Source organism: Lentzea sokolovensis, from assembly GCF_033949975.1.
GTDB classification, from domain to species: domain Bacteria; phylum Actinomycetota; class Actinomycetes; order Mycobacteriales; family Pseudonocardiaceae; genus Lentzea; species Lentzea sokolovensis.
In genome coordinates, this window is the sequence record NZ_JAXAVU010000015.1 from 286,303 (window position 1) to 341,799 (window position 55,497).

At 68.1% G+C, this 55,497-nt stretch carries 61 protein-coding genes and 1 tRNA gene (2 of these 62 cut by a window edge); 28 read left to right on the plus strand and 34 right to left on the minus strand.

Annotation, left to right across the window (positions count from 1 at the left end; genetic code table 11):
- The 4 genes from SK854_RS39715 to SK854_RS39730 form a co-directional block, all read right to left on the minus strand.
- Positions 1–7, minus strand: the start of a protein-coding gene (locus SK854_RS39715; RefSeq protein WP_319980294.1) for a hypothetical protein. Its footprint begins 392 nt before the window's first position; the window shows 7 of its 399 coding nt (coding positions 1–7); its start codon is at positions 5–7; the stop codon falls past the left edge of the window.
- A gap of 131 nt (positions 8–138) precedes the next feature.
- Positions 139–942 carry a hypothetical protein gene (locus tag SK854_RS39720; protein WP_319980295.1) on the minus strand — a complete coding sequence of 268 codons (804 nt, stop codon included), beginning with the start codon at positions 940–942 and terminating at the stop codon, positions 139–141.
- A 10-nt stretch (positions 943–952) separates the two neighbouring features.
- Positions 953–1,507 (minus strand): hypothetical protein, encoded by a 555-nt coding sequence (locus SK854_RS39725; RefSeq protein ID WP_319980296.1) that lies wholly within the window; start codon positions 1,505–1,507, stop codon positions 953–955.
- A gap of 52 nt (positions 1,508–1,559) precedes the next feature.
- Complete coding sequence (locus tag SK854_RS39730) at positions 1,560–3,536, minus strand: thioredoxin domain-containing protein (protein ID WP_319980297.1); 1,977 nt, start codon at positions 3,534–3,536, stop codon at positions 1,560–1,562.
- 55 nt (positions 3,537–3,591) lie between these two features.
- Here SK854_RS39730 and SK854_RS39735 point away from each other — a divergent pair, with 55 nt between their 5' ends.
- Genes SK854_RS39735 through SK854_RS39750 form a run of 4 tightly spaced genes read left to right on the plus strand, consistent with a single transcriptional unit; the run spans position 3,592 to position 8,763 of the window.
- On the plus strand, positions 3,592–4,929 hold the full coding sequence (locus SK854_RS39735; protein WP_319980298.1) for a 3' terminal RNA ribose 2'-O-methyltransferase Hen1: 1,338 nt from the start codon (positions 3,592–3,594) through the stop codon (positions 4,927–4,929).
- Complete coding sequence (locus SK854_RS39740; RefSeq protein WP_319980299.1) at positions 4,929–7,397, plus strand: polynucleotide kinase-phosphatase; 2,469 nt, start codon at positions 4,929–4,931, stop codon at positions 7,395–7,397. The genes SK854_RS39735 and SK854_RS39740 overlap by 1 nt, the downstream gene beginning before the upstream one ends.
- A complete protein-coding gene (locus SK854_RS39745; RefSeq protein WP_319980300.1) occupies positions 7,394–8,008 on the plus strand; it encodes a nucleotidyltransferase domain-containing protein in 615 nt (204 codons plus the stop codon). The genes SK854_RS39740 and SK854_RS39745 overlap by 4 nt, the downstream gene beginning before the upstream one ends.
- Positions 8,005–8,763: a nucleotidyltransferase domain-containing protein gene (locus tag SK854_RS39750; RefSeq protein WP_319980301.1), complete on the plus strand. Its 759-nt coding sequence runs from the start codon at positions 8,005–8,007 to the stop codon at positions 8,761–8,763. The genes SK854_RS39745 and SK854_RS39750 overlap by 4 nt, the downstream gene beginning before the upstream one ends.
- 526 nt (positions 8,764–9,289) lie before the next feature.
- Here the strand turns inward: SK854_RS39750 and SK854_RS39755 are convergent.
- Both SK854_RS39755 and mca read right to left on the minus strand, forming a co-directional pair.
- Positions 9,290–9,616, minus strand: coding sequence for a hypothetical protein (locus tag SK854_RS39755; protein ID WP_319980302.1), 327 nt, complete (start codon positions 9,614–9,616; stop codon positions 9,290–9,292).
- 2 nt (positions 9,617–9,618) lie between these two features.
- Positions 9,619–10,488 carry a mycothiol conjugate amidase Mca gene (mca, locus tag SK854_RS39760; protein WP_319980303.1) on the minus strand — a complete coding sequence of 290 codons (870 nt, stop codon included), beginning with the start codon at positions 10,486–10,488 and terminating at the stop codon, positions 9,619–9,621.
- Between the two features lie 96 nt (positions 10,489–10,584).
- Between mca and SK854_RS39765 the strand changes: the two genes are divergently transcribed.
- Together SK854_RS39765 and greA are read left to right on the plus strand one after the other, a co-directional pair.
- Positions 10,585–11,007, plus strand: coding sequence for a DUF4307 domain-containing protein (locus tag SK854_RS39765; protein ID WP_319980304.1), 423 nt, complete (start codon positions 10,585–10,587; stop codon positions 11,005–11,007).
- Between the two features lie 186 nt (positions 11,008–11,193).
- Positions 11,194–11,688: a transcription elongation factor GreA gene (greA, locus tag SK854_RS39770; RefSeq protein WP_177320718.1), complete on the plus strand. Its 495-nt coding sequence runs from the start codon at positions 11,194–11,196 to the stop codon at positions 11,686–11,688.
- Positions 11,689–11,717: 29 nt separating this feature from the next.
- Here the strand turns inward: greA and SK854_RS39775 are convergent, their stop codons facing one another.
- A complete protein-coding gene (locus SK854_RS39775) occupies positions 11,718–12,227 on the minus strand; it encodes an Lrp/AsnC family transcriptional regulator (protein WP_319980305.1) in 510 nt (169 codons plus the stop codon).
- A 74-nt stretch (positions 12,228–12,301) separates the two neighbouring features.
- On the opposite strand from SK854_RS39775, the gene hppD reads away from it, so the two are divergent.
- A complete protein-coding gene (gene hppD / locus SK854_RS39780; RefSeq protein ID WP_319980306.1) occupies positions 12,302–13,483 on the plus strand; it encodes a 4-hydroxyphenylpyruvate dioxygenase in 1,182 nt (393 codons plus the stop codon).
- A 54-nt stretch (positions 13,484–13,537) separates the two neighbouring features.
- A complete protein-coding gene (locus tag SK854_RS39785) occupies positions 13,538–13,783 on the plus strand; it encodes a hypothetical protein (protein ID WP_093602603.1) in 246 nt (81 codons plus the stop codon).
- Between the two features lie 506 nt (positions 13,784–14,289).
- Here the strand turns inward: SK854_RS39785 and SK854_RS39790 are convergent.
- The 3 genes from SK854_RS39790 to SK854_RS39800 all read right to left on the minus strand — a co-directional run bounded on the left by SK854_RS39790 (position 14,290) and on the right by SK854_RS39800 (position 18,111).
- Positions 14,290–15,435 carry a cystathionine gamma-synthase gene (locus SK854_RS39790; RefSeq protein ID WP_319980307.1) on the minus strand — a complete coding sequence of 382 codons (1,146 nt, stop codon included), beginning with the start codon at positions 15,433–15,435 and terminating at the stop codon, positions 14,290–14,292.
- Positions 15,436–15,547: 112 nt separating this feature from the next.
- Complete coding sequence (locus SK854_RS39795) at positions 15,548–16,648, minus strand: RDD family protein (protein WP_319980308.1); 1,101 nt, start codon at positions 16,646–16,648, stop codon at positions 15,548–15,550.
- A gap of 92 nt (positions 16,649–16,740) precedes the next feature.
- A complete protein-coding gene (locus tag SK854_RS39800; protein ID WP_319980309.1) occupies positions 16,741–18,111 on the minus strand; it encodes a cystathionine beta-synthase in 1,371 nt (456 codons plus the stop codon).
- A gap of 118 nt (positions 18,112–18,229) precedes the next feature.
- Between SK854_RS39800 and SK854_RS39805 the strand changes: the two genes are divergently transcribed.
- The 3 genes from SK854_RS39805 (at position 18,230) to SK854_RS39815 (ending at position 20,787) form a co-directional block, all read left to right on the plus strand.
- On the plus strand, positions 18,230–19,102 hold the full coding sequence (locus SK854_RS39805; protein WP_319980310.1) for an SGNH/GDSL hydrolase family protein: 873 nt from the start codon (positions 18,230–18,232) through the stop codon (positions 19,100–19,102).
- Positions 19,103–19,193: 91 nt separating this feature from the next.
- Entirely contained in the window at positions 19,194–20,414 is a 1,221-nt protein-coding gene (locus SK854_RS39810) for an acetyl-CoA C-acetyltransferase (RefSeq protein ID WP_319980311.1), read from the plus strand.
- A gap of 163 nt (positions 20,415–20,577) precedes the next feature.
- Entirely contained in the window at positions 20,578–20,787 is a 210-nt protein-coding gene (locus SK854_RS39815; RefSeq protein WP_319980312.1) for a hypothetical protein, read from the plus strand.
- Here SK854_RS39815 and SK854_RS39820 read toward each other — a convergent pair.
- The 3 genes from SK854_RS39820 to SK854_RS39830 all read right to left on the minus strand — a co-directional run bounded on the left by SK854_RS39820 (position 20,784) and on the right by SK854_RS39830 (position 22,418).
- Positions 20,784–21,194, minus strand: a complete 411-nt coding sequence (locus SK854_RS39820; RefSeq protein ID WP_319980313.1) for a GNAT family N-acetyltransferase — start codon at positions 21,192–21,194, stop codon at positions 20,784–20,786. The two genes, SK854_RS39815 and SK854_RS39820, sit on opposite strands and share 4 nt — an antisense overlap.
- An 11-nt stretch (positions 21,195–21,205) precedes the next feature.
- The gene (locus SK854_RS39825) at positions 21,206–21,541 is read right to left on the minus strand and encodes a HEAT repeat domain-containing protein (protein ID WP_319980314.1); all 336 of its coding nucleotides are present in this window, start codon (positions 21,539–21,541) and stop codon (positions 21,206–21,208) included.
- A 70-nt stretch (positions 21,542–21,611) separates the two neighbouring features.
- On the minus strand, positions 21,612–22,418 hold the full coding sequence (locus SK854_RS39830; protein WP_090065563.1) for a Bax inhibitor-1/YccA family protein: 807 nt from the start codon (positions 22,416–22,418) through the stop codon (positions 21,612–21,614).
- A 320-nt stretch (positions 22,419–22,738) separates the two neighbouring features.
- Here SK854_RS39830 and SK854_RS39835 point away from each other — a divergent pair, with 320 nt between their 5' ends.
- The 3 genes from SK854_RS39835 (at position 22,739) to SK854_RS39845 (ending at position 26,038) form a co-directional block, all read left to right on the plus strand.
- Complete coding sequence (locus tag SK854_RS39835; RefSeq protein WP_319980315.1) at positions 22,739–24,127, plus strand: MSCRAMM family protein; 1,389 nt, start codon at positions 22,739–22,741, stop codon at positions 24,125–24,127.
- Positions 24,112–24,819: a class F sortase gene (locus tag SK854_RS39840; protein ID WP_319980316.1), complete on the plus strand. Its 708-nt coding sequence runs from the start codon at positions 24,112–24,114 to the stop codon at positions 24,817–24,819. The genes SK854_RS39835 and SK854_RS39840 overlap by 16 nt, the downstream gene beginning before the upstream one ends.
- A 70-nt stretch (positions 24,820–24,889) precedes the next feature.
- Positions 24,890–26,038, plus strand: a complete 1,149-nt coding sequence (locus SK854_RS39845; protein ID WP_319980317.1) for a polysaccharide deacetylase family protein — start codon at positions 24,890–24,892, stop codon at positions 26,036–26,038.
- Here the strand turns inward: SK854_RS39845 and SK854_RS39850 are convergent.
- A complete protein-coding gene (locus SK854_RS39850) occupies positions 26,035–27,069 on the minus strand; it encodes a PQQ-dependent sugar dehydrogenase (RefSeq protein ID WP_319980318.1) in 1,035 nt (344 codons plus the stop codon). The genes SK854_RS39845 and SK854_RS39850 overlap by 4 nt on opposite strands.
- A gap of 294 nt (positions 27,070–27,363) precedes the next feature.
- Between SK854_RS39850 and pqqA the strand changes: the two genes are divergently transcribed.
- From pqqA to SK854_RS39880, 6 genes are all read left to right on the plus strand, one after another.
- On the plus strand, positions 27,364–27,486 hold the full coding sequence (pqqA, locus tag SK854_RS39855) for a pyrroloquinoline quinone precursor peptide PqqA (RefSeq protein ID WP_319980319.1): 123 nt from the start codon (positions 27,364–27,366) through the stop codon (positions 27,484–27,486).
- A gap of 88 nt (positions 27,487–27,574) precedes the next feature.
- The gene (pqqC, locus tag SK854_RS39860) at positions 27,575–28,270 is read left to right on the plus strand and encodes a pyrroloquinoline-quinone synthase PqqC (RefSeq protein ID WP_093602629.1); all 696 of its coding nucleotides are present in this window, start codon (positions 27,575–27,577) and stop codon (positions 28,268–28,270) included.
- The gene (gene pqqD / locus SK854_RS39865; protein ID WP_319980320.1) at positions 28,267–28,545 is read left to right on the plus strand and encodes a pyrroloquinoline quinone biosynthesis peptide chaperone PqqD; all 279 of its coding nucleotides are present in this window, start codon (positions 28,267–28,269) and stop codon (positions 28,543–28,545) included. The genes pqqC and pqqD overlap by 4 nt, the downstream gene beginning before the upstream one ends.
- Positions 28,538–29,617, plus strand: a complete 1,080-nt coding sequence (gene pqqE / locus SK854_RS39870) for a pyrroloquinoline quinone biosynthesis protein PqqE (protein WP_319980321.1) — start codon at positions 28,538–28,540, stop codon at positions 29,615–29,617. The genes pqqD and pqqE overlap by 8 nt, the downstream gene beginning before the upstream one ends.
- Positions 29,614–30,495 (plus strand): pyrroloquinoline quinone biosynthesis protein PqqB, encoded by an 882-nt coding sequence (gene pqqB, locus SK854_RS39875; RefSeq protein ID WP_319980322.1) that lies wholly within the window; start codon positions 29,614–29,616, stop codon positions 30,493–30,495. Before pqqE ends, pqqB begins: the two co-directional genes overlap by 4 nt.
- Before the next feature lie 18 nt (positions 30,496–30,513).
- On the plus strand, positions 30,514–31,659 hold the full coding sequence (locus SK854_RS39880; RefSeq protein ID WP_319980323.1) for a PucR family transcriptional regulator: 1,146 nt from the start codon (positions 30,514–30,516) through the stop codon (positions 31,657–31,659).
- Between the two features lie 40 nt (positions 31,660–31,699).
- Here the strand turns inward: SK854_RS39880 and SK854_RS39885 are convergent, their stop codons facing one another.
- A complete protein-coding gene (locus tag SK854_RS39885) occupies positions 31,700–32,542 on the minus strand; it encodes an SGNH/GDSL hydrolase family protein (RefSeq protein ID WP_319980324.1) in 843 nt (280 codons plus the stop codon).
- Between the two features lie 117 nt (positions 32,543–32,659).
- Here SK854_RS39885 and SK854_RS39890 point away from each other — a divergent pair, with 117 nt between their 5' ends.
- The 5 genes from SK854_RS39890 to SK854_RS39910 all read left to right on the plus strand — a co-directional run bounded on the left by SK854_RS39890 (position 32,660) and on the right by SK854_RS39910 (position 37,676).
- The gene (locus SK854_RS39890) at positions 32,660–33,400 is read left to right on the plus strand and encodes an inositol monophosphatase family protein (RefSeq protein ID WP_319980325.1); all 741 of its coding nucleotides are present in this window, start codon (positions 32,660–32,662) and stop codon (positions 33,398–33,400) included.
- The gene (locus SK854_RS39895) at positions 33,397–34,080 is read left to right on the plus strand and encodes an SDR family NAD(P)-dependent oxidoreductase (protein WP_319980326.1); all 684 of its coding nucleotides are present in this window, start codon (positions 33,397–33,399) and stop codon (positions 34,078–34,080) included. The genes SK854_RS39890 and SK854_RS39895 overlap by 4 nt, the downstream gene beginning before the upstream one ends.
- A 283-nt stretch (positions 34,081–34,363) precedes the next feature.
- On the plus strand, positions 34,364–35,413 hold the full coding sequence (locus tag SK854_RS39900; RefSeq protein WP_319980327.1) for a YncE family protein: 1,050 nt from the start codon (positions 34,364–34,366) through the stop codon (positions 35,411–35,413).
- A gap of 31 nt (positions 35,414–35,444) precedes the next feature.
- Positions 35,445–36,800 carry a hypothetical protein gene (locus SK854_RS39905; RefSeq protein WP_319980328.1) on the plus strand — a complete coding sequence of 452 codons (1,356 nt, stop codon included), beginning with the start codon at positions 35,445–35,447 and terminating at the stop codon, positions 36,798–36,800.
- Positions 36,801–36,815: 15 nt separating this feature from the next.
- A complete protein-coding gene (locus SK854_RS39910; protein WP_319980329.1) occupies positions 36,816–37,676 on the plus strand; it encodes a tachylectin-related carbohydrate-binding protein in 861 nt (286 codons plus the stop codon).
- 218 nt (positions 37,677–37,894) lie between these two features.
- Here the strand turns inward: SK854_RS39910 and SK854_RS39915 are convergent.
- From SK854_RS39915 to SK854_RS39965, 11 genes are all read right to left on the minus strand, one after another.
- A tRNA-Leu gene (locus SK854_RS39915) sits at positions 37,895–37,971 on the minus strand.
- Between the two features lie 118 nt (positions 37,972–38,089).
- Positions 38,090–39,196 carry a hypothetical protein gene (locus SK854_RS39920; protein WP_319980330.1) on the minus strand — a complete coding sequence of 369 codons (1,107 nt, stop codon included), beginning with the start codon at positions 39,194–39,196 and terminating at the stop codon, positions 38,090–38,092.
- Complete coding sequence (locus SK854_RS39925) at positions 39,193–39,315, minus strand: hypothetical protein (RefSeq protein ID WP_256238980.1); 123 nt, start codon at positions 39,313–39,315, stop codon at positions 39,193–39,195. The genes SK854_RS39920 and SK854_RS39925 overlap by 4 nt, the downstream gene beginning before the upstream one ends.
- A 266-nt stretch (positions 39,316–39,581) precedes the next feature.
- Positions 39,582–40,907: an NAD(P)/FAD-dependent oxidoreductase gene (locus SK854_RS39930; RefSeq protein WP_093602649.1), complete on the minus strand. Its 1,326-nt coding sequence runs from the start codon at positions 40,905–40,907 to the stop codon at positions 39,582–39,584.
- 142 nt (positions 40,908–41,049) lie between these two features.
- Positions 41,050–41,511, minus strand: a complete 462-nt coding sequence (locus tag SK854_RS39935) for a hypothetical protein (protein ID WP_319980331.1) — start codon at positions 41,509–41,511, stop codon at positions 41,050–41,052.
- On the minus strand, positions 41,505–42,734 hold the full coding sequence (locus SK854_RS39940) for a DUF58 domain-containing protein (RefSeq protein ID WP_319980332.1): 1,230 nt from the start codon (positions 42,732–42,734) through the stop codon (positions 41,505–41,507). Before SK854_RS39940 ends, SK854_RS39935 begins: the two co-directional genes overlap by 7 nt.
- Positions 42,731–43,672, minus strand: coding sequence for an AAA family ATPase (locus SK854_RS39945; protein ID WP_319980333.1), 942 nt, complete (start codon positions 43,670–43,672; stop codon positions 42,731–42,733). The genes SK854_RS39940 and SK854_RS39945 overlap by 4 nt, the downstream gene beginning before the upstream one ends.
- Positions 43,669–44,019: a hypothetical protein gene (locus tag SK854_RS39950; RefSeq protein ID WP_319980334.1), complete on the minus strand. Its 351-nt coding sequence runs from the start codon at positions 44,017–44,019 to the stop codon at positions 43,669–43,671. Before SK854_RS39950 ends, SK854_RS39945 begins: the two co-directional genes overlap by 4 nt.
- On the minus strand, positions 44,016–44,615 hold the full coding sequence (locus SK854_RS39955; protein WP_319980335.1) for a DUF4129 domain-containing protein: 600 nt from the start codon (positions 44,613–44,615) through the stop codon (positions 44,016–44,018). The genes SK854_RS39950 and SK854_RS39955 overlap by 4 nt, the downstream gene beginning before the upstream one ends.
- A gap of 55 nt (positions 44,616–44,670) precedes the next feature.
- The gene (locus SK854_RS39960; protein WP_319980336.1) at positions 44,671–45,141 is read right to left on the minus strand and encodes an SMI1/KNR4 family protein; all 471 of its coding nucleotides are present in this window, start codon (positions 45,139–45,141) and stop codon (positions 44,671–44,673) included.
- Between the two features lie 10 nt (positions 45,142–45,151).
- Positions 45,152–45,769: a uracil-DNA glycosylase gene (locus tag SK854_RS39965; RefSeq protein WP_406601886.1), complete on the minus strand. Its 618-nt coding sequence runs from the start codon at positions 45,767–45,769 to the stop codon at positions 45,152–45,154.
- Between the two features lie 30 nt (positions 45,770–45,799).
- Here SK854_RS39965 and SK854_RS39970 point away from each other — a divergent pair, with 30 nt between their 5' ends.
- From SK854_RS39970 to SK854_RS39980, 3 genes are read left to right on the plus strand one after another with little or no spacing between them, the layout of a single operon-like run.
- Complete coding sequence (locus SK854_RS39970) at positions 45,800–47,257, plus strand: S10 family peptidase (RefSeq protein WP_319980337.1); 1,458 nt, start codon at positions 45,800–45,802, stop codon at positions 47,255–47,257.
- Entirely contained in the window at positions 47,254–47,679 is a 426-nt protein-coding gene (locus SK854_RS39975) for a GNAT family N-acetyltransferase (RefSeq protein WP_319980338.1), read from the plus strand. Before SK854_RS39970 ends, SK854_RS39975 begins: the two co-directional genes overlap by 4 nt.
- Entirely contained in the window at positions 47,676–48,212 is a 537-nt protein-coding gene (locus SK854_RS39980; protein ID WP_319980339.1) for a chloramphenicol phosphotransferase CPT family protein, read from the plus strand. The genes SK854_RS39975 and SK854_RS39980 overlap by 4 nt, the downstream gene beginning before the upstream one ends.
- Positions 48,213–48,219: 7 nt before the next feature.
- Here SK854_RS39980 and SK854_RS39985 read toward each other — a convergent pair whose 3' ends face one another.
- The 8 genes from SK854_RS39985 to SK854_RS40020 all read right to left on the minus strand — a co-directional run.
- On the minus strand, positions 48,220–48,657 hold the full coding sequence (locus tag SK854_RS39985) for a hypothetical protein (protein WP_319980340.1): 438 nt from the start codon (positions 48,655–48,657) through the stop codon (positions 48,220–48,222).
- A gap of 3 nt (positions 48,658–48,660) precedes the next feature.
- The gene (locus SK854_RS39990) at positions 48,661–49,044 is read right to left on the minus strand and encodes a hypothetical protein (RefSeq protein ID WP_319980341.1); all 384 of its coding nucleotides are present in this window, start codon (positions 49,042–49,044) and stop codon (positions 48,661–48,663) included.
- Between the two features lie 245 nt (positions 49,045–49,289).
- A complete protein-coding gene (locus tag SK854_RS39995; protein WP_319980342.1) occupies positions 49,290–50,285 on the minus strand; it encodes an ABC transporter ATP-binding protein in 996 nt (331 codons plus the stop codon).
- A complete protein-coding gene (locus SK854_RS40000; protein ID WP_319980343.1) occupies positions 50,278–51,264 on the minus strand; it encodes an ABC transporter ATP-binding protein in 987 nt (328 codons plus the stop codon). Before SK854_RS40000 ends, SK854_RS39995 begins: the two co-directional genes overlap by 8 nt.
- Before the next feature lie 9 nt (positions 51,265–51,273).
- Positions 51,274–52,248, minus strand: a complete 975-nt coding sequence (locus SK854_RS40005) for an ABC transporter permease (protein WP_319980344.1) — start codon at positions 52,246–52,248, stop codon at positions 51,274–51,276.
- A complete protein-coding gene (locus SK854_RS40010; protein WP_258947297.1) occupies positions 52,241–53,170 on the minus strand; it encodes an ABC transporter permease in 930 nt (309 codons plus the stop codon). Before SK854_RS40010 ends, SK854_RS40005 begins: the two co-directional genes overlap by 8 nt.
- A 121-nt stretch (positions 53,171–53,291) precedes the next feature.
- Positions 53,292–54,917 carry a peptide ABC transporter substrate-binding protein gene (locus tag SK854_RS40015; RefSeq protein WP_319980345.1) on the minus strand — a complete coding sequence of 542 codons (1,626 nt, stop codon included), beginning with the start codon at positions 54,915–54,917 and terminating at the stop codon, positions 53,292–53,294.
- A 178-nt stretch (positions 54,918–55,095) separates the two neighbouring features.
- Positions 55,096–55,497 carry the 3' portion of a Ppx/GppA phosphatase family protein gene (locus SK854_RS40020; protein ID WP_319980346.1) on the minus strand. It continues 540 nt past the right edge of the window, so 402 of the gene's 942 nt are visible here — the last part of the coding sequence; its start codon lies beyond the right edge, outside the window — the gene reads right to left on this strand; the stop codon is at positions 55,096–55,098.

A 55,497-nucleotide genomic window follows, 5' to 3' on the forward strand; every position in this document is an offset into this window, starting at 1 on the left:
CTGCCACGAAACGAAGAAAGCTCAACGAAGCGTGAAACCCGATCGGGCTGTAGCGCTCCAAGCAGTAGCAGAGTGCCGTCACACGACGCCCCAACGGAAGCGAGTCGTCGAGTACTTTCCTCCTGTCACTGGAAAAACTCACGAGCTGACCTTCGCGAGCCACGACGCGGCCTCGTCAGCGGGCAGCACGCGGGCGATGTTGACCAGAGGCGTCATCATCGGGTAGATGCGGCCCGTGTTCCACGAGCGCTGGTACGGCGGCGGGTCCAGCACGACGACGCGGCGGCCCTCGAACAACGGGATGTCGGACGGACGGCCCTCGTTCCAGATCGTGTCGCCGAAGCCGTCGGAAAGCTGGAACTGGCCGCGGATCCCGCCCTCCGGCTGGAGGTCCTCGCCCACGGACGCCGCCTCCACCCACGCGTCCAGCGGCGGTTCGCCGGGCACGTGCTCGGGGACCAGGCGGTACGCGAGCAGCGTGTGGAGCTGGAAGTTGTCGCCGAGGCCGCCGATCGTCACCTCGAAACCGGTGCCAGTGGGCCGATGCAGCACCAACAGCGGTTCGAGGTCCACGACCATCAGCAGGCCGTACAGCCACGAATCGGTTGGTACTGCGGCGAGAAGGCGCTCGCGGTGCGGCAGGCCGGCGCGGACGTCCTCGTCCTGCAGGGGCAGCAGAAGAGCGCGCTCCCAGGCCTCGCCGTCGCCGCGTTCGAAGGCTTCCACCACGCGCAGAACCAGCGGCTCCAACGCATCGCACGCGCCGATGTAGAACAGCAGGTTGCCGAGCAACTCGTTGACCTGGACGTCCGACGACGAAGACAGGACCAGGGCCGCCGCCGACATCTCGTCGGGCGAACGGCCCTGGGCCTCGTTGATGAACGTTTCGAACGCGCCCGGCTCGTCCCGGACGACCGCTTCCGCGACCGACGTCAGATCCACACGCAGGAGGTTAGGCCAGATCAGGCCCCTGCGAGCGGAGATCGTCAACCTTCGACATGGCGTCACGCAGTTCGTCGAGCCACGTGTCCGCGTGCTCGCCGACCAGGCGAACGGCCCATGCCAGAGCGTCTGCCCGTGAGCGGGCTACGCCAGCGGCTACCAGCGTGTCGAGCACCTGCCGTTCCGGCTGACGCAGGCGCGTCATGACCGGCACGGCCAGGTGCGTGAAGAGTTCGCGCGTGCCGCCCTGCACGGCACCCCAGGCGACCTTGCGACCGTAGCGGTGCTCGGCCTGGCGGGCGATCTCGATGCGTTCCTCGCGGGTGTCCTCACGCCAGCGTGAGATGCGGCCCGACTCGGCCGCGGCGCGCGAGGCGTCGTCGAACTCGCCCTCCAGCGCGGGCAGCGTGCCGACGACCGTGATCTCCTCGCGGTCGATGATCACCTCGGGCGTGCCGGTGAACCACGCGTCCGGCAGCCTGCCCGCGAACCACGCCGCCGCGTCGTCGGCCGACGGCAGGTCAGCCTGCTGCCATCCGCCTCGTCCTCGCCATCCACGTCCCATTACAACCACCTCTGATTACATGATTACGTTGTAACCGACGTTACGCCTGCAATCAGCGGGTGGTGTTCGCCGTCAGCGAAGTGACCAGCGCATCTACTGATACGACAGGCCGGTCGCACACGTAGCCACGGCACACGTAGGCCGCAGGGCCTTCGTCCACCAACGGCCTGTCTTCGAGCAACGGCACGGACGAGGGCTCACCGGCCACGACGACGCCGCCTCCCGGAACATGAGCCACCGCCGCCGCCCACAGCGACGCACGGCGTGAGTCGTCGGCACCTACTACGGCCACCTGCAACGGACCGGCCACCAACGCCTCGGCGACGGTCAGCCAGTGGCCGGCGAACCGGGGTGCCCGCGCGGCCAGCAGACCGGCCCGCGTGACGGCGTCCGACGCGGCGGTGAAGTACAGCGACGAACGGTCGGCGCCCGCCAGCAGGGATGCTGTCGCCAGGGCCGAGGCCAGCGAGGACGCCCCGGAAGGCGACGCGTTGTCGGTCGAGTCGGCGGGGCGGCGCACCAGCGTCTCGGCGTCGTCGGCGGTGTCGTAGTAGGCGCCGGGCGAGTCCGGGACGGCGAACCGCGAGAGAGCGGTGTCCAGCAGGCCGCACGCCAGATCGAGCCACCGGATCGAGCCGGTGACCTGGTGCAATGCCAGCAGGCCGTCGGCGAGGCAGCCGTAGTCCTCCAGCACGCCGAACGACGGCCCGGCCACGCCGTCACGCGAGGTCCGCAGCAGCCTGCCCTCGACCATGTGCACCGAGGCCAGCAACGACGCCGCCTCCGAGGCCGCCGCGATCCACGACGGCTCGTCGAAGAACGCGCCCGCCTCGGCCAGCGCGGCGATCGCCATGCCGTTCCAGGAGGCGATCACCTTGTCGTCCCGGCCGGGCTGCGGCCTTCCGGCGCGCACCGCCAGCAAGGCGGCCCGCACCTCCTCCCCCGGCTCGGACACGAACCGCAGCGTCGACTTGCCGCCCTCGAAGTTCGGCTCGGAGGTCACGCCGAACGCGGCCGCCGCGTCGCCCAGTTCCTCGAACGACCACACGTAGGTCAGGCCCTCGACGCCCTCGGTGTCCGCGTCCAGCGAGGCCGCGAACCCGCCCTCGGCCGTGCGCAGATCCCGCAGCAGGAACGAGGCCGTGTCGCGCGCGACCCGCTCGTAGCGCTCAGAACGCGTCACCCGCGTCAGGTGGGTGTAGAAGCGGAGCAGCAAAGCGTTGTCGTACAACATCTTCTCGAAGTGCGGCACGACCCACGACGCGTCGACGCTGTAGCGCGCGAACCCGCCGCCGAGCTGGTCGTACATGCCGCCGTCGGCAATCGCGTCGGCCGTCGCGGTCGCCATCGAGACGGCCTCGACCGAGCCGGTGCGTTCGTGGTGGCGCAGCAGGAACTCCAGCGCCATCGACGGCGGGAACTTCGGCGCGCCACCGAACCCGCCGTGGCGCCGGTCGAACTCGCCCAGCAACGACACCACGGCGCCCGCCAGCGCGTCCGAGTCCACAGCGGACGGATGCAGCGGCGACGCGTGGCGCGAAATCTCCTCCACCACAGCGGAAGCGGACTCCAGGATCTCGCCCGGCCGTTGCGCCCACGTCGCCGACACGGCCTCGATGAGCTGTGTGAACGACGGCATGCCGGGACGCGGCGACGGCGGGTAGTAGGTGCCCGCGTGGAACGGCCGCGCGTCCGGCGTGAGGAACACCGTCATCGGCCATCCACCCTGGCCGGTCATGGCCTGCGTGACCTCCATGTACACGGCGTCGACGTCCGGGCGTTCCTCGCGATCCACCTTCACCGACACGAAATGCGCGTTCAGGAAGGCGGCGACCTCCGCGTCCTCGAAGGACTCGTGCGCCATCACGTGACACCAGTGGCAGGCCGCGTAGCCGATGGACAGCAGCACCGGCGCGTTGCGCCGTCGTGCCTCCTCGAACGCCTCCGCGGACCAGGGCCACCAGTCGACCGGGTTGTCCGCGTGCTGCAGCAGGTAAGGGCTGGTCGCGTGCGCAAGCCGGTTAGTCATGCGAACCACACTAAATGAGCAGCGCAGAGGCCGAATCTCGATCAGACTCAGGCTCGTGTTGCTCACCATGACCACGACGCACCAGCCGGCGACCGATCTGGGCCACCTGCTGCACAAGCATCCCGACCGGGCTCAGTCCTTCACGACGAGCTCGGGCACCGCGCACGTCTTCTACCCGAAGGCGACGAACGAGGAATGCACGGTCGCCCTCCTGCTGGAGGTCGACCCCATCGCGCTCGTGCGAGGTCCCGGCAGCACGCTCACCCAATACGTCAACGACAGGCCGTACGCGGCGGGGTCGTTGCTCACGGTCGCGCTCGGCAGCGTGTTCCGCACGGCCATGAACGGCCGCAGCGAGAGCTACCCCGAGCTCGCCGCGACGCCGATTCCGCTGGTCATCCGCATTCCAGCGCTGCCGCACCGGCTCGCGGACCGGTTGTTCACGCCACTCGGCTGGGACGTCGCGATCTCCGGGCACGGCGATTCGCGCTTCGGCGACGTGACGCTGACCGGCACTGTGAAGCTCAGTGACGCGCTGAAGCACCTCTACGTGCTGCTGCCCGTGCTCGACGGCGGCAAGCACTACTGGGTCGCGGCCGACGAGGTCGACAAGCTGCTCAAGGCCGGTGACGGCTGGCTGGCGGCGCACCCGGACAAGGAGCTGATCACCACCCGCTACCTGGCGCGCAAGCGACCGTTGATCACCTCTGCCCTGGAACGCCTCGCGGACGTCGACGAGGTCGAGCCGGAGGAGCTGGACAACGCGCTGGCCGAACCGAAGATCTCCCTTGCCGTGCAACGCAAGGAGGCCGTGATCAAGGCGCTGAAGGACGCGCGGGCCAAGCGCGTGCTCGACCTCGGTTGCGGTGGCGGGGCGTTGCTGCGCGCGCTCGTCAACGAGCCCGAGTTCACCGAGATCCACGGTGTCGACGTGTCCGCGAAGGCGTTGCAGGAGGCCGCGCGCAAGCTGCACCTGGACCGCATGGGCGACCTTCAGCGCGAGCGGATCACGTTGCGGCAGTCGGCTTTGACGTACGCCGACACCGAACTGGCCGGTTACGACGCGGCGGTGCTGATGGAGGTCGTCGAGCACGTCGACCCGTCGCGCCTGCCCGCGCTGGAGCACTCGGTGTTCACCGTGGCGCGGCCCGCGACGGTGCTGGTGACGACGCCGAACGTCGAGTACAACGCGCTGTTCGAGACGTTGCCGGAAGGCCAGATGCGGCACTCCGACCACCGTTTCGAATGGACTCGGGCGGAGTTCGCGGCGTGGGCGGACGGTGTCGCGGAACGCCGTGGCTACCGCGTGCGGTACGTGCCGATCGGACCGGAGGACGCCGAGCGCGGCGCGCCGACCCAGATGGCCGTGTTCAGCTCGGGAGACGAGAACTGATGGAACTGAAGATCCCTGACCTGTGTCTGGTCGTGCTGGTCGGCGCCTCCGGTTCCGGCAAGTCCACGTTCGCGCGCAAGCACTTCCTGCCCACGCAGGTGCTGTCGAGCGACTACTTCCGCGGACTCGTGTCCGACGACGAGAACGACCAGTCGGCGTCCGCGGCGGCGTTCGAGGTGCTGCACCACGTGGCTTCGAAGCGGCTGGAGGCCGGGCGCGTCACCGTGATCGACGCGACCAACGTGCAGGCGCCGGACCGCGCCAGGCTGATCGAGGTCGCGAAGAAGGCGAACGTGCTGCCGGTCGCGATCGTCCTCGACACCCCGACCGAGGTGTGTCTGGCGCGCAACGCACAGCGCCCCGACCGCGACTTCGGCGCGCACGTCGTGAAGCGGCACCGGTCGGCGTTGCGGCGCTCGTTGAAGTTCCTCGGCAAGGAGGGCTTCAAGCGCGTCCACGTGCTGCGTTCCGAGTCCGATGTGGACAACTCGACGATCTTGTACGAGCGCCTGCTCAACGACCTCAGGCACGAGACCGGCCCGTTCGACGTGTTCGGTGACGTGCACGGCTGCCGCGCGGAGCTGGAGGAGCTGCTCGTCGAACTCGGGTACTCGCTGGTCCGGGACGACGAGGGCCGTGCTGTGGACGCGGTCCCACCCGGTGACCGCAAGGCCGTGTTCGTCGGCGACCTGGTGGACCGCGGGCCGGACACTCCGGGCGTGCTGCGCCTGGTCATGGGCATGGTCGCGGCCGGACACGCCTTGAGCGTGCGCGGAAACCACGAGGAAAAGCTCGTGCGGGCGATGCGCGGGCACAAGGTGACGGTCCGGCACGGGCTGGAGAAGTCGCTGGAGCAGCTCGCGCACGAGTCGGAGGAGTTCCGCCTGGCCGCGACGAGGTTCTGCGACGGCCTGGTCGCGCACTACGTGCTGGACGGCGGAAACCTCGTCGTCGCGCACGCCGGTCTGCCCGAGCGCTACCACGGCCGTGCGTCCGCGAAGGTGCGCAGTTTCGCGTTGTACGGCGACACGACCGGCGAGACCGACGAGCACGGGATGCCGGTGCGCCTGCCGTGGGCGAACGACTACCGCGGTGCGGCGATGGTGCTGTACGGCCACGTTCTGGTGCCCGAGGCCGAGTGGATCAACAACACCATGTGCCTCGAAACGGGCGTGGTGTTCGGCGGGAAGCTGACCGCGTTGCGGTATCCGGAGAAGGAAACCGTCTCCGTGAAGGCACATCAGGTCTGGTACGAGAGCGACGCGCCGTTCCCGCCGAAGGCAGTCGAGCGCGCGCCGGACGTGCTGGCGCTCACCGACGTCACCGGTCTGCGCCGGATCGACACGGCGCTGCTCGGTGCCGTGACCATCCGCGCGGAGCAGTCGGCTTCGGCGCTGGAGGTCATGAGCCGGTTCGCGATCGACCCGCACGACCTGCTGTACCTGCCGCCGACGATGGCGCCTGTCGCGACCTCGCAGCTCGACGACGTGCTGGAGCACCCGTCGGAGGCGTTCGCCGACTACCTCGCGGCCGGTGTCACGCAGGTGATCTGCGAGGAGAAGCACATGGGCTCGCGTGCGGTGTTGTTGGTGCGCAAGGAAGGTGGTGCGATCTACACGCGCACCGGGCGTGCGTTCTTCGACGGCGCGCTGGGTTCGTCGCTGCTTGATCGCGTGCGTTCGGCCTGTGCCGGGCTGTTCGACGAGTTCGCCACGGACTGGCTGCTCATCGACGCCGAGCTGATGCCGTGGAACGCCAAGGCCTCCGGGCTGATCCGCGAGCAGTACGCGGCGGTCGGGGCGGCGGCGAACGGCGCTCTGCCGGTAGCGGTCGACGCCTTGTCGGCGGCTGCGGCTCGTGGCGTGGACGTGGCGGATCTGCTGGCGCGCACGTCGCAGCGCGCCTCGAACGCCGAGGCCTACAGCGCTGCCTACGAGCGGTACTGCTGGCCGACGGAGGGGTTGGAGGGCGTGCGAATCGCGCCGTTCCAGCTGCTCGCGGCCGAGGGACAGACGTTCCACGACCGTTCGCACCTGTGGCACCTGGAGACGTTGGGGCGTTTGGAAGGTCCGTTGTTCCAGCACACCCGGCACCTCGTGGTCGACGTCGGCGACCCTTCGCAGGTGGCCGCGGGTGTGCGGTGGTGGGAGGAACTGACCGCGGACTGCGGTGAGGGCATGGTCGTGAAGCCGCTGGCGAACCTCGGCGGACGCGTGCAGCCGGCCATGAAGGTGCGCGGGCGCGAGTACCTGCGCATCATCTACGGCCCGGACTACACGACGCCGTCGAACCTGTCGCGGCTGCGCAAGCGTGCTCTCGGCCGCAAGCGTGGCCTCGCCCTGCGCGAGTACGCCCTGGGCATCGAGGCCTTGGAACGTCTCGTGCGCGGCGAGCCGTTGTGGCGGGTGCACGAGTGCGTCTTCGGCGTGCTCGCGCTGGAGTCGGAACCGGTGGACCCACGACTGTGATCCTCGAAGCCGTGATCGGGTCGCACGCCTACGGGCTGGCGACACCTGAGTCCGATGTGGACAGACGGGGTGTGTTCGTCGCGCCCACGGAAGCGTTCTGGCGCCTGGAGAAGCCACCGACGTCGGTCGAGGGCCCTTCTGCCGAGCAGCTCAGCTGGGAGGTCGAGCACTTCTGCAGGCTGGGCCTGAAGTCGAACCCGACGGTGCTCGAAACGCTGGTGAGCCCGCTGGTGGAGATCAGCACGCCGATGGGAGAGGAGCTGCGGGACCTGTTGCCCGCGTTCCTCTCCCGGTACGCCGTGCGGGCATTCACGCGCGCGACGGAAATGCAGCTGTCGCGCGCGGGCCGCAACCTCAAGCCGAAGCAGCTCATGCACGTCGTGCGGCTGCGCCTGGTGGGCCTTCACCTGTTGCGCACCGGCCGCTACGACATCGCGGCGGACCGCTCGTTGCTCAAGATCCGCGACGGCTCGATGCCCTGGGACGACGCGGTGGCGTGGGCACACAGGCTCGGCGACGAGATCGCGGCCGCAGAAGGCCCGCTGCCGGAGGACCCGGACCGGGCGCGGGTGGAGGACTGGTTGGTGTCGGTGCGCAGGAGGATGTTGTGAGCTACGAGGTACCCGACCTGAGCGAAGTGGTCGCCGAGCAGTCGCACGGCCTGCTGTTCGCGACCGTCTCGGGCGCGCACCTGTACGGCTTCCCGTCGCGGGACTCGGACGTGGACCTGCGCGGCGTGCACGTCCTGCCGCTCGCGGAGATCCTGGGCCTGCGGCACGGCCCGGAGACCAAAGAACGGATGTGGGTGCGCGACGGCGTCGAGATCGACCTGGTCACGCACGACGTGCAGAAGTTCTGCCGCCTGCTGACCCGCCCCAACGGCTACGTGCTGGAACAGCTGCTCTCACCGCTGGTCGTGCACACCACGGACGCACACCGCAAGCTGGCCGACCTCGCCGCGGGATGCCTGACCTCACGGCACGGGCACCACTACCGCGGGTTCGCCGCGACGCAATGGCGGCTGTTCGAGAAGACCGCCGAGATCAAGCCGCTGCTCTACACGTTCCGCGCGCTGCTGACCGGCGTGCACCTGCTGCGCACCGGCGAGGTGAACGCGCACCTGCCGACGTTGCTCGAGAAGCTCGACGGCCCGGACTACCTGCCGGGCCTCATCGAGGCCAAGATCCTCGGCGAGCACCGGGCGCTGGCCGGAGTGCCGGGGCGGCCCGCTCCCGAACGGCTGGAGGCGGACCTCACGCACTGGCAGGAGGAGCTGCGGCAGGCGCGGGAGACCAGCGACCTGCCGGTGGAGCCGCCGGCCTTCGACGAGGTCCACGACTTCGTGGTCTCGACCCGGCTGGGCTGACTTCAGGTCGGCCGCGGTCGGCTTGCCCACCTCCGCTCGCCTGACTCGACTGGCCAGGTCCCAGCGTGCTCGGCTTGGCCGGCTTCGCGTTGGCCTCGCTCGCCTGCATCAGCTTGGCCGAGGTGGGCTGCCTGACTGGTTGTCGGCGTGGCTTGGCCTGGCTGGCTGGACGGGCCTGGCCTGGCTGGGCTGGACGGGCCTGGCCTGACCTGGCTGGCCTGACCTGGCTGGCCTGACCTGGCTGGCCTGACCTGACTGGCCTGACCTGACCTCGCTGAGCTGGCCTGACCTGGCTGAGCTGAGCTGAGCTGGCCTGCCTGGCTGAGCTGGCCTGGCTGAGCTCACCTGTCCTGACCCTCGCCCCCCGCGCTTCCTCCTCCTGCGGAACGAAGGAAACGCGATTTGCGTTCCCGCCAATCCACAAGCTAGCGCGCTCAAGCATCTCCGCAGGTCAGCAAGTCAAACCCTGTGGACAACTCGCGATCATGAAGATTCGAGCGAGTCGTTCGCCCCGCGGTCCGCGAGGTCAGTCCTTCTTCTTCGAAGCCTTCGCAGCCTTGGAAGAAGCCGAAGAAGCCGAAGACTCGTCCGCGGACTCAGAAGGCTCCGCGGCAGGCGCGGCACCCTCGGCCGGCTCGTCGAACGACGCCGGCAAGCCCTTGATGTGCTTGTTCATCGACTTGACGAGGAAGAAGATCGCGATGAAGAAGACGATCAGCAGGACGAGGCCGACCGGGGAGGACTTGCCGAAGTCCTCGCCCTGGCCGCCCTTGTCGTTGCCGTCGTTCGTGTTCGACGGCTGCACGGCGACCAGCGCCACCGTGCTGCCGAGGGAGAAGTCTGGGGAAAGCACCCCTAGACCTTAACTCCGGCGAACAGGTCGTTCTCCGGCAGAGTCGAGTCCACCTGCGACCGCACGAGCTCGTACTCCTCGGTCGGCCAGATCTCGCGCTGCAGCTCCATCGGGATGGCGAACCAGCGGCTGGTCGGGTCGATCTGGGTGGCGTGGGCCTTGAGCGCCTCGTCGCGGACGTCGAAGTAGTCCGCGCACTCGACCTGGGTGGTCACGCGGTCCATGACGTCCGGGCGGTCGGTGCTCCAGTTCGCGAGCCACTCGGTGTACGGCGACTCGATGCCGCGCGCTTCCATCGCCTCGTGGAACGCGACGATCTTGGCGCGCGAGAAGCCGTGGCCGTAGTAGACCTTCTGCGGTTCCCACGCCTCACCCAGTTCCGGCTGGTACGAGGCGTCGGCGGCGGCGTCGAGGGCTGCCATCGAGATCTCGTGCGTGCGGATGTGGTCCGGGTGCGGGTAGCCGCCGTTCTCGTCGTAGGTCACGACGACGTGCGGGCGGAAGTCGCGGATGGCCTCCACCAGGGACGGCACCGACTCCTCCAGCGGCACGAGGGCGAAGCACCCCTCGGGCAGCGGCGGCAGCGGGTCGCCCTCGGGCAGGCCCGAGTCCTTGAAGCCCAGCCAGCGGTGCTGGATGCCGAGGATCTTGGCCGCGCGGGCCATCTCCTCGCGGCGGACCTCGATGATGTTCTCGAGCACGTCCGGCCTGTCCATCGCCGGGTTGAGGATGCTGCCCGCACCACCGTCGGTACAGGTCACGACCATCACGTCGTGCCCTTCCGCGATGTAGCGAGCCATCGAGGCCGCGCCCTTGCTCGACTCGTCGTCGGGATGTGCGTGCACTGCCATAAGGCGCAGCTTTTCGGCCATGACCCCCGTGGTCCTCCTGTGTGAACGGTCCTGCGACACTCATCAACTGAACGCCGGGCACCATTGTTCCCCAGAGGCTCAGGAGGGCGCGGACAAGTGGCACAGCGCGTGCTCCCCGAGGGGCGCTACAGCAAACAGAGCCGCAAGCCGATGGCCAAGTGGACGCGGTGGGCGTTACTCGCTGTAGCCGTTGCGGTGGGTGCCCTGATCGCCTTCGTCGGTTACCGAAATCTCGGCACTAAACCGATCGAAGCCAAGCAGACCGCGTTCATCCTCCTCAGCGACGACCAGGTGAAGGTCAGTTTCGAGGTTTCCCGCGATCAACCGGAGCGCGCTGCCGTCTGCATCATTCGGGCCCGGTCCAAGGACGGGGACGAAGCGGGTAGACGCGAAGTTCTGGTGCCGCCGGGAAATGATGTCGTCGTAGAGACAACAGTTCTGCGCACCTCGAAGCCGCCGGTCACCGGCGAGGTGTTCGGGTGCTCCTACCAGGTTCCCGCCTACTTGTCCACGAGCTAGCGGCCAAGCGGGTGATCTGCGGTTTAAACGGCGAGATGGGGAACAAATCGCCGTCGCTGAACGTTGTCTCCGTGTTACTATTGCCGCTCAAGCACGGCCCCGGCGCGGGCCGTGTTTTTCCGTTCCGGGCCAGCGGCCCGGGAACTATCTGGTGACACGTGTGCACCAGAGCAAGACGAGGAGTTGGTGACCGTGAGCGACACCCAGGTGACCTGGCTGACCCAGGAGGCCTACGACCGGCTCAAGGCTGAGCTGGACGAACTTATCGCGTACCGCCCGGTCATGGCTGCCGAGATCAACGCTCGTCGCGAAGAGGGCGACCTCCGCGAGAACGGCGGCTACCACGCGGCTCGCGAGGAGCAGGGCAAGCAGGAGGCGCGCATCCGCCAGCTGCACGAACTGCTCCAGGCCGCCAAGGTCGGCGAGGCTCCCACCACCAAGGGTGTTGCAGCGCCGGGCACGGTGCTCACGATCCGCTACGAAGGCGACGACGAGGCGGAAACCTTCTTGCTGGCGACTCGCGAGGAGGGCGCGCACGGCGAGATGGAGGTCTACTCCCCGCTTTCGCCGCTCGGAAAGGCGCTCAACGGCGCGAAGGACGGCGAGACCGTGTCCTACGAGCTGCCGAACGGCAAGCAGCAGAAGGTCACGCTGATCTCCGCGGTTCCTTACCAGGCGTAGTCACGCCACAAAAACGTGCGAAGGGGCGGTCACCTAGGTGGCCGCCCCTTCACGCGTTCCAGTAGAGGCCGCACGCGTGGAGGCACTGGCGTTGACAAAGCAATAGAGGTCGACAAACGACGAACGTGAGGCACGTCGACAATGTGATCGACCACGCGTTGCAGATCCGCATTCGACCTCGCGACCATTCTCACGAACAGATCGCCTTGGCCCGTAGTCGCGTGCACCTCGCACACCTCGCTGATCGCGGCCAGCCCTTCGCACACTTCGGCACGGCGCCCCTGCGCGATCTCCACCGTCGCGAACGCCGTCAGCCCGTAGCCCATCGCGCCGAGGTCGAGCGCCGGCGGGAATCCGGTGAGCACGCCGCGCTCGACCAGCCTGTCCAGCCGGGCCTGCACGGTTCCCCGCGCGACGCCCAGCCGGCGGGAGCATTCGAGGACGCCCAGACGGGGCTCGTCCGTCAAGAGCAGGAGCAGCTTCGCGTCCAGTTCGTCCACGGGCTGGTCAGAGTGCTCACTCTGCTGATCCAAGGGCATAGATCACTATACAAACTGTCCTGTGAATTCGCTGACTGTTGCTCATCCTGCTAGGTCGAATCATGCTGATGAACATGACGCAGCAGCTTGACGACGTGAGCTACGACCAGCTCCGGCAGCTCGTGGGGTTGGTCGACTACGACGCGACCAAGGACCCCTTCCCCGTGCGCTCCATGGACGCCGTGGTGTTCGTCGCGGGCAACGCCACGCAGACCGCGTGGCTCTACCAGGTGGCGTTCGGCATGGAGCTCGTGGCCTACGCGGGCCCCGAGACCGGCCAGCGCACCCACAAGTCGTTCGTGCTGAAGTCGGGCTCGGCCCGCTTCGTGATCAACGGCGGCGTCACGCCCGGTTCCGACCTCCTCGACCACCACCGCCGCCACGGTGACGGCGTCGTGGACCTCGCACTGGAGGTCAGCGACGTCGACCAGTGCATCAAGCACGCCCGTGAGCAGGGCGCGACCGTCCTCGAAGAGCCGCACGACGTGTCCGACGAACACGGCACCGTGCGCCTCGCCGCGATCGCGACGTACGGCGAGACCCGCCACACGCTCGTCGACCGCTCGAAGTACGACGGCCCCTACCTGCCCGGCTACGTGGCGCGCAGCTCGTCCGTGAAGCGTCCGGAAGGCGCCCCGAAGCGCCTGTTCCAGGCCGTCGACCACTGCGTCGGCAACGTCGAGCTCGGCAAGATGGACTACTGGGTCGAGTGGTACAACCGCGTCATGGGCTTCGTGAACATGGCGGAGTTCATCGGCGACGACATCGCCACGGACTACTCGGCACTCATGTCGAAGGTCGTCTCCAACGGCAACCACCGGGTCAAGTTCCCGCTGAACGAGCCGGCGATCGCGAAGAAGAAGTCGCAGATCGACGAGTACCTGGAGTTCTACGAGGGCGCGGGCGTGCAGCACATCGCGCTGGCGACCAACGACATCATCAAGACCGTCACGGCCATGCGCGACGCGGGTGTCGAGTTCCTCGAAACGCCGGACTCCTACTACGACGACCCGGCGCTGCGTGCGCGCATCGGCGAGGTCCGCGTTCCCATCGAGGTGCTGAAGGAACACCGCATCCTGGTCGACCGCGACGAGGACGGCTACCTGCTGCAGATCTTCACGAAGCCGATCGGCGACCGCCCGACCGTCTTCTACGAACTGATCGAGCGGCACGGCTCGCTGGGCTTCGGCAAGGGCAACTTCAAGGCCCTTTTCGAGGCGATCGAGCGCGAACAGGAGCGACGCGGCAACCTCTGACGCCGATACCCCGGTAGGCTGCCTTACGGGGGACTCACATCGGGTGGAGGTGGCATGGCATTCGCGCGACGCGTGGCCGCGGTGATTCCGCTGGTCGGAGCCGTGACCACGGCTGTGGCACTGACCGGCGCGGCGTTCTTGACCGTGGCGCACGCAGGCTGTGACGAGGCCGGCCGCTTCGTCCGCACCGGCGACGCGATCCAGTTCGTCGGCGGCTGTGTGAACGGTGCCGACCTACCGTCGGCTCCGACAGCCGAGGCCGAGAACGTGGACAGGTTCGGCGGCTCGAAGAAGCCGTGACAGACGCAGAAGGCCCCTCCCACGCGGGAGGGGCCTTTCGCATGCGCGGAGGTCAACGGGCCGCACGGCCGAGCCCGCCAACGCAAAACAACCCGCGCGGTGCCACCCGGCGCCCGCCAACGCAAAGCAACCACCTACGAAGGTCTGGCGCGCGGTGCCACCAGGACAGCCGACATCGCAAGGCAACCACGTACGAAGCCTGGCGTGGCGATGCGAAGCGAGCCGTCTGAACCTAGGGCGCCGGGTAAGCGGTGAGCCCCGCTCATGGCGATTGGGGCTTGACCTTGAGGGGCTGGGTGCCACCCTGTCTGGGCTCGGCCGGGGCGCTTTAATCCCCGGCTTTGAGGCCGACTACGCACCCAGCTAGAGGCTCAAGGTCAAGCCCCAATCGCAACCCCGCACTTCGTCACGACCCGAGGGACCACCCTCGCAAGGCGACCACCCGCACGGAACGCGACCAACCCCGCTGCAACGCGACGACCCGCGCGCAACAGAACCCGCGGACCTCAGCCCAGGGCTTCGAGCAGGTCAGCCACCAGGTCGTCCCCGGACTCGATGCCCACCGATACCCGCACCAGATCGGCAGGCACCTCCAGCAACGACCCGGAAGTGGACGCGTGCGTCATCTTCCCGGGGTGCTCGATCAGCGACTCGACGCCACCCAGCGACTCGGCCAGCAGGAACAGCTTGGTCCGGGCACAAACCTCCAGAGCCGCCTCCTCGCCACCGTCGACGATGAACGACACCATCCCGCCGAACCGGCTCATCTGCTTGGCCGCGACGGCGTGGCCGGGGTGCGACTCCAGGCCGGGGTAGATGACCTTCTTCACGCGAGGGTGCCGGGTCAGGGCCTCGGCGACCAGCTCGGCGTTGTCGGAGTGCTTCTCCATCCGCAGCTGCAGCGTCTTGATCCCGCGCAACGTCAGGTAAGCGTCGAACGGCCCGGGAACAGCCCCGGCACCGTTCTGCAGGAAGCCGAACGCCGCGTCGACCTCCTCGTCAGAGGTGATCAGGGCGCCGCCCACGACGTCGGAGTGACCGCCGACGTACTTGGTGGTCGAGTGCAGCACGACGTCCGCACCGAGCTCCAGCGGCGTCTGCAGGGCGGGCGAGGCGAAGGTGTTGTCCACGACCAGCTTGGCGCCGGACTCGTGCGCGACCGAGGCGATGGCGGCGATGTCACCGATGTTCAGCAACGGGTTCGTGGGCGTCTCGATCCACACGAGCTTCGTCTCGGGACGAATCGCGGCGCGGATCGCGTCCACGTCGGACACGGGTGCCGGCGAGTGGGTGACGCCCCACTGCGAGAAGACCTTGTCGATCAGCCGGAACGTGCCGCCGTACGCGTCGTTCGGGATGACGATGTGGTCGCCTGGCTTGAGGAACGTGCGCAGCGCCGCGTCGGTCGCACCCATGCCGGAGGAGAACGCACGACCGTAGCGGCCGCGTTCGAGCGACGCGAGGCACGTCTCCAGTGCGCGGCGGGTCGGGTTGCCGGTGCGCGAGTACTCGAAGCCCTCACGCAGACCTCCGACGCCGTCCTGGGCGTACGTCGAGGTCGCGTAGATGGGCACGTTCACCGCACCCGTGGTCGGGTCCGGGTCCTGACCGGCGTGGATCGCCCTGGTGGCGAAGCCGTATGGGGTGCTCATGTTCGAAGGGTACTCACCCATCTGGCCGCCGACCGCAAGTGTCCAAGCAGTGAAAACAGACCAGCCCCCGGCCGTCACGGCCGGGGGCTGGTCGAAGAGCTGCCGAGCTGGACTACCAGCCCTGCTGCTGACCGCCGTAACCCTGCTGCGGGGGCTGGCCGTAGCCGCCCTGCTGGGGCTGCTGCGGGTAGCCACCGGTGTTCGGCTGACCGTAGGCCTGCTGCTGCGGCTGGCCGTAGCCACCGCCGCCGTAGGACGCGGTGTCCGGCCAGTTGATCACGACGGTGCCGCAGATCTTGTCGGAGTACGTCTCGTTCTTCGGCTTGTTCCACAACGGCGACAGGTAGTTGACCAGCGAGCCGATGCCGCAGAGCAGGCCGAACGCGTAGTTAAGGAGCAGGCGGAGGAACGCGGTGCCGCCGCCGGGCGGCTGCTGCGTGTCCTCCTTGATCACCTTGATCTTGGCGACCTTCTTGCCCAGCGACTGTCCGGTCGAACCGCCCTTGAGAACGGTGTTCCAGATGAAGAAGCCGAACAGCCCGCCGTAACCGACGACGTAGGCCAGCAGCACGAAGATGCCACCGGTCGACGCGTCACCCGTACTCGCGCCGATGCCGGCGAAGACACCGATGATGATGGCCGCGACGACGCCGGGCGCGACGTAGTCGATCAGGCCCGCGACAGCGCGCGGACCCCACTCGGCGTAACCGGTGGGAGGCGCCGGTGCGTAGCCGGGCTGGCCGTAGCCGCCGGGCTGACCGTAGGCCTGCTGCTGCGGCTGACCGTACGGGCTCGACTGCGGAGCGCCGTAGGGCTGCTGCGGCTGACCGTAGGGCTGCTGCTGCGGCTGGCCGTACGGGTTGGACTGCGGCGCGCCGTAAGGCTGCTGCGGCTGACCGTAGGGCTGCTGCGGAGCGCCGTACTGGGGCGGCTGCTGGGCGGGGAACCCGCCAGAGCCGGGTCCCTGTGCCGGGAAGCCACCCGAACCGGGAGCTGCCGGCGGCACCTGCCCGGGGCTGACGACCTGGGTGGCGTCCGCGTTGTGCTGCGGTGCGGCGGGAGCTTGACCAGGCGAGACGACCTGCGTGGCGTCCGGGTTCGGGTTAGCCGCTGCCGGCTGCCCACCTCCTGGGACGATCTGCGTGGCGTCCGCGTTGGGCTCCTGCTGCGGCTGACCGCCGAACTGGTTTCCTGGCGGCTGCGGAGCGTTCATCCGGTTTCCAACCCCCTTGGCTGGGCCGTGGGTACGAGTAAGACTGATGATGATCTGGGGCGTCACGCTATCGGACGCACCCGCTTCTACGCTCAGCGACCAGCCAAGAACCCCAGAATGTCCTGACGAGTTACGACTCCGGCAGGCTTGCCGTCCTCCAGCACGAGGGCCGCGTCGGCGTGCGAGAGAGCGTTCATGGCGATGCCGACCGGCTCACCGGCGCCGAGCGTGGGCAGCGGCGGCGACATGTGCTTGTCGAGGCGGTCGGACAGCTGGGCCTTGCCGGTGAACAGGGCGTCGAGCAGGTCGCGCTCGTTGACGGCGCCCGCGACCTCGGCCGCCATGATGGGCGGTTCGGCGTTGACGACGGGCATCTGCGAGACACCGAACTCGCGCAGGATCGCGACGGCGTCACCCACGGTCTCGTTGGGGTGCGCGTGCACGAGGTCGGGGAGCATGCCGCCCTTGCGTCGCAGCACGTCGCCGACTGTCGCGCCGGTCGAGTCGGGCGGCAGGAAGCCGTAGGACGCCATCCAGCGGTCGTTGAAGACCTTGGACAGGTAGCCGCGGCCGCCGTCCGGGAGGATCACGACCACGACGGCGTCTTCCGGCAGGTCCTTCGCGATGCGCAGCGCGGCGGCGGCCGCCATGCCGCAGGAACCGCCGACGAGCAGGCCTTCCTCGCGGGCGAGGCGGCGGGTGGTGTCGAACGAGTCCGCGTCGGAGACCTCGACGATCTGGTCGCAGATGGTCTTGTCGTACGCCTCGGGCCAGAAGTCCTCGCCGACGCCCTCGACCAGGTACGGGCGGCCGGTACCGCCGGAGTAGACGGAGCCTTCCGGGTCCGCGCCGATGACCTGAACGGCGCCGTCCGAGATCTCCTTGAGGTAGCGGCCGGTGCCGGAGATCGTGCCGCCGGTGCCGACGCCCGCGACGAAGTGCGTGATCTTGCCGGCGGTCTGGCGCCAGATCTCGGGGCCGGTCTGGTGGTAGTGGCTCGCCGGGTTCTCCGGGTTGGAGTACTGGTCGGGCTTCCACGCGCCGGGGATCTCGCGGACGAGCCGGTCGGAGACGTTGTAGTACGAGTCCGGGTGCTCGGGCGCGACGGCGGTCGGGCACACCACGACCTCGGCGCCGTAGGCCTTGAGGACGTTGCGCTTGTCCTCGCTGACCTTGTCGGGACAGACGAACACGCACTTGTAGCCCTTGCGCTGGGCGACCAGGGCGAGCCCGACACCGGTGTTGCCCGAGGTCGGCTCGACGATCGTGCCGCCGGGCTGAAGTTCACCCGATTTCTCCGCGGCCTCGACCATCCGCAGCGCGATGCGGTCCTTCACGCTGCCGCCGGGGTTCAGGTACTCGACCTTCGCCAGCACCGTGGCCTTGATCCCCGTGGTCAGGGAGTTGAGCTTGACCAGCGGCGTGTTGCCGACCAGATCGACGACGTGCTCGACGTACTCCACCGGTATCTACTCCCTGCTCCCACTCTCCGAGATAGCGGGACGAAGCCTAGCTCTAGTGGCTGCGGAGGTTAATTCGAACAGCGGAACCGACGATTCCACTGGAAAGGGGGTGTTGCGGATGATCGGACTCAGGACGCTGCGTGCTGTGGCGATGACCGCCGCGACGCTCGGAGGCCTCTCCGGCGCACTGGTGGGACTGCTCACGGAGCAGGGAAGACGTGCCCGGACGGCCATTGGCGTGCTGGAGCATCTGTGGCCAGCGCCGGACGGCGTGTACCTCGACGACGGCCGCGATCCGGTGCGGCTGGCGGTGCTCGGCGACTCGATGGCGGTGGGTGTCGGTGTGACCCATCCCTCGCAGATGCCGGGCGTGCTGCTGGCCCAGGCGCTGGCGGAGGAGGCCGAACGGCCGGTGCGCCTGTCGACGTACGCCATCAGCGGCTCGACCACCCGTGACCTGGTGCCGCAGGTCGACGCGGCCGTGCTGGACGCGCCCCAGGTCGCGTTGATCATCATCGGCGCGAACGACGTGACGTCGCGGATGAGCCCGGGCGAGTCGGGGCGGCTGCTGGCCGAGCAGGTGCGCAAGCTGCGCGCGATCGGCTGCGGCGTCGTCGTCGGCACGTGCCCCGACCTGGGGATCGTGCGGCCGATCCCCCAGCCGTTGCGGATGGTCGGGCACCAGTACAGCCTGCGTCTCGCGGCCGCGCAGACCGCCGCGGTGCGAGAAGCGGGTGGCGTGCCGGTGTCGTTGGCGAACCTGCTGGCGCCGGAGTTCATGGCGCGGCACGTCGACATGTTCAGTTCGGACCGCTTCCACCCCAGTTCCGTCGGCTACGAGGCGGCGGCGGGTGTGCTGCTGGCGCCGTTGTGCCAGGTGGCGGGGCTGTGGCCGGGCTGGGTCGCTCCCGCGCTGCCGTTGCGGTCGGCGGCCGCGTTGGCGGTGCGGCCCTCACGCGTGCCGGGGTGGCTGCAGAAGCGGCACGCATGAGTTTCGGAATTCTCGTCACTCGCGCTGGCCGGGGTGAGCAGGCGTTAACTAGGCTCGACGGCAACCTTGACTCTCAACGAGGAGTTTCGTGATGCCTGAGGCCGTGATCGTCTCCGCCGCCCGCTCCCCCATCGGCCGTGCGGGCAAGGGCTCGCTGAAGGACGTGCGGCCCGACGACCTGGTGGCGCGGATGATTCGCGCGGCACTGGACAAGGTGCCGCAGCTCGACCCCGCGCAGATCGACGACCTGATGCTCGGCTGCGGCCTGCCCGGCGGCGAGCAGGGCTTCAACATTGCGCGCGTTGTGTCCGTGCTGCTGGGTTACGACAACCTGCCCGGCACGACCGTGACGCGGTACTGCGCTTCGTCCTTGCAGACCACGCGCATGGCGCTGCACGCCATCAAGGCGGGCGAGGGTGACGTGTTCATCAGCGCCGGCGTCGAGACCGTGTCGCGGTTCGCCAAGGGCAGCTCCGACTCGTGGCCGGACACGCACAACCCGCTGTTCGGCGAGGCCGAGGCGCGCACGGCCTCCGTCGCGGCGTCGGGCGCCTCGGAGTGGGTCGACCCGCGTTCGGTGGACGTCGTGCCGGACGTCTACATCCCGATGGGCCAGACCGCCGAGAACCTGGCTCTGCTCAAGGGGATCTCGCGCCAGGAGATGGACGAGTTCGGCGTCCGCTCGCAGAACCTCGCCGAGAAGGCCATCGCGGACGGCTTCTGGGCCCGCGAGATCACGCCGGTCACGCTGCCCGACGGCACCGTGGTCTCGGCCGACGACGGCCCGCGCGCCGGCGTCACCTACGAGGCCGTGTCCCAGCTGAAGCCCGTCTTCCGCCCCGACGGCCGCATCAACGCCGGCAACTGCTGCGCCCTGAACGACGGCGCCGCGGCCCTGGTGATCATGTCCGACACCAAGGCCCGCGAACTCGGCATCACGCCGCTCGCCCGCGTCGTGTCGACCGGCGTCTCGGGCCTGTCGCCGGAGATCATGGGTCTCGGCCCGGTCGAGGCCTCGAAGCGCGCGCTGGCGCTGGCGGGCCTGTCGGTCTCCGACATCGACCTGGTGGAGATCAACGAGGCGTTCGCCGCCCAGGTGATTCCGTCCTACCAGGACCTCGGAATCGACCTGGACCGGCTGAACGTGAACGGCGGCGCCATTGCCGTCGGCCACCCGTTCGGCATGACCGGCGCGCGCATCACCACGACCTTGATCAATTCGCTGCAGTTCCACGACAAGCAGTTCGGTCTGGAGACCATGTGCGTGGGCGGCGGCCAGGGCATGGCGATGGTCATCGAGCGCCTGAGCTGAGCTTTCGTTCAAGATCTGCAATTTGACGCTTGCAAGTGGCTCCGTATCACCCGAACGGAGCTACTTGCCTGCGCCCTTTCTGCCGATGAGTTGAATCATCGCGCTATGGCGTCATCAGGCGAGGGGAAGTCCGTCCCTACCGATGAGCAAGGAGGGGTCGGACATGCCCTACGTGTGGTGGCAAAGCGAATATGACCTGCAATGCCATGCTTTCTCCCGAGACCAGGCCGATGGTTCGCGCAGCTTTTACGAGGCCGTCTGCGAACATTCGGTGCCCGACGAACGGGTGTCGCGCGCGCAGGCGGGCGCGCTCTGCACGACCTGCCTGATCAAGGTGGGCACCGAACTGCCCGACGTCCGCTGGCGGGTCTAGACCCGCCGCATGCCGACACTCGCCGGTGCGCTCTCGGTGAAGCCGTGCCGTTCGTAGAGACGACGGCCGGGCGGGTCGGCGAGCAGGTTGACGTACGCGTTCGGGGACTGCGCGTGGATGTGGTCCAGCAACGCGGTGAGGATCGCGTCGCCGATGCCTTTGCGTTGATGACGCGGCAGCACCGCCATGTCGATGACGTGGAAGTACCAGCCGCCGTCGCTTAGCACGCGGCCCATGCCGGCGGTTTCGCCTGATTCCACGTGAATGACACTCGCGCTGGCCCACGCGCCGTTGATGCCGTTTTCCGCTTCTGCACGAGTTCGCGCGCTCAGTCCGGATTCTTCGCGCAACCGCAGGTAGTCGTCGACTGATGGCGGTTCCATGACGAGCCGGTATGCGGAGTCCACCGAATTCCCCCTCAGTTGTGCGCGTTGTTCGCGCGATGACGATAGAGGGCGATCCGCGCTTCCTTCGTGTCGAGCTTCCGGAGCCCGGCGACGGCCCAGTCCGCCAACGACTCGTCCTCGTGGTCCAAGTGCTCGACCAGGATCGGCAACGCCTCGGGCGAGCGCGCATCACCGATCAGCTCCAACAGCCACGCACGCACGCCACGGTCGTCCTCGGCCCGGAACGCTTCGACCAGTTCGTCGACGTGCTCGGCCGCGATCTGCCGAAGCAGACCGAAGCCGTCCTCGGCCTTCTGCGGATCGTGGCGGCGCATCAGCCACAGGGCTTCGTCGAACCTCTTCGTCATCCCCATCTCCCCCGCAACGCCGAAGGGGCGCCCCGCCGCAGCGGAACGCCCCTCCAGCACACCCGAAGCGTCAGTCCGAGTTGAAGTACGACAGCAGGCGCAGGATCTCGGTGTACAGCCACACCAGGGTGACCGTGAGACCGAACGCGATCTGCCACGCGAACTTGGCCGGAACGCCGGCCCGGATCGCCTGGTCCGCGGCGTCGAAGTCGATCAGGAAGCTGAACGCCGCGAGGCCGATGCAGACGAGGCTGAAGATGATCGCGAGCGGGCCGCCGCTGCGGAGGCCGAGGCCGCCGTCGGTGAAGAAGCTCATGACCAGGTTGAAGAGCATGAGGATGCCGACGCCGATGATCGCGCCGACGATCCACTTGGTGAACTTCGGCGTGACGCGGATCGCGCCCGTCTTGTAGACGACGAGCATGCCGAAGAACACGCCGAGCGTGCCGATGATGGCCTGACCGATCATCACGACACCCTGACCCGGGTTGCCGGTCATGCGGTCGACCATGTTGCCGATGATCCCGCTGAACGCGCCGAGGAAGACACCTTCGACGGCGGCGTAGGCGAGGACGAGCGGCGGGCTCGGCATCTTCTTGAACATGATGACGAGGGCGAGCACCAGACCGATGATCGCCGCGGGGAACAGCAGCCCCCACGCCTTCATGAGGTACGTGATGACGGCCGTCGTGGCCACCAGGGCGAGCGTCATGCCCGTCTTGGTGACGACGTCGTCGATCGTCATCGGCCGCTCGCTGGTCAGCGGCGGCGGGGCCTGCTGGTAGCCAGCCTGCTCTGGCTGACCGAAGCCTGCGTAGCCTCCGTACCCGCCGCCGGTCGGCAGGTTGCGGAAGGCCGGGTTGCTGCTCGAGCGCACCTGGATCCTCCTGTGGCGTTGCTTTACGCCGTCACTGGGTTCAACGAGCACGCTCGGTGCCATGTTCCCCATCGGTAAAGGCGACTTTACCCCCGACGACGATCACGCGTGCGCAAATACTGCGCCAACTCCAGAGCGTTATGCGACTACGGCGTGTCGCGGCGTGTCTGACCCGAAGGACGTAAGGCCCGTCACATTCCAATCACGTTCACACGCTGGGTAGCGAGAGACTTCCTCCTCGTGGCGGCTTGTCCCCGGTCTGGGGGACCGACAAGCTCGCACGCGGGATCTACACAGGTCAGAGGGGATCACGATTCATCATGGGCTGGAAACGTCTGGCCGCCGTGGCGATGGTTTCGGGGCTCGCGCTCCTGACCGTTCCCGCGACGGCGTCAGCGGTCGGCGTCAAGGGCATCGGCCACAACGCGTCAGGGCTCCAGCCCAACGCCACACCGGGCAGTGAGTGGCACGGGTCATACATCTGGCAGGACAAGCAGGTGTGGTGCGTGCAGTACGCACTGCCCGCGCCGGACAGCGCCGTCGGTTACAAGGAAGGCGACGAGCTGCTCACCAAGGCGGGCAAGAAGCTCGCTCCGGAGATCGCGGCGAACATCTCCTACCTGCTGCTGCGCTACTCCACGACCAAGTCCCCGGACGAGGCCGCGGCCCTCGCGCACCTGCTGCACAGCTGGACGTCGGTTCCGGACGGCGCGGTGCGGCTCGACACGACCGACCCGAAGTTCCTCGCCTACGACGCTCCCTTCTACGCCGCGCGGCTGCCGCAGTCCGTCATGGACACCGTCAAGCGCCTGCAGGACGACGCCGTGGCCAACCGCGGTCCGTGGACGCTCACCGCCGTCGCGCCGAAGGAACCGCTGATCATCGACACGGAGTCCACCTGGACCCTGTCCCTGGTCAAGGCCGACGAGAAGGGCGTCACGAACGCCCCCATCGACTTCACGCTGACCGACGCCAAGCTGGCCGACGGCAAGACCAGCGGCACGGCCACCACGGGCGCCGACGGCAAGGCGGCGACCGTGAAGATCATCCCGACCGGCCCGAAGCCCGCGATCGCGGCGGTGGCGGCCGCCCCGGCACCCAAGCCGGTCGTGCACTTCCCCATCCAGACGGACAACATGCAGCGCATGGTCACGACCGGTGGCGAGGCGAAGCTGAACGCCGCCGCGAACGGCCAGGCCAAGACCGCGCCCGGCGCCGTGAAGATCACGAAGATCGACTCCGAGACCAAGAAGGCCATCGCGGGCGTCGCGCTGCGCGTCACGGCCAAGGACCAGACGGCCGCGGCGAAGAAGCAGGACGACACGGACCTGGTCGGCACGGACGGCAAGCCGCTGGTGCTGCAGACCGGCCCCGACGGCACGGTCGAGGTGCCGGACCTGCGCACCCCGCAGGAGATCTGCCTCGTCGAGGTGGCCGCCCCCAAGGGGTACGAGGAGTTCTTCGACCCGAAGGCGCCGCCTGCCTCGTGCGGCACGGTCGCGGCGGGTCAGACGCTCGCGCTCGAAATGGTGAACAAGCCGAACAAGCCGGTCGTGCCCAGCACGATCCCCGCCGGCGCGGACGGTCAGACGCCGGTCGCGACCGCGTCGTTCGACACGCAGCTGCGTCCGGGCCTGATGCTGACGGTGGGTGGCCTGGTGCTGCTCGGCGCGGCGCTGGCAGGCTTCCTGGTGTGGCGCAGGCAGTGAGTCCCAGGGCTTTTCTGACCGGCACGCTGGTGGCGGGCATCGCCGCCGCCAGCGTGCTGGTCACCACGTCCGAGACCGAGGTCCTCAAAGGACACGCGGTCGCGGACGAGATCCCGGTCGTCGGACCGGGACCGGTGGCGGACAGCCTGAGCACCGGCCGCGGTCCCGACCTCACCGGGTTGCTCGGCGGGGCGAACACGGCCAACGCCAGGCCCGTCGAACCCACCGCGCAGCAGCAGCCCGCACCGCCCAAGGCCGGTCCGGGTTCCGTGCGGCTGCCCTCGGGCGGTTCGGCCACGCTGGTGCGCAAGGAGGTCAAGGACGGCGTGCTGCCGGTGCCCGACGGCATCGGCGAGGCGACCTGGTGGGGCACCGAGCTCGCGGGTGCCGAGGGAGCCACGGTGCTGGCCGGGCACGTCGACTGGAAGGGCGCGAAGGGCCCGTTCGCGGAGCTGTGGCAGGCGCAGAACGGCCGTGAGGTCGTGATCGCCGACAGCGGGGGCAAGGAGTTCAAGTTCCGCATCAAGCAGATCGAGACGGTCCGCAAGGAAGAACTCCCGGCACGCGCCGTCGAGTTCTTCGGCCCGCGTGGCCCGCACCGGCTCGTTCTGGTCACCTGCGGCGGCACCTGGGTGGGCGGCCAGCAGGGGTACGAGGCGAACCGAGTGGTCATCGCCGAACCCGTTCAGTGACCAATCGAGCACCTCGCGCAACCCGTTCGGGTAATCAGTCGTCTCCTAAGGTGTGAAGCGGTGGGGATGGTTGACCACGGGCCTGGCTCTGGTGCTGGTTCTGGTGATGGTGATGACCCTGGGGTCGCACGAGGAGCAGACGACTCAGGCGGACTCCGGCCCGTTGCCGATGGCACCGAGACTGCCCGCTCCCAAGGACGCGGGGCCCACGCCGACCGTGCCCGCGGCCACCCAGGAACAGATGCAGAAGCTGTCGTGGATGCACAAGCTCGCACCGGGTGAGAAGCCCCCGCAGTTCGTGCTCTTCTCCTTCGACGGCGCGGTGTCGAAACAGCACTGGGACAAGATCCTGCCGATCGCGAAGGCCAAGAACGCGCACGTCACCGGCCTGCTTTCCGGCGTCTACATGCTGGCGGACCAGGACGGCAACCAGTACCAGCCGCCCGGCGGCCTCAAGCGCGGCCTGTCCGACATCTCGTTCGGCGGCACCAGGCAGGACATCACCGCCCGCATCGGCTACCTGAACCAGGTGATCGCCGACGGCCACGAGATCGGCACGCACTACAACGGCCACTTCTGCTCGAACGGCTCCCAGCCGTCGGTCGACAAGTGGGACACGGCGGCCTGGAACGCGGAGCTCGACCAGTTCAAGCAGATCGTGGACAAGTCACGCGCCGCCGGCCTCAACCTGCCGGCCGATGCCGTCCGAGGTGGACGGACGCCGTGCCTGGAAGGCAACTGGGACCAGGCTTTCCCCGCGATGGCCTCGCACGGGCTCGTCTACGACACCAGCAAGGTCGCACTCGGCGTGCAGTGGCCGACCGTCCAGAACGGACTGTACGAGTTCCCGATGCCCGAGGTGCGCGTTCCCGGGCTGGGCAAGCAGGTCGTGATGATGGACTTCAACCTCTGGTACTCGCTCAACCAGGCCAAGGAACAGCCGGAGCGCGCGGCCGACTTCGTCCAGATCGTCCTCGAAACGTACAAGTCGGTGCACCAGGCCGCGTTGAACGGCAACCGCGCGCCGATCGTCGTCGGCAACCACTTCAACGAGTGGAACGGCAACGCGTTCTCGACGGCGATGGAGCAGTTCATGGAGTTCGTGTGCGACAGGCCGGAGACGGTGTGCGCCACCTACACCGAGGTGATCCAGTGGATGCAGCTGCAGGATCCGGCGGTGCTGGATCAGCTCCGCCGGATGCCCGCTGCCCGCAACTAGCCGTCGGTGGAGATGATCCGGTCGTCGTTCGCGCCCGGTGAGCCGTTGGCGTCCTGATTGGACGTTCCCAGCCACAGCGTGCCGTCCGGCGCCGGAGCCACCGCGCGCACGCGGCCGTAGCTCGTGAACACCGCCTGCGGAGTGCCGAGCGTGGTGCCGTTCACCGGGATCTTCCACACGCGCTTGCCGGTGACCGCGCCGACGTACAGGGCGTTCTTGTAGTAGGCGATGCCGGTCGGACCGGCCTGGCTGGTGGACCACGTCTTGACGGGGTTCGTCATGCCCGCGGTGTTGCAGTTGCCTTCACACGTCGGCCAGCCGTAGTTCTTGCCGGCCTCGATCCGGTTGATCTCGTCGGTCCTGCTGTTGCCGAACTCCGTGGCGTACGCGGTGTTGCCGATCCAGGTGATGCCCTGGACGTTGCGATGGCCGATCGAGTAGACCACGCTGCCGGCGCGAGGGTTGCCGGCAGCGGGCTTGCCCGCGGTGTCGAAGCGGAGGACCTTGCCGCCCAACGAGTTCCAGTTCTGCGCGTTGGCGGTGTTCTGGCCGTCGCCCGTGGTGGCCCACAGGAAACCGTCCGGACCCCATTCGAGACCGCCACCGTTGTGGTAGCGGTTCTTGGGGATTCCGGTCACGATCGGCTGCGGGGTACCGCCGAGTTGCAGCTTGGCGACGCGGTTGTCGCTCGCCGTCGAGTAGTAGATGAAGACCGAGTTGTCGGTCGCGAAGCTCTTCGACACGGCGAGGCCGAGCAGTCCGCCCTCACCGCCGGTCGTCTGGGCCTGTTCCACCGTGTCCAGTTCGGTCACGGTCGTGCCCGAGATCTTCTTGATCTTCCTGGTGTCCCGCTCGGTGAAGATGCCACTGCCGTCCGGCAGGAACTCGATGTCCCACGGGATGTCCAGCTTCGTGGCGAGTGTCCGTTCGGCCAGGACAGAGGGATCGTCCTGGGCAGAGGCGGGCATCACGCAGAGGGACGCGGCCACGGCAGTGCAGGCCGCCACGGCTGCGATACGACGAGCACGCATGTGCTCTCCTTCGGGTCCGCTCGTGGATTAGGGCGGCGGCGGCGGTGTTGCAGGGCGTATTTACGCAATCACAGATCGCAGGCACCCGCAACGGTGACCCGATGTTCCGGAACATGCATCGCTGCTGAGCAGGTGAAACGCCACGATCCACCCGATGACTTCAGGTAACTTTATGTACGGTCTAGACCGTGCACGGCCTGACCACCTACCGTGTGGTCAGCCGCCGCGCCCCCAACGGAAAGCGCTTGCTCGCCCACCCCGGGCTTGCGGGCAGGACACCCGAGGAGTTGCGCCATGAACGTTGCCGTCACCACCACCGAGACCACACTTCCCGAGGTCAGGCGCGAGTGGGTCAAGCCGGACTTCCGCGACTTCGAGACGCCGATGGAGGTCACCGCCTACGCGGCTCGCAGCTGACGTCAGGCTTCGCGCCGGGGTTCCTCAGCTAGCGCCGGGAACCCCGGCTCCCGCGCGTCGTTCGTGGTAGACCGAGGAGTTTCCGACCATGACTGCCGTCTCTCCCGCGGAGTTCGTCGCCGAGCTGCGCGCCCTCGCACCCCGGTACTGGGACAGCCACCCGTTCCACCTGCGCATGCACGCCGGTCAGCTGAGCAAGCACGAGTTGCAGGCCTGGGCCGCGAACCGCTGGTACTACCAGCGTTGCATCGCGCAGAAGGACGCCGCGATCCTGTCGAACTGCCCGTCGCCGGAAATTCGCCGTCAGTGGCGGGAGCGGATCGTCTGGCACGACGGCACGCAGCCGGGCGAGGGCGGTGCGGAGAACTGGATCCGCCTCGCGGAAGCCGTGGGGCTGACGCGGGAGGAGGTGCTCGACGAACGCCATGTACTGCCCGGCACGCGTTTCGCCGTCGACGCCTACGTGAACTTCGCGCGCACCAAGCCGTGGGTCGAGGCCATCGCCTCCGGCCTCACCGAGATGTTCTCGGGGGCGTTGATGCGCAAGCGTTTGGCGGCGTTGCGGGAGCAGTACCCGTGGATCGCCGAGGAGGGTTTCGCCTACTTCACGAACCGCATCCAGGCGGTCGCAGGGGAAGGACAGGCCACTGTGGACATCGTGGTCGCCCATTCGCTCACCCGCGAACAGCAGCTGGCCGCCGTCGACGCGCTGTCGTTCAAGTGCGACGTGCTGCGGGCCGTGCTGGACGCCGTCGACTACTACTCGGGCAAGGGCAGGCCGTGACGACCGCCGTCGCGCTGGACGCCGTGCCGCGAATCCGGCGCGGCGTGAAGTGCACCTACGACCAGATCCGGGAGGCGCACGTCGTGCTGTTCCCCGAGGGCGTGCTGGTGCTGAACGAGACCGCGGCCTCCGTTGTTGCGCTTTGTGATGGCGTCCGTTCCGTCGGCGACATAGCCGTCGTGCTGGCGGACGAGTACGACGGGGTCGAGCCCGAGGACATCGCTTCGCTGGTCGCCCGCATGGTCGAACGAAGGGTGGTGGACGTCGATGGCTGAGGCTCCTTTCGGCCTGCTGGCCGAGCTGACGCATCGGTGCCCGTTGCAGTGCGGCTACTGCTCGAACCCGCTGGAGCTGGTACGGCGCGACGCCGAGCTGTCGACCGAGGACTGGCGGCGGGTGTTCGACCAGGCCCGGTCGCTGGGCTGCCTGCAGATCCACCTGTCCGGCGGCGAACCGCTGCTGCGGCCGGACCTGCCTGAGTTGGTGGCACACGCGAACAGCCTCGGCTGCTACGTCAACCTCGTCACGTCGGGAGTCGGTCTCTCGCGCGATCGGTTGCGGGAGCTGGCTTCTCTCGGCGTCGATCACGTGCAGCTCTCTCTTCAGGACGCGACGAAGGAGGGCAACGACCGGATCGCGGGCATCAAGGCGTTCGACCGGAAGATCGAGGCCGCGGCCCACGTTCTCGACGAGGGCCTGCCGCTGACGGTCAACACCGTGCTGCACCGGCAGAACCTCGACAACATCGCCGGCATCATCGCGATGGCGGAGCAGATGGGCGCCGAGCGCCTGGAGCTCGCCAACACCCAGTACTACGGCTGGGCACTGCGCAACCGCGCGGTGCTGCTGCCCACTCGCGAACAGCTCGCCGTCGCCGACCCGATCGTGGCCGCGGCGCAGGAACGCCTGCGGGGACGGATGGAGATCGTCTACGTCATCGCGGACTACCACGAGGCCCACCCGAAACCCTGCATGTACGGGTGGGGAGCACGGCAGCTGACGGTGGCACCGAACGGCGACGTGCTCCCCTGTCCCGCCGCCACGGTGATCTCGTCGCTGACGATCGAGAACGTGCGCGACTCCTCGTTGCACGACATCTGGCACGACTCGCCGTCGTTCAACGCCTTCCGCGGGTTCGAGTGGATGCGGGACCCGTGCCGCTCGTGCCCGCGCAAGGAGATCGACTTCGGTGGGTGCCGCTGTCAGGCGTTCCAACTGACCGGCGACGCCGCCGCGACCGACCCCGTGTGTTCCCTGTCCCCTGCACGGTCCACTGTGGACCTGATCCTGGAGACCGAGATGGCACCGGCAGAGGTGCCCGCGATGGCGATGAGGAAGATGCGGTGAAAGCGGTTCTGCTCGGCACGACGGCGGGTGGCGGTTTCCCGCAGTGGAACTGCGCGTGCGCCCTGTGCGTGCGCGCTCGTTCCGGCGCGTTGCCGTCGCGATCCCAGGACTGCCTGGCGATCAGCGGCAACGGCACGGACTGGTGGCTGGTCAACGCTTCTCCGGACATCCGGACGCAGATCGCCGCCTGCTCGTTCCTGGACCCCGGCCCCGGCGCGCGCGACACCCCGTTGCGCGGTGCCCTGTTCACCGACGCGGAGCTCGACCACACCCTCGGGCTGCTGACGTTGCGAGGGGGCGCGGGCCTGACGGTGTGGGCTCCCGGCCCGGTGCTGCACGCGTTGCAGGACCAGTTCGACCTGCGCACGGTGATCGACGGCTATGCGCCGGTGGCGTGGCGTCAGGTCGAGGCCGACCAGTCGTTCTCGCTCGGCGGGGTGCGCGTGTCGGCGATCCCGATCAGCGGCAAGCGGCCGAAGTACGCCCGTTCGTCCACTGTGGACGGGCATTGGGTGGTCGCGTACCGGTTCGAGGATCTCGATTCCGGTGGCGTGCTGGTCTACGCGCCCTGTCTGGCGTCGTGGCCCTCCGGTTTCGACGAGGTGGTGGCCGGGGCCGACTGCGTGCTGCTGGACGGCACGTTCTACGCGGCCTCGGAGATGGGTTCGGCGACCGGCAGCTCGTCCGGTCAGGCGGCGATGGGCCACCTGCCGATGTCCGCGAGTCTGCCTGAGCTGCGGCGATTCCCGTCCGTGCGGCGCATCTACACGCACCTGAACAACACCAACCCGGTGCTCGACCCGTCGTCGCCGGAGTTCTCGAAGGTCCGCGAAGCCGGTGTCGAGGTTCCGTTGGACGGCACGGTGATCGAGCTGTAGATCGGCCACAATCACCGGATGTCCTACGTGATCGGTGGCCGGCCGCTGGCAGCGCGACTCGTCGCGGAGATGCCGTCGTTCGTGCGGCAGGTGATCGCGTCGCTGGTGGAGCGCGTGCCCGCGTACGCCCAGCTGCCCGCGGAGGAGCTCGACGGCGACATCTTCCGCGTCACCGAGCACGCCCTGCGCGCGTTCGCGGCCGTGCTCGCCACCGGTGAGTTGCCTTCAGCGGACGAACTGCGGTTCCTGCGCGAGTCGGCGGCACGGCGGGCCGAGGAGGGCGTGCCGATCGACGTGGTGCTCACGGCGTACCACGTGGGCATCCAGGTCGTGTGGGAGACGCTGGTGCCAGAAGCGCGTCCCGAGGAGGTCGCGGACGTGCTCGCGCTGAACGCGTTGGCGCTGCGGTACTTGCAGCTCGTGACGCCCGTGGTGAGCGCCGGGTACCTCGACGAGCGGCAGACGATGTTCGACGACGAACGCTCGGCGCGTGCCACGCTGCTGACCGGTCTGCTCTCCGGAACCGTTGAGGCGTCAGGACCGTACGTCGTGCTGGCGCTGCACATCCCGCCGCATCCGGACGAGCTGCTGGACGGGGTGGACGCGGCGGTCGCCGGGCGGCGGAAGCTGCGCCGCCTGCGGACCGAGCTGGAACGGCACAGCCGCGAGCCGGTGTTGTCGTCGCTCACGCCCGATGGCGGTCTCGCGTTGCTGCCGGGTGAGGACCCACCGCTGGAACGGATCGTGGCGGACGTGACCCGTTCGGCGGGGACCCCGGTGACGGTGGCGGCGGTCGCGGCCTCACCCTCCGAGGTCGCGGCCGCCGCGGTCCTGGCGCGCGAGGTCCTGGCCGTCGCGGTGCGGTCGGGCCCGGGCCTCTACCGGCTCGCCGACGTGTTGCTGGAGTACCAGCTGTCCCGGCCGAGCGCGGCCCTCGGACCGTTGGCGGCGATCGTCGGGCCGCTGACCGAGGAACTCGTGCAGACGCTGGAGGTCTATCTGCGGCGCGGGTCGCGGCGACCGGCAGCTTCGGAGCTGCACGTGCATCCGAACACCGTGGACTACCGGTTGCGGCGGGTCGCGGAGCTGACCGGGCTGGATCCGACGCGGATCGAGCACGTCACGCTGCTCGCGGCAGCACTGGCGGCGCGGAGGGCGCGCTGACGCAGGGGTACCCCCTGGCTGGGAACCCCTGCGTCACAACCTACGCAGCGGGTCCGACAAGATCGGTTGCCTTCGCCACCGCGGTGCCGAAGGCCTTCATACCGGCCGCGTTCGGGTGCAGCGGCGCCGCGATCGTCGTCGGGATCAGGCCCTCCAGGTAGCGGTCAGCGGGCGCCGCGCAGATGTCGTGCCCGACGGTCACCGCCGCGAAGTCCACGAACGTCGCCCCGCGCTTGGCGGCCTCGGCCTTGGCGGTCGCGCTGATCCTGTTCATCACGCTCTGCAGGTAGTCGCCGTCGCGGCCCCAGACCGGCTGGCGCGGGTAGCAGCCGCCGGGCCTGATGTAGGTGCCGTAGCCGCTGACCAGCAGCTTCGCGTTCGGCGAGCGGCGCTTGATCTCGTCCAGCGCGGCGCCGAACTCCGGCGCCCACGCGTCGACGGCCTGGGCGAGCTGGTCGGTGCCGCCGGCGTTGTAGCGGTCGTGGCACGAGACGCCGACCGGTTCCGGCAGGAGGTTGATGCAGCTCAGCGCGGTCTGGAACAGGCCGATGTCGTTGGCGCCGATGGTCAGCGACACGAGGTCGGTGGTGGGCTTCAGCGCGTCGTACTGCGGCGCGACGAACCCGAACTGGCGGCCCGCGAAGTCGTCGGTCTTCGCCCCGGAGCACGTGACGTCGGTGAGCGTCGCGCCGAGCAGCTTCGCGGCGATCTGCGGGTAGTTCCGATCGCTGCGCAGGCACCACAGGGCCGGGTCCTGGTTCGGGATCAGCGGACCGGCCGCCGCCGAGTCGCCCAGAGCCACGTAGTCGAGGGTGTCCGCCTGCGCGGCACTTGTTCCGGCGACCAACATCGCCACGACAGCCAACCCGGCCACGATTCGCATCCCGATCCTCCAACGCCGTTGTCAGGTCTGCTCATCGTGGTGGCTCAGGTCACTTGTGCGGGTGGGACGTTGCCCAGAGTCATCCGGTCGTGTTTGTGACCGATCACAATGGGCCCCGTGACTCCTGGGGAACTCCTGACGTTGGCCGCGCAGTCCTGCGTGGACGCCGCAAAGCTGCTGCGCGACATGCGCGTCGACGTGTCGTCGAAGGGCACTTTCGACCAGGTCAGCACGGCCGATCTGGAGGTGGAGGCGTTCCTGCGGGCGGCCCTGGTCTCCGGTGCTCCCGGCTCGGCCGTGGTCGGCGAGGAACTGGGCAGCTCGTCCGCCCCGCTCACCTGGTACGTCGACCCGATCGACGGCACGCGGAACTTCGTGCGCGGCATTCCGTTGTCGTGCATCTCGGTCGCGGCGGCCGTCGAGGGCACGCTGGTCGCGGGCTGCGTGCTCGACCCGTTCCGCGACGAGCTGTTCACGGCGGCGGTCGGCGTCCCGTTCCGCGTCACCTCCTCGGGCCTCACGATCCCGCCCGGCACGAGCCCGCGGCCACTCGTGCTGACCGACATCCCGTTGCCCGGCAGCCCGTACCAGGGCGAGATGGAACTCCTGAGCGATCTTCTGGCTGTCGCGGACGTGCGCCGCGTCTACTCGACGGCCCTGTCGCTCGCGTGGGTCGCGACGGGCAGGGCGGACGCGGCGGCGAACATCGGCATCCACCCGTGGGACGTCGCGGCGGGCGCGGTCCTGGTCCGCGAGGCGGGCGGGGAGTTCCGCGAGATCGGCACGAACGGCTTCGTCGCCGGCCGGGGTGAGATCGTCGGCTGGCTGGCCGAACGAATGGAAGGCATCGTCTCGTGATCGATCTCAGCGGCAAGGTCGTGCTCGTCACCGGCGCCGGCGGCACCATCGGCACCGGCATCGCGCTCCGGTTCGAGGCCGCTGGCGCCCGTGTCGTCCGCCACCGGGGCGTCGAGGACGGCGACCTGCGCACGTCGGCCCAGCGTGTGGTCGACGACGTCATCGCGCAGCACGGCAGGCTGGACGCGGTGGTCAACAACGCCGGCGTCCAACCCGTGGAGCCGTTGCCGGACATGACACCCGAGCAGTGGCGGTTCGTCGTGGACGTCAACCTGACGGCCCCGTTCGCCGTCACCCAGGCCGCCGTCGCGCACCTCCCGGCCGGCGGCTCCGTCACGCACATCGCGTCGATCGAGGGCACTCACCCCGCTCCCGGCCACGCCCACTACGCGGCCTCGAAGGCCGGCCTGATCATGCACGCGCGAGCGGCCGCACTGGAGTACGGGCCGCGTGGCATCCGGATCAACACGGTCTCGCCTGGCCTGATCGCGCGGCCGGGCATCGAGGAGCAGTGGCCGGAAGGCGTCGCCCGGTGGCGTGCGGCGGCACCGCTCACCCGTCTCGGCACTCCCGAGGACGTCGGCGACGCGTGCGTGTTCCTGGCCAGCGACCTGGCGAAGTGGATCACCGGCCACGATCTCGTGGTGGACGGAGGAGTGACCGCGCGGCCGACCTGGTGACCGCAGTCACCTCGGTGTGACAGTAAGTAGTCGCGCCCGCGTTGTACATCAGTTCGTACAGGACCGACAGGGCACAAAGACCCCACCGGAAGTGTTCATCGATAGGCGATAAAAAACCAGGTCACAAGCGATAAGTAACTCAGCGCACACGGTCCGTATCCATCGGCTATGAAATGTCTCAACTCGGTCACATGTCAAAATTTGCCTACCCAGAGTGATAACAGGCACGTCCTTCTCGTCGAAACCTCAACCAGTCGCACTGGACCAGAGGGGGACGGACGACATGACATCTGAGTACCGAGCAGTTTCCCGACGCACGCTCCTCACCGCCGCACTCGGCGGTGCCGCCGTGGGCGTCGTCGGCCACAGCCTGTTCGCCGGAGCCGCCAACGCGGCGCCCGCGGCCGCCCGCAAGAAACTTCTGATCGGCAGCGTGGATCCGCTCGGCAACGGGATCCTGCAGCTGGCCGACCCGAGCCTGACCGGCGAGCAGACCATCGTCGCCGTCAACGGCCAGCCGAACGGGATCGCGGGCTCGCCCGACGGTCTGCGCGCTTACGTGGGGACGGTCTTCGGGCCGGGACTGAGCGTCGTGGACGTGGACGGCGGCCGGGTGACCGGTGAGGTCGCGGTCGGGGGGTTCGCCAACGAACTGATCGTCTCGCCGGACGGCAAGACGGTCTACGTCGCGACCGGGTCCAGCGGCGGCGGGGGCTCCCGCGGTCACGTGGCCGTGGTGGACACGGCGACCGGCGAGGTGCGCGCGCTGATCAGGGCAGGCCTGTTGCCGCGCACGCTGGCGCTGACGCCGGACGGCAAGCAGCTGTTCGTGGGGGACGAACGGGCCAAGGGCATCACGATCATCGACACCGCGAAGAACGCCGTGTCGGGCTCGTTCAAGACCGAGAAGTCGCCGATGCAGCTCGCCATCGACCCCAAGGGCAAGAGCCTGTACGTGGCGTCGTCGCGTGAGCTGATCACGTTCGACCTGCGCGGCGGGAAGACCGGTTCGACGGAACTCGAAGGCGTGCCCTGCGGTCTGGCCGTGCACCCGAACGGGACATTCGCGGTGGTGAGCCTCTACACGGGCCGCAGCACCGACTCCCAGCTGGTGACGGTGAACATCAACTCCAACAAGGTCAGGACCAAGGAGGGCAACGGCAAGGCGAACGGTCCTCTGACGATGAGCAAGGACGGTGGCCGCGCGTTCGTTCTGGACAAGAAGAACCGCAAGGTCACCTCCGCGGACACCTCGACCGGCAAGCCGGACAGCTCGTTGTCGACCCCCAACTCGAACACGCCGACCTGCGTCGCGTTCGTCGAGACCGCCTGAGCGCCGGAGGGAACCCGAGATGCCTTTCTCCATGTCCGTCAAGACCTTGGACTACACCCCTTCGTGGCCGACCTACCCCAGCCTCTGGATGGGCGGCTACTGCGGCGCGCCCCGCGGCAACCAGGGCGTGGTCGACCGCAGGCTGCGCGCTCAGTGCGTCGTGATCGACGACGGCAGCGGACCCAAGGTCCTGCTGCGCGTCGACGTCGTGAGCATCCCGCGCTACGTCCACCAGGCGATCCGCACTGCCGTGCTTCCGCTGGTGGGCAACAACAACGGCAACTTCCTGATCATCGTCAGCCACACCCACTCCGGCCCGATGATCGGCACGACGAGCCCGAGCCCGTACGTGATGATGGAACTCTCGCCCGCGGACATCGCCGCGATCGAGGGCACCACCACGGTGTTCATCAACCAGATGATCGCCCTCGTGCAGCAGACCGTCGCGATGGCCCGTACGCCGGTCACCTTGTGGTACAAGGAAGGCAACACGACGATCGGCTACAACCGCGCCGAGGAACCCCACGTCCTCACCACGATCTCGGCGCTGATCGCCCGCCGCTCGAGCGACAACGGCCTGCACACCGTCCTGTTCGGATACGCCTGTCACGCCGTGTCGCGCGGCAACGACAGGGTCTTCTGCAGCGACTACCCCGGCGCCGCCACCGACGTGATCAGCAACGCGCTGGGCGTCCAGACCCTGTTCTTCCAGGGAGCCGCCGGCGACCAGGAGCCCAACGACCCGCACTCCCCCGGCCAGGTCACGAGCCTCGGCACCACTCTGGGCAACGCGGTCGTGTCCATGGTCAACTCGGGTGGCTGGAACGCCGTCACCGGCCCGGTCGCCACCTACTACAACGAGATCAACATCCCGCTGCAGGTGGACTTCGGCGACCCGGCCGCCGCGATCAGGGCTCGCAACTCCTACAACAACCGGTTGGACACGTTCCCGCCCAACGACTTCGCGTACCGCCACGCCGAGGTCATGATCGAGAAGTTCGTCGGCCCCGGCCTGCCCAAGGTGTTCCCGATGCCCATCCAGCGCTGGAACCTGGGCGGCCTGAACATCCTCGCGATGTCGCACGAGGTCCTCTCCCAGTACGCGGTGACGCTGCAGAACCAGACCCCGGGCTGGCTGTGGATCATGGCCTACGCCAACGAGACCGAGGGCTACGTCGCAGGCCACGACGTCCTGCAAGCGGGTGAGTCGAAGCACTGGGGCTACGAGGCCGGCTGGACCGACGACGACCAGATGTCGGGCCCCGGCTCGTGGACGACCTTCTACGCCTGGCCGTCACCGCTGAAGTTCAACCCGAGCGGCGCCGCCGCGGCCGGGTCCACCGAGCGTCTGGTTCTCGACGCCTGCACCGCCATGCTGAACCTCTGAGGGGTGGAGTGAGACATGCCAGGACCCAGCACCACGTTGTCGGCCCGCTACGGCCTCGCTCCGGTCTATCCGTGCGACACGGCCGGCGACCTGTACTGCTTCGAACACTCGACCCCGGCCACCGGCACCTTCGCCTGGGGCCAGAGCTACCAGATCGGCGCGGGCTGGCAGGGCCGCGTGCTCGCCGGCCCGAGCGGCTGGACGTTCAGCATCACCACCGGCGGTGAGCTGAGACTGTTGCACTACAACGGAACCACGTGGGACAGCTTCAACGGCAACGAGTACCTCGTGCTCGGCCAGGGCTGGTCCTACACCGCGGCCAACACCCGCTACCGGATCTCGGTCGACGAGGACGGCGTCATCTACACGCTCGACGCCGCAGGCAACCTCAAGGCGCACTACTTCAACTTCACCGCCCAGCAGTGGGCGGTGCAGGGCGCACTGCTGGCCACGGGCCTGACCCAGTACAACGCGATCGTCGCAACGAGCCGTGGCGTCGTCTACGCGCGCAACGCGGCCGGCGCGATGTACCGCTACTACATCAACTTCTGGTCCGGCCCGACCGCGACGTGGTTCACGCCGGCCTCCCCCGTCACGACGGGGTGGCAGAACCTGAAGAACTTCAGCTCGGCCGGCGGCGAGACGTTCTACGCCGTGAACCAGAACAACGGAAACCTGCTCTGGTACAGCTACAACCCGGTGACCAACGCGTGGAAGAACGCCAAGATCATCGGAAGCGGGTGGAACAGCGAGCAGGACGTCGTCGTGCAGACCAACGCGTGCAGCCGGTTCCCGTGGGACACCGCCTGCAACTCGTTCGGGATGCAGGACGGCGGGGCCGTGATCACGCGGCTCAACCAGGTGAAGAAGAACTGACCTGACGAGCGGGGCGTCGTGACCAAGACCACACCTTCGACACGCCGCTCACTCGGCTCGGCGTCCACCTGAACGCTGACCAAGATCAACTAACGATTACTCTCCGCTCCTCTCCGGACACCGTTCGGAGGGGAGCGGACCTCGTTCAGACGACCGCGAAACCACGCTGAGAACCGGCGAATTGCCTGATCAGGCACCAGATCCCGAGCGGATGCTGTTGGTGCCCCCGACGGGATTCGAACCCGTACTGTGATCCTTTTAAGGGACCTGCCTCTACCGATTGGGCTACGGGGGCGCGGTGAGCCTAGGCGTTGATCGTCGGCTTGTGTGAGCCGATGGTCTTTTCTCGCCCGAGCGGCCCAGCGAATTGGACTAGAGCGAGCATCCGCGTAAGCGTCGAACGGTCCCGAACATCAGCGTGCCCTCCCCGCTCCGAGCAGCTCCTTGAAACGCAGCGCCACCCAGTCGTGCACGGCCGCGGAGACGCTGTTGTCGCCTGCCCTGTGTTCGAACCAGCGCCAGTCGCAGTTGACGTTGATCTCCAGGAACACGTGGTCGCCGTTGCCGGTCACGAGCAGGTCGAACGCCGCCACCTGCACGCGCCAATGGCGGGCCAGGGCGAAGAGCCTGTCCGAGAGGGACGTCGGGACCGAGGTCGGCGTGACGCGGACGGCGTCGGGATCCACCCAGAGTTGGGCCGGGTCGAGCTTGTCGACCTGGTAGGCGATGCAGCGGTCGCCCACGACGAACACGCGCAGTTCGGTGTCCGAGGGGACGTACTCCTGGACGATCACCGGTGCGGGTTCGGGGGCGTCGGAGGCCCTGGAGGTTTCCAGCGGGCGTGGGAACAGGCCGTGTTGCACGCCCGGGCGCGGTTCGAGGAGGTGCCTGCCGGCTGTTTTGACGATGCAGGCGCCGCCGCCTGGGCGCGTGCGGCCTGGACGTGTCGTCACGGCCGTGCGCGGTACACGCAAGCCGAACGCGCTGGCGTCGGAAAGCTGCGTGAGACGGTCCAGGTGCGTCGAGAAGCGTGACGGGTTCACGTGAGCCCAGTCGGAGCGTGAGGACAGCCAGTTGGCCACTGAGGCCCATTGGTCGACCGCGTAGGCGCCGGCCAGGGTTCCCGGTTCGACCGGGACCGCGGAGAGTTCGAAGTGGCGGCGCCAGACGAGCAGGGGGCGCAGGAGCCAGCGGTCCAGTTCGACCAGCGGCTGGTCGGTGTAGACCGAGAGGGGGAGGTCGACGCAGCGGTCGGCGTCGATTCGGGCCATCCGGATGCCGCGTTCTGCCAGTGCGATGGAGAGTTCGTTCATCTCCATGTCGGCTGCGCGGGCCAGGACGAGCACGCAGGGCTGCGGGTTGCCGTCGCCCTCGTCGACCATGCCGAGGCGGTGGACCTGTTCCTGGAAGTCCAGACACTTGGGCGGGGAGCGGAAGAGATATTCCTGACCCTGGAGCAGAAGTGGTCTGGCAGCCTCGGACGGGGCACCTGGCACCCGCCCGTCAGCCGACCTGCTCAATCGTCCTTCTTGCTGCGGAAAACCTGCCCCGCCTGCGCGTACTCTGCGGCGTACTGCGCCAGCGCGGGGTCCTCGATCTCGCCACGACGAAGCTGTGCGGCCAGCTCCTCGAGAGACATCGGGATCACCTCTCTCCCCACATGGCGAATCACGCATTCAGGTGATGCACCAGCCGTAGTCTCCGAAACACGTAACGCAATGTCAAGGCGACCCCCGGAGCTTTACTCCGATTGGGCGCTTAAGTTCCGCCTGGAGTCCAGCGAAGTGCCCCGAACGAGGAGATCGTCCGGGGCACGCGTCACTCACAGAGAGTGAAGCTCAGTGTCACTCCTAGAAGCAGTGTCCTGAGGTTGTCGACACGAGAAGAGCGCTCGTGTCGACAACCTCAGGACTGCACTGCGCGATCGAAGTCCGACTTCGGGTCGTTGATCTGGCCCAGAGCCACGATCTCGCGTCCGTAGAACAGCGCCTGCGTCCAGTCCATCAGCACGCGGAGCTTGCGGTTCACGGTCGGCATGAACGCGACGTGGTAGCTGCGGTGCATGAACCACGCCGGCACGCCCTTGAAGCGCAGGCCGAACACGTCCGCGACGCCCTTGTAGAGGCCGAGGCCCGCGACCGAGCCGAGGTACTTGTGGAAGTAGTCCTTCGGCTTCTGGCCGCGCAGCGACGCGACGATGTTCTTCGACAGCAGCTTCGACTGACGGATGGCGTGCTGCGCGTTCGGCACGCACGTCGCCGTCGGGTCCTCCTCGGTGCGCGAGAGGTCCGGCACCGCGGAGCAGTCACCGGCGGCCCACACGCCTTCGAGGCCCTGGACCTGCATGGCGGCGGTGCACCGGACGCGACCGCGCTCGTCGAGCGGGAGGTCCGTGTTGCGCAGCACCGGGTTCGCCTTCATGCCGGCGGTCCAGATGATCGTGTCGGAGTCGAACTCGGTGCCGTCGTCGAGGATGACGTGGCCTCCCTCGAGCGACTTCACACGGGTGTCGAGGTAGATCTTCATGCCGCGCTTCTCCAGCGCCTCGACGGTCCACGCGCCGAGCTTGGCGGACACCTCGGGCATGATCCGCCCGGCGGCCTCGACCAGGACCCAGTTCATCTCTTCGGGCTTGATGCCCTCGTAGTACCGAAGCGCATACCGCGTCATGTCCTCAAGCTCGGCGAGCGTCTCGATGCCCGCGAAGCCACCACCGATGACGACGAAGCTGAGCAGCTTCTTGCGCAGTTCCGCGTTGTTCGTGCTCGCTGCCTGGTCCAGGCGCGACAGCACGTGGTTGCGGACGTAGATCGCCTCGCCGATCGTCTTCATGCCGATGCCGACCTCGGCCAGGCCGGGGATCGGAAGCGTGCGTGAGATCGCACCCAGCGCGGAGACGAGCACGTCGTACTCGATCTCCTCGACGTGGCCGTCCGACAGCTCGGCGGTCACGATCTTGCGCGCGTGCTCGATCTTGGTGACGCGGCCGGTGACGACGTGGCAGCGCTTGAGCACCTTGCGCAGTGGAGCGACGACGTGGCGCGGCTCGATCGAGCCGGCCGCCGCCTCAGGCAGGAAGGGCTGGTAGGTCATGTGCGGCTGCGGGTCGATTACCGTCACGGACGCCTCACCGGAGCGCAGTTTCTTCTGCAGTCCGAGAGCCGTGTACATCCCGACGTACCCACCGCCGACAATGACAATCCGAGTGGGGTGCGACTTCACAGCAGCCATACACACATGGTCGCACCAGGACCCCCTTTTTCGCGCGTCCGAAGGGGCTGTTGTGACTACCGTCGCGCGGTGACGCCGGACACGATCGCGGCTGACCTGCGACTTGAGTCAAAGTTGAGGCGTTCTCCCTGAGAGGGACGATTCAGATCCTCAGCGCGACGACCCCGATCACGACCGTCAGAGCCCCCAGTCCGAGCACCTCCACGAGCCCGATCCCGGCACCCGATGGGACGAACGCCGCGAAGGCCGTGACGACAAATGTGATCACTTGGACAATGGCGAACCGGCGCGCTGGTGCTTTCAGCGCAGCGAGCTCGATTTTCGTTTTCACCGGAACGACCGCCGCGAGCGCGGACGTCAGGTGAATGAGGTGCAGCGCCGGAATCATGATCAACACGCCGAGCCGCAACGGGTGCCCGTCGGCGAACGCCATCACCAGCGCCGCGTAGCCGATCAGCAGGGCCGCGCACGCGCTTCCCGGCATGAGCGCGGTGAGCACCGTCAGCGCCGAGACGATCAGCAACGGCGCGATCGACGAGGACTCCAGGTGCAGGACCAGCGCCACGGGCAACGCGGCGAGCACGATCGCCAGACGCATCAGCATTCGCGCGTCACCGCCACCCCGTGCTCGGCCATGCGCCGCAGCCGCAGGCGGTGCTCGGCGGAGATCATCTCGGCCGCGGCCTCACCCCACGCCGTCTCCTGGTCGGGTTTCAGTTCCAACGGCAGCGTGTTGATCGCCAGCACCACGTGGCCGTGCTTGCGCGTCTGCACGGCCAGTTCCGCGATGTCGTCGTCGAGGAACGGCGACAGCAGCACGACCACACATCCGTGCGGGAGCTTGCGCAACGCCACTCGCGACGACCACCCGGCGGCCTGCACGCACACGACGAGCTGCGTGCGGATGCGCATCAGATGCCGCCGCCCGACGCCGGAACGCACGTTGAGCTGCGGGCGCGACAGGTCCATCAACGCCACCCGGTCGCCCTGCCGCAGGTAGCCCGCGGCCATCGACGCCGCCCGCCGCACCGCCCGGTCCAGGCTGCCGCCGGGACGCGTCGTGGCCCCGTAGTGCGGCGAGGCCCACTCCGCCACGTCCGCGCCGACGTCGGCACGGGTGTCGAGCGCCAGCACGATCTCCGCGTCGGCCTCGGCGTGCCGTTCGCGGACGTGCACGGTGCCGGTGCGGGTCGTGACGCGCCAGTCGATGCGCTTGAGCCTGTCCCCCGGCTGGAACGCCCTGATGTCGCGCAGCTCGGTCGAGTCGCCGGCGCGGGGCGAGCGGTGGATGCCGACCAGACCGGCGGGCCGGGGCGGCAGCGGACCGGCGGGGTGGTGCTCGACCGGCGGCAGGATCGTGCGGACGTGCTCGGTGCCGACGATCGGTCCGTAGACGTGCATGCCGTCCGGTCCGGCGAACAGGTGGTCGAGCCGCAGGTCGACACCGGGACCCCACGCGTCGCGCCGGATCTCCACGGGCAGGTCGGGCGAGTGCGCGGGGACCGCCTTGACGACGCCCGGCAGCTTGACCACGGCGATCTCGGCGTCCGCGCCGTCGAGGTGCGCGACGGTGTGCACGACACCGGCGCCCGCCCCGCGCGGCACCGGCCGGACGCTGACCGTGGGCGTGCCTTTCGGTTTGGCCGTGAGCAGCACGGACAGGATCAGCGGCACGCCGAACAGCACCAGCTCGACCTGGTGCAGGAACATCCCGCCGACGGCGAGCCCCACGCCCAGCCAGACGGCGCGCGTGTAGGCGTCCGTCGGATGCCAGTGCGCGCCGTGCGACTGGGCGAAGGCCTCCCGGATCTTGTCCGCTCTGCTCATGAGCTGGGCGGGCCCGGAACCTTGCCGAGCAGTTCGGTGACGACCTGCACGCCGTTCACGCCGGACGTCCACGTCTCGGGCTTCATCACGAGCCGGTGCGCCAGCACGGCGACCGCGCACTCCTTGACGTCCTCGGGCGTCACGTACGCGCGATCGTCCAAAATGGCCAGTGCGCGGGCGACGAGCACGAGCGCCTGCGCACCTCGCGGGGACGCGCCGACCTCGACGGACTGGTGCTTGCGCGTGGACACGGCCAGATCGACGCAGTACCGCAGGAGATCGTCGTCCACTGTGGTCTTCTCCAGCTCGGCCTGGAGCTCGGCGAGCCGGCCCTGGGCCAGCACCGGCGGCACCTCGGCCTCTTCCCGCTGCCGCGCGATCCGCCGCCGCAGGACCTCGATCTCCTCGTCCACGGGCGGGTAACCGATGTCGAGCCGCACCAGGAACCGGTCGAGCTGCGCCTCGGGCAACGGGTAGGTGCCCTCGTACTCGACGGGGTTCGAGGTCGCGAGCACGTGGAACGGCTTGGGCAGCGGGAACGTGCGCCCCTCGACGGTGACCTGCCGCTCCTGCATGGCTTCCAGCAGCGCGGACTGCGTCTTGGGCGGCGTGCGGTTGATCTCGTCGGCGAGCAGCAGACCGGCGAAGACGGGTCCCTGGTGGAACTCGAACTCGCGGCTGCCGGGGTCGTAGAGGAACGACCCGGTGACGTCCGCGGGCAGCAGGTCCGGCGTGCACTGCAGGCGGCGGAAGTCGAGGCTCAACGCCTGCGCGAGCGACCGCGCGATCAGCGTCTTGCCGAGGCCCGGCACGTCCTCCAGCAGCACGTGCCCGCCGGCCAGCACGGCCGCGAGCGCGAGCCGCAGCGTGCGGGTGCGCCCGACGACGACCTTGCCGATCTCGTCGAGGACCGCCTCGGCCTCGTGTGCGATGGTCACTCGACCCTCCTGAGCCTTTCCGCGAGTGTCTTCGGATCGGGCATCTCGGACGCCTCGATCCCCAGTCGTGCGAACCGGGCGCGGAACCGTTCCTGGTAGCGCCGCGGTTCGTTCGCCGCCTCCTCCAACCGGCTCGCGAGCGTGCTGGCGTGCGCGCTGCTGATCGAACCGGGCGGCGGCGGCGCCGAACTCCAGACGATGTCGGTGGCGTGCGGCAACCTGGTGACCAGCACGCCGAACGCGGTCGGCGGCACCGCCAGCGCCGCGGCCCACGCCGGTGAGGCGCCGAGCCACCAGATCACCACGCCGATGATCACCCCGACCACCAGCGCCAGCACGGTCTTCATGCGAGCTCCCGGACGATGCGGCTCAACTCTTGTCGCGCCTGCTGAGCTTGCGCGGCCGTCACGTCCTCGTGCCCGAAACGCGCGCGCCGGTAGAGATCCTTGAGCACGACGGCGTCCACACCGAGCTTCTCGGTGAACTCGGTGGGCGTCTGGTGCGGCTGCCGGGGCTCCGCGGCTTCGAGCGCGAGCCAGGCGGCGATCACGGCGTCCCGCGGCGGCCGGTTCGGATGCTCGGTGAACTCCTGCAACGCCTTCTCGACGCGCCGCACGACCGCCGACTCCCCGACCTCACCGCTCTCGACCTCCACGCCACGCACACCTCGGGGACGGCGCCAGCGGGGCAGTTCGAACGCGAGGATGATCCCGACCAGTCCGAACAGGACCAGCGCGGCGAGCAGCACCAGGTACACGGTGACCGGCACGGCGAGCGCGTCCGGCAGCTCGGTGGGCATCGGGACGTCCAGCTGCGCCTCGCGGTCCTGCGGCGGCGGCCGGCCGTCCAGCCGGTTGACGAAGGTGATCGGCGACGTGCCACTGGCCGCGACGACGACGATCAGCAACGCCGCCACCGCCACCCCGGCCCGCCACCACCTCATGCCGGACAGCCTCGCACGCACCAGCGGGGTTGGGATGATCCTTTTGGTCAACTCGCTAGTCGAACGACTCGGCGGGCACGAGACCGGCCAGGAACGACCGGAAGTCGGGCGCCAGCACCAGCTCCGACTCGTCGTCGGCGTCGAGCCAGACGACCGACGGCTCACCGTCCGCACCGCACGTGCGGTAGTCCAGGGCGATCCACCAGTGGCCGTCCCCGGTCAGCAGCACGACGGGCGACGGCAGCCCCCACTCCTCGACGAGGTAGGGCGTGTCGAGCAACGACATCGCGCGCCCGGCGGTCCCGATGCCCATCAGGCTGTCGAACGGAGCGTGGTCCGGCGCCCACGAGTTCGGCTCGCTCGGGAACGCCGACCGCTCGTCGACCACTCCGCCGCCGTTCTGCACGCGCAGCAGTTCCAGCAGCGCTTCCGGCAGCCGCACGCCGAGCAACGCCTCCGCCTCACGGACGGCCTCGTCGGTGAGAGGTGGCTGCACGCCGTAGGTGCCGTCGGTCCAGAACTTCACGCCGCGCATCCTAGGCAGAGGCCCGTTTCAGCACGTCCTGAAGCATCTCCTGCGTCAGCTTCCCGGTGAACGTGTTCTGCTGCGAAACGTGGTAGCAGCCGAACACCCGCAGGCCACCGAGCTCGACCTCCACCCCGTGCCCGAACTTCGGCCGTGCGGACCCCAGCAACGGCAGGAACGCCTGCCACCCGAACGCCCCGAGCACCACCACGGACCGCAGTGACGTCATCAGCCCGAGCTCCTCGCGCAGGAACGGCGAGCACCGGTCACGTTCGGCGGGTGTCGGTTTGTTGGCGGGCGGCGCGCACCGCACCGGGGACGCGATCCGCACGCCGTAGAGCTCCAGGCCGTCGTCCCGCGACACGGACGTGGGTTGCGAGGCCAGGCCGACCTCGTACAACGCTCGGTACAGGAAGTCGCCGGACCGGTCGCCGGTGAACATCCGGCCCGTCCTGTTCGCCCCGTGTGCGGCGGGTGCGAGGCCCACGATGAGCAGCGAGGCGTCCAGCGGCCCGAAGCTCGGCACCGGCCGGCCCCAGTAGTCCCAATCCATGAACGCCGCGCGCTTCTCCCGAGCCACGGTCTCGCGCCACTCGACCAGGCGTGGACAGGCTCGGCAGGCCGTTATTCGATCGTCGAGTTCCGTAGTGTTGCTCCCATGTCCGAGGAGAAGACCGAAGAGAAGCCCGAGTCTCCCGCTGATGATCTGGTCACCACCCAGCACAGCATCACCGTCAAGGGCCGCGAGCTGAACTACACCGCCACCACCGGGCGGATCGTGCTCAAGGAAGAGGTGATGAAGGACGGCGTGTTCGAGGGCCACAAGCCCAAGGCCGAGGTCTTCGTCACCACCTACACACTCGATGGCGCCGACCCGCTGAAGCGGCCGGTGACGTTCGCGTTCAACGGTGGGCCGGGGTCCGCCAGCGTGTGGCTGCACATGGGGCTCCTCGGGCCGCGCCGGGTCCTCAGTGGCGACGTCGGCAACCTCACCGCGCCGCCGTACGGGATCGCGGACAACGAGGAGAGCCTGCTCGCCGAGAGCGACCTCGTGTTCATCGACCCGGTGTCGACCGGGTTCTCCCGGGCCGCGCAGGGTGAGAAGCCCGGCAGCTACCACGGCTACCAGCCCGACATCGAGTCCATCGCCGAGATCATCCGGCTCTGGACGGCGCGCAACGGCCGCTGGATGTCGCCCAAGTTCCTCTGCGGCGAGTCGTACGGCACGCTCCGCGCGGCCGGCCTGGCCGAGCACCTGCAGAAGAAGCACGGCATGTACCTCAACGGGCTCATGCTGATCTCCTCGGTGCTGGACTTCGCGACGCTGGAGTTCAACGAGGGCCACGACCTCGCCTACACGCTCTTCCTGCCGACGTACGCGGCCATCGCCAACTACCACGGCCTGCACGGCGACCGTCCGCTCAAGGAGGTGCTCGCCGAGGCCGAGGAGTTCGCGGTCCGCGACTACCCCTACGCCCTCGCGCGCGGCAACCGGCTCACCGACGTCGAGCGGGCCGCGACGATCGAGAAGCTCGCCCGGCTCACCGGGCTGTCCGAGGAGTACGTGGACGCGGTCGACCTGCGCATCGAGCACATCCGGTTCTTCACCGAACTGCTGCGCCGCGACCGCAAGACCGTCGGCCGCATCGACGCCCGCTTCACCGGCTGGGACACCGACTACGGCCGCGAGGGCATCTCCGCGGACCCGTCCATCGACGCGATCCTCGGCCCGTACTCCGCGGTGCTCAACCACTACCTGCACGCCGAGCTCGGCTACTCCAGCGACCTGCCGTACGAGGTTCTCGCGCGGGTCATCGAGAACTGGTCGTACAAGGAGTTCGAGGGCCGCCACGTCACGACGGCGGGCAAGCTCTCGGCGGCGATGCGGGCGAACCCGCACCTCAAGGTGCACGTCGCGTTCGGCTGGTTCGACGGCGCCACGCCGTACTTCGCGGCCGAGCACCTGATCGCGCACCTGCAGATCCCGAAGGAGCTCACGGCGAACATCGAGTCGGCCTACTACCCGGCCGGCCACATGATGTACGTCCACGAGCCCAGCAGGATCCAGCAGTCCGAGGACCTCGCGGCGTTCGTGCGGAACTCGTCCAACACGTGATCCTCGACCTGTCCGACGACACCGTCCTGCACGAGGTGTGGACGGTGCAACGGCTGGCGTACGCCGTCGAGGCCGAGATCATCGGCTTCGACGGCATCCCGCCGCTGCACGAGTCGCTCGACGAACTCCGTGCCTGCGACGAGACCTTCCTCGGGCTCTACGACGAGGAAGGTCTCGCCGGCGCGGTGTCCTACCAGCTCGACGGGTCCACTGTGGACATCTGCCGGCTGGTCGTGCACCCGCGGGCGCATCGCCGCGGCATCGCGTCGAAGCTGCTCGACGAGCTGCCGCAGGGGCCGCAAACGGTCAGCACCGGCACGAAGAACGAGCCCGCGCTCGCCCTGTACCGCAAGCGCGGGTTCGTCGAGATCGGCACGCGCGAGGTCGCTCCAGGGGTGACGCTCACGGACCTGAGCCGATGATCATCTTTCTCAACGGGACGTCCAGCTCCGGCAAGTCGAGCATCGCCGCGGAACTGCTGAAGGTGCTGGACACCCCGTACTTCCACCTGGCGGTCGACGCCTTCGGTGCCATGCGGGCGGTCGAACGCACGCTGGAGCTCGACGGGCCCGCGGTCACAGAGGTCCTGCGTCGCACGAGAGCGGGCTTCCACCGTGCCGTCGCGGGGATGGCGCAGGCGGGCAACGACCTCGTGGTCGACCACGTGCTGAGCGAGCCGTGGCGCCTTCAGGACTGCCTCACCGTCCTGGACGGCCTGGACGTCGTCCTCGTGGGCGTGCATTGCCCTCCAGACGAGCTGGAGCGGCGCGAACGGGCACGAGGTGACCGGGTGCCTGGCGTGGCGGCGAAACAGCTCCAGTGCGTCCACCAGCACGGGCTTTACGACTTCGAGGTCGACACGAGCACGAACAGCCCACTGGAGTGCGCGCTCGCCATCAAGGACTTCCTCGGCCAGGCACCCGCGCAGCGCGCCTTCGACGTGCTGCGCGGGTGAGTGAGCTCTAAGCCCACCTGGTGTCGAAGCAGTTCGCGTCCACGTAGTCGCGGACCAGGGCCGGATCGCCGGACGAGGCCTTGGCGGCCGCGTCCCGCACGAACTGGCGTCCTGCCGTGTCGGCCTCCGGCGGGTACCGGGTCACGAGGTGTTCGATGGCGTCGAGTGCCGTGGCCGCCTGCGCCTTGTCTCCCCGTGTGACCGCCGCGTCCCACGAGCGATACCAGGCACAGGTGTTCACGACCGCCAGCGCCTGACGTGCGAAGCCCTGCTCACCCTGGGCCGGCGCCGTCGCCTTGATCAGCGCCTCCAGGTCGGGCCGGACGTCCGACGGCCATTTCATCGCCGAATAGAGCGAACGCACCTCGCCCGGATGTCCGGCGGGCTCTGCCGCGCTCGCACCACACCCCGCGGCGAACAACACCAGCAGGAGAACGAACCGCATTTCTCAGCTCACGTTCCAGCGGACGTTGCCGTTCCAGGTGTCCGTGGAGTTGCTGCCGTACGACTTCGCGGAAAGGCAGAAGACCGTGCTCGCGCGGAAGCCGGAGCCGATTCGCACGTACGGCGTCGGGTCCGCGTTCTGCAGCCGCACCGCGGATCCCTCGGCACCGCCTGAGCAGCGACGCCACTTGACGTCGATCTCGGGCCCGTCGGTCTTGCGCACGTAGATGTTGGTACCGCCGACGGTCACCGTCCGCTGGGTGCCGTAGTTGACCCACTCGCCTTTCCGCAGATTTCCGGAAAGACCGCTTTCACTCGCACTGGCGGGCATGGCGGTGGCGACCAATGCGCCGATGATTCCGACCGCGACCAGGAACGTCTTCTTCATCACTGTTTCCTCCCCAGGCATCGGGAACTGAACGCAATGAAAAGTAGTGACGGCGACCTGAACCGGGATACCGCTGGAAGAGCAGCGGCCGCCCAGGTCGACAGCTACTTGGATAATCACCAACTAGCCCGAGAGAGTGATGCCAAGCCACCAGCAGGGTGCCGCCGAACACCGTGAACGCTAGAAGCACCCGGAAAACGAAGGAGGGGCCACACCGACGGCGTGGCCCCTCCTCCAGATGAACATCAGACGACCGCGCGCTCCTCCGCGAAGTGGCACGCGGCGGGGTGACCGTCGTTGCGCACCACGAGCTCGGGAACCTCGGTGGCGCAGATGTCCTGCGCCTTCCAGCACCGCGTGCGGAACCGGCAACCCGAGGGCGGGTCGATCGGCGACGGCACGTCACCCGTCAGGCGGATGACGTCGCGCCGGCCGCGCTGGGTCGGGTCCGGCACCGGCACGGCGGACAACAAAGCCTGCGTGTACGGGTGCATCGGACGCTCGTAGATCTCTTCCTCGGTGCCGATCTCGACGATCTTGCCGAGGTACATCACCGCGACGCGGTCCGACAGGTGGCGGACCACCGACAGGTCGTGCGCGATGAAGACGTACGAGAGACCCATCTCGGACTGCAGGTCGCCCAGCAGGTTCATGACCTGAGCCTGGATCGAGACGTCCAGAGCGGACACCGGCTCGTCGCACACGATCACCTTGGGCTTCAACGCCAACGCGCGGGCGATGCCGATGCGCTGGCGCTGACCGCCGGAGAACTGGTGCGGGTACCGGTTGATGTGCTCCGGGTTGAGCCCCACGGTCTCCAGCAGCTCCTGGACCTTGCGCTGCCGGTCGCCCTTGGGCGCGACCTCGGTGTGGATCTCGTACGGCTCCCCGACGATGTCGCCGACCGTCATGCGCGGGTTCAGCGACGTGTACGGGTCCTGCAGCACGATCTGGATGTCGCGGCGCAGCTTGCGCAGCTCCGCGCCCTTCATCGCGAACATGTCGCGGCCCTCGAAGCGCGCGAGGCCCGACGTCGGCGGTTCCAGGCGCATCAGCACCTGGGCCAGCGTGGACTTGCCACAACCGGATTCGCCCACCACACCAAGGGTTTCGCCCTTGTTGAGAGTGAACGAGACACCGTCGACGGCCTTGACGTGGCCCACGGTGCGCTTGAACAGCACGCCGACGCGGACCGGGAAGTGCTTGACGAGGTTCTCGACCTCGAGGATCGGCTCAGCCACGAGCGACCACCTCCTCCGCGATGTGGCACCGGCTGGTGCGGCCCATGCCGAGGTTGTGCACGACCGGCACCTCGGTGGAGCACCTGTCGAACACGCGCGGGCAGCGCGGGTTGAACGGGCAGCCGGGTGGGATGTTGGTCAGCGACGGCGGCAGACCCTTGATGGTCTTGAGCTCCTGGCCGCGCAGGTCGACGCGCGGCAGGGACTCGAGCAGCGACTCGGTGTACGGGTGCCCCGGCGCGCGGAACAGCTCGTAGACGTCGGCGTGCTCGACGATGCGGCCCGCGTACATGACCGAGATCCGGTCCGCGACGTCGGCGACGACGCCGAGGTCGTGGGTGATCAGGATCATGCCCATGTCGCGTTCCTTCTGGATCTCCGCCAGCAGGTCCATGATCTGGGCCTGCACGGTGACGTCCAGCGCGGTCGTGGGCTCGTCCGCGATCAGCAGCTCCGGGTCGAGCGCCAGCGACATCGCGATCATCGCGCGCTGCCGCATACCGCCGGAGAACTGGTGCGGGTAGTCCGAGACGCGACCCTTGGCGTTCGGGATCTTCACCTGGTCGAGGAGCTCGACCGCCCGCTTGCGAGCGTCCGCCTTGGACATCCCGCGGCGGACCTTGAGCTGCTCCTCGATCTGGAACCCGATCGTGAACACGGGGTTCAGGGCCGACAGAGCGTCCTGGAAGATCATGGCGATGCCCTCGCCACGAACCTGACGGCGCTCTTCCGCCGACTGGGTCAGCAGGTCCTCACCGCGGAACTTGATCGAACCGTTGGTGATGAACCCCGGCGGCGTGTCCAGGATGCCCATGATCGTCTGGGCGGTCACGGACTTGCCGGAACCGGATTCACCCAGCACCGCAAGGGTTTCGCCCGCCGAGACGTGGTACGAAACGCCGTTGAGCACCTTCGCGACACCGTCGCGGGTGCGGAATTCCACGTGGAGATCCTCGACCTCCAGCAATGGCTGAGTCACAGGATTCCCCTATCGGGACTTGGGGTCGAGGGCGTCGCGCACGGCGTCACCGAGCATGACGAAGGCCAGCACGGTGATCGTGACGAAGCCCGCGGGGAACAGCAGCATGTGCGGAGCCGACTGGAAGTAGTCGCGCGACTCGGAGATCATCACGCCCCACGACACGACCGGCGGACGCAGGCCGATGCCGAGGAACGCCAGCGTCGCCTCGGCGCCGATGAAGGCACCCAGGGCGATCGTCGCGTACACCAGCACGGGCGCCACGGTGTTCGGCAGCAGGTGCCGGAACACGATCCGCAGCGGGGACGCACCGAGACCGCGGGCGGCCTTGACGTAGTCCTGCTGCTTCGCCACGAGCGTCGCCGAACGCATGATGCGCATGGCCACCGGCCACGACAGCACGGCGATCGAGAGCACCACCTGCGTGATGATCCGGAAGACGCCGGGGTTCTCCGTGGGCGCGTTGAGCGTCGTCAGGATGACGATCGCACCGAGCACGAACGGGATGCCGGCGAAGATGTCGCTGAACCGCGACAACACGCTGTCGATCCACGTCTTCGCGTAGCCGGCGATGATGCCGACGGTCGACCCGATCAGCACGGTCAGCAGCGTCGCGAAGATGCCGACCAGCAGCGACGCGCGGGCGCCGTGCATCGCACGGGCGTAGACGTCGTAGCCCTGCAGGTCGTAGCCGAACCACGCGTCACCCGAAGGCGGCTGCAGCGACTTGTCGAGATCGGCCGCACGCGGGTCGACCGACGTGAACAGCGTCGGCCAAGCCGCCATCAGCACGATGATCGCGATGATCACCAACGAGATGATGAACGTGGGCTTGGTGCGCAGCTCGCCCCACGCGTCGCTCCAGAGCGAGCGCGGCTTCTTCTGCTTCTGCGACGAGTCGTCGACGTGGCTGAGCTGGTCGACACCTGCCGCCGCGGACGCCTCGAGTCCGGTTCCGCCGGACACGGATCCTGGGTCACTCATAGCGAATCCTCGGGTCGAGAACGGCGTACAGGAGGTCGACGATCAGGCTCATCAGCAGGTAGACCAGGACCAGCAGGGTCACGATGCCCGTGACCATGATCCCTTCCTTCTCCTGGATGCCGCGGAAGATCAGGCCACCGATGCCGTTGATGTTGAAGACGCCCTCGGTGACGATCGCGCCGCCCATGAGGCTGCCGAGGTCGGTGCCGAGGAACGTGATCACCGGGATCAGAGAGTTGCGCAGCAGGTGGATGCCGACGACGCGGGACTGCGGCTGACCCTTGGCGATGGCCGTGCGCACGTAGTCCGCGCGCCGGTTCTCGACGATGCTCGACCGGGTCAGGCGGGCCACGTAGGCCATCGAGAGACTGCCGAGCACGAAGCCGGGCAGGATCAGCTCGCCGAACGTCGGATCGGAGCTGACCGAGGTGTCCATCAGGTCGAAGCCCTGCGGGCCGAGGTAGAGCCGCAGCACGAAACCGGTGACGAAGACCGGGAGCGAGATCAGGAACAGGGTCGAGACGAGGACGAGGTTGTCCAGGAAGCCCTGCTTGCGCAGACCGGTGAGGACGCCGGCGACGATGCCGATGACGGCCTCGATGATCAGCGCGATGATGCCCATCTTGAGGGTGATCGGCCACGAGGTGGCGATCTGCTCACCGACGGAGACGCCGTTGAAGGTGGTGCCGAAGTCACCGACGAGCAGGTTGCCCAGGTACTTGAAGTACTGGACGACCAACGGGTCGTTGAGGTTGAGCTTTTGGCTCATCTCGGCGATGTAGGCCGGATCGCACGGCCGCTGGCCGCACTTGCCCGCGAAGGGGTCCTGCGGGATCGCCCAGACGAGGGCGTAGATCAGGAAAGTGGTCCCCAGGAAGACCGGTATCAGCTGCAGCAGACGGCGCAGCACATAGCGACCCATGAGGTCGGCTCCTTGCGTGGTGGGGGGCGCCCAAGGTCCTGGACACCGCACCGGCCCCGCGCCCGTAACGCTTGAGGGACGCGGGGCCGGACGGTGTGTTCAGAACTCAGGTGTTAGGCAATCAGGCCTTGACGCGGAACGACTCCAGGGCGCCCTGACGCTTGAACGACATCTTGGCGTCGAGCAGGTTCTTGGAACGACCGCCGATGCCCTTCTCGTTCCAGGTCGGCATGGAGGGCAGGTCCTTGGCGATGAGGTCCTCTGCCTGCTGGTAGATCTTGATCGCCTCGTCCTCGCTGGCCGTCTGGTCGGCCTTCTTGAGCAGGGCGTCGACCTCGGGGTTCGAGTAGTTCGAGTCGTTGGACGAACCACCCGTGCGGTACAGCGGGTTGAGGAAGTTCTCGATCGACGGGTAGTCGGCAGACCAGTCCGAACGGCTCATGCCGGTCAGCTGCTTGCCGTCGACGATCTGACGGAACGCACCGAAGTTGGTGGCACCGACGAACTCGCAGTCAACACCCAGCGCCTGCTTGATGCTGTTGCACGCCGCCTCGAGAGGCTCCTTGCGGCCACCGTCCTGGTTGGACTGGATGGTCAGCTTGGTGCCCTTGAAGCCCGACTCCTGGAACAGCTGCTTGGCCTTCTCCGGGTTGTACTTGCAGTACTCGCCGCAGGTGTCCGCGCGGTAGCCCTTGATGCCGGGCGAGACGAAGCTGGTGGACGGCACGTACGAGCCGGCCAGCACGGTCTTCGTGATCTGCTCGCGGTTGATGGCCATCGAGACGGCCTGGCGCAGCTTCACGTTCTTGAACTCTTCGATGTACTGCGGGAACGCGATCGCGCTCTGGCCGAGCAGGTTCGCGGTCACCACGGCGTCACCGAGGTCGGCCTTGTACTTCTCGCCGACCTTGGCCGACGGGGGCAGGGCCTCCATGAAGTCCAGCTTGCCCGCGACCAGGTCCTGGTACGCGGTCTCCTGGGAGGAGTAGATCTTGTAGTCCAAGGTCTTGAAGTGGACCTTGTCCTCACCCTTGTAGTCGTCGAAGCGCTCCATCTTGATCAGCGCGTTCGGCGTGCGGGAGACGAACTTGAGCGGGCCGTTGCCGATCGGCTTGGCCTCGGCGGCCTTCGGGTCCGCGAAGAACGAGTCGGCCATCGGCGCGAACGGCGTGTAGCCGATCATCGTCGTGAAGACCGAGGTCGGACCGTTGAGGGTGACCTTGAACTCGTAGTCGCCCACGAGCTCGAGACCGGACATCTTGTCCTTGGCCGGCTTGGCGTTCTCGTCGGCCGGGTGGACGTCGTCGAAGCCCGCGATGGGGGCGAAGAACGATGCCGCCTGCTGAGCGTTCGGCGCGTACGCGGCCCAGTTCCAGGCGTCGACGAAGTTCTTCGCCTTGACCTCGGTGCCGTCGTGGAACTTCCAGCCCTGCTTGATCTTGATGTTGTAGACCTTGGCGTCACTCGTGGTGATCGCGTCAGCCATCAAGTTGTAGGGCGCGCCGTCTTCGGTCTTGTAACCGACCAGCCGCGAGAACAGCGAGTCGGTGACCTTGCCACCGCCGGCCTCGGTCGTGTTGGCCGGGAACAAGGTGCTCTTGGGCTCGGTGCCGTAGATCGACACCGTGCCGTCCGGGTTGTCCTTGCCATCGGTGGCGTTGGTGCTACCGCCACCGCCGCCGCATGCGCTGAGCGTCATGGCGAGCGCGGCTGGCAAAGCCACCCACGCAACCCGTGATCGCGACATCAGTCTCTCCCGCCTTTCCCCGGCGCCGCTCCGCAGATATTGCGTGCGCGCGCCTCCCCGGGAGGTCTCGTCCACCTCCCAAAACGTGAGAGGACGTTAACCGGGGCGTCCAGTGGTACGCGCACCGAAATCGGTCACAAAATTGTCACGATCACCTCAAGCGCACCTTAATTCGGCGCTAGACCAGCGAAAACGCGATGCCGTCGAGGATGTCGTGCTCGCTGCACACGAGCGTGCGAATTCCCGCGCGATTCTCCAGCTCCTCGGCAATCGCACGCAGTACCACCGCTCCACCGCAGATCACATCCACTCGACCGGGGTGCATGGGTCCCAGCGAGGCACGCTCATCATGCGTCATGGAGAGGATACGGTCGGTGATTTCACGAACATTGTCAAGTGTGATGCGGGAGAGGTGAATATCGTCGCTGTTGTACACCTCCAACCCCTGGACCAGGGCTGACAATGTCGTAACCGTGCCGGCGACCCCGATCCACGTCTTCGCCTTCTCCACGGGGACGACTTCGAAAGCCTCTTTGATCGCCGCGCGCGCAAACGCTTCCGCTTGTTCGATTTCGTCCTG

Bases quoted from the DNA above. Each gene is read 5' to 3' on its own strand.
- SK854_RS39970 (WP_319980337.1), top strand. From the start codon at position 45,800: ATGTCCGAGGAGAAGACCGAAGAGAAGCCCGAGTCTCCCGCTGATGAT.
- SK854_RS39740 (WP_319980299.1), top strand. From the start codon at position 4,929: ATGGAACTGAAGATCCCTGACCTGTGTCTGGTCGTGCTGGTCGGCGCC.
- SK854_RS39810 (WP_319980311.1), top strand. From the start codon at position 19,194: ATGCCTGAGGCCGTGATCGTCTCCGCCGCCCGCTCCCCCATCGGCCGT.
- SK854_RS39825 (WP_319980314.1), bottom strand. From the start codon at position 21,541: ATGACGAAGAGGTTCGACGAAGCCCTGTGGCTGATGCGCCGCCACGAT.
- pqqA (WP_319980319.1), top strand. From the start codon at position 27,364: ATGAACGTTGCCGTCACCACCACCGAGACCACACTTCCCGAGGTCAGG.
- SK854_RS40010 (WP_258947297.1), bottom strand. From the start codon at position 53,170: ATGGGTCGCTATGTGCTGCGCCGTCTGCTGCAGCTGATACCGGTCTTC.
- SK854_RS39790 (WP_319980307.1), bottom strand. From the start codon at position 15,435: ATGAGCACCCCATACGGCTTCGCCACCAGGGCGATCCACGCCGGTCAG.
- SK854_RS39940 (WP_319980332.1), bottom strand. From the start codon at position 42,734: ATGAGCAGAGCGGACAAGATCCGGGAGGCCTTCGCCCAGTCGCACGGC.
- SK854_RS39880 (WP_319980323.1), top strand. From the start codon at position 30,514: ATGTCCTACGTGATCGGTGGCCGGCCGCTGGCAGCGCGACTCGTCGCG.
- SK854_RS39775 (WP_319980305.1), bottom strand. From the start codon at position 12,227: ATGCCCTTGGATCAGCAGAGTGAGCACTCTGACCAGCCCGTGGACGAA.
- SK854_RS39805 (WP_319980310.1), top strand. From the start codon at position 18,230: ATGATCGGACTCAGGACGCTGCGTGCTGTGGCGATGACCGCCGCGACG.
- SK854_RS39885 (WP_319980324.1), bottom strand. From the start codon at position 32,542: ATGCGAATCGTGGCCGGGTTGGCTGTCGTGGCGATGTTGGTCGCCGGA.
- pqqE (WP_319980321.1), top strand. From the start codon at position 28,538: ATGGCTGAGGCTCCTTTCGGCCTGCTGGCCGAGCTGACGCATCGGTGC.
- SK854_RS39900 (WP_319980327.1), top strand. From the start codon at position 34,364: ATGACATCTGAGTACCGAGCAGTTTCCCGACGCACGCTCCTCACCGCC.
- SK854_RS39725 (WP_319980296.1), bottom strand. From the start codon at position 1,507: ATGGGACGTGGATGGCGAGGACGAGGCGGATGGCAGCAGGCTGACCTG.
- SK854_RS40005 (WP_319980344.1), bottom strand. From the start codon at position 52,248: ATGAGTGACCCAGGATCCGTGTCCGGCGGAACCGGACTCGAGGCGTCC.
- SK854_RS39850 (WP_319980318.1), bottom strand. From the start codon at position 27,069: ATGCGTGCTCGTCGTATCGCAGCCGTGGCGGCCTGCACTGCCGTGGCC.
- SK854_RS39795 (WP_319980308.1), bottom strand. From the start codon at position 16,648: ATGAACGCTCCGCAGCCGCCAGGAAACCAGTTCGGCGGTCAGCCGCAG.
- SK854_RS39910 (WP_319980329.1), top strand. From the start codon at position 36,816: ATGCCAGGACCCAGCACCACGTTGTCGGCCCGCTACGGCCTCGCTCCG.
- SK854_RS39905 (WP_319980328.1), top strand. From the start codon at position 35,445: ATGTCCGTCAAGACCTTGGACTACACCCCTTCGTGGCCGACCTACCCC.
- SK854_RS39950 (WP_319980334.1), bottom strand. From the start codon at position 44,019: ATGAAGACCGTGCTGGCGCTGGTGGTCGGGGTGATCATCGGCGTGGTG.
- SK854_RS39985 (WP_319980340.1), bottom strand. From the start codon at position 48,657: ATGCGGTTCGTTCTCCTGCTGGTGTTGTTCGCCGCGGGGTGTGGTGCG.
- mca (WP_319980303.1), bottom strand. From the start codon at position 10,488: ATGGCCGAAAAGCTGCGCCTTATGGCAGTGCACGCACATCCCGACGAC.
- SK854_RS39990 (WP_319980341.1), bottom strand. From the start codon at position 49,044: ATGAAGAAGACGTTCCTGGTCGCGGTCGGAATCATCGGCGCATTGGTC.
- SK854_RS39815 (WP_319980312.1), top strand. From the start codon at position 20,578: ATGCCCTACGTGTGGTGGCAAAGCGAATATGACCTGCAATGCCATGCT.
- SK854_RS39785 (WP_093602603.1), top strand. From the start codon at position 13,538: ATGGCATTCGCGCGACGCGTGGCCGCGGTGATTCCGCTGGTCGGAGCC.
- SK854_RS39930 (WP_093602649.1), bottom strand. From the start codon at position 40,907: ATGGCTGCTGTGAAGTCGCACCCCACTCGGATTGTCATTGTCGGCGGT.
- SK854_RS39835 (WP_319980315.1), top strand. From the start codon at position 22,739: ATGGGCTGGAAACGTCTGGCCGCCGTGGCGATGGTTTCGGGGCTCGCG.
- SK854_RS39935 (WP_319980331.1), bottom strand. From the start codon at position 41,511: ATGCTGATGCGTCTGGCGATCGTGCTCGCCGCGTTGCCCGTGGCGCTG.
- pqqC (WP_093602629.1), top strand. From the start codon at position 27,575: ATGACTGCCGTCTCTCCCGCGGAGTTCGTCGCCGAGCTGCGCGCCCTC.
- SK854_RS39955 (WP_319980335.1), bottom strand. From the start codon at position 44,615: ATGAGGTGGTGGCGGGCCGGGGTGGCGGTGGCGGCGTTGCTGATCGTC.
- SK854_RS39925 (WP_256238980.1), bottom strand. From the start codon at position 39,315: ATGTCTCTCGAGGAGCTGGCCGCACAGCTTCGTCGTGGCGAGATCGAG.
- SK854_RS39980 (WP_319980339.1), top strand. From the start codon at position 47,676: ATGATCATCTTTCTCAACGGGACGTCCAGCTCCGGCAAGTCGAGCATC.
- SK854_RS39730 (WP_319980297.1), bottom strand. From the start codon at position 3,536: ATGACTAACCGGCTTGCGCACGCGACCAGCCCTTACCTGCTGCAGCAC.
- hppD (WP_319980306.1), top strand. From the start codon at position 12,302: ATGACGCAGCAGCTTGACGACGTGAGCTACGACCAGCTCCGGCAGCTC.
- SK854_RS40015 (WP_319980345.1), bottom strand. From the start codon at position 54,917: ATGTCGCGATCACGGGTTGCGTGGGTGGCTTTGCCAGCCGCGCTCGCC.